Source organism: Streptacidiphilus cavernicola, from assembly GCF_042510955.1.
Lineage (GTDB): Bacteria > Actinomycetota > Actinomycetes > Streptomycetales > Streptomycetaceae > Streptacidiphilus > Streptacidiphilus cavernicola.
Map to the genome: position 1 here is coordinate 1 of NZ_JBHFAB010000024.1, position 57,671 is coordinate 57,671.

Consider the following 57,671-nt stretch of genomic DNA (forward strand, 5'->3'; position numbering starts at 1 on the left):
CTGATGCGCGGCGCGGTGATCCCGCCGCAGCCGGTGTTCGACGCCGGGGCGGTGCTGGCCAAGATCTCCGCCGAGCGGGTCACCGTGCTGCCAGGCGCGCCCACCGTCACATTGCACCCACCCGCGCCGCAGGCAAAGCTCAAAGAACCGCCCAAGCGCAGCGTTTCCGCAGGCCCCAGAGCGACTACCCCGACCCGCCCCGCCCCCGCTCCCATGCACCCACCCGCGCCGCAGGCAAACCCCAGCCCAGTGCAACGCCTTGCGCCGCAGGCTAGCCGCGACCCCGAATCGTGCGCAAATGCTCCGCAATCGGTGCCAACGCCTCATGCATAGACGAGATCTGATCCACCGTCAGTCGGTCGATAAAGTGCTCCCGCACGTTCCGCACATGCTCCGGGGCGACCCGTCGCATCGTGTCCCAGCCCTGGCTGGTAAGTGCTGCGAACAGCCCGCGCCGGTCGCCCTCGCATTCGAGGCGGACGACCAGTCCCGCGTTCTCCATCCGGGTGATCTGGTGCGAGAGCCGGCTCTTGGACTGGAGCGTGGCGGTGGCCAGGTCCGTCATCCGCATCCGGCGGTCCGGGGCTTCGGAGAGTTCGACCAGGATGGTGTAGTCGTTGATGGCCAGCCCGAAGGGCTGGAGCCCGCGCTCCATGGCGTAGCCCAGCAGCCGGCCGACTTCGAGGTGCGCGCGCCACAGCGCCTGCTCCTCGTCGGTGAGCCAGGGGGCTTCCTCGTCCGTGGTGTCCATGAAATCCAGTATAGTTGAAAATTTAACAAACCTACAGGCCGAACTGCCGCCCCAGGCTACCCAGGTTCTGCCGCTGCCCGCCCTGCGGAGGCAGCGCCGCCGCGCCAGGAATCCCCGGCTCGTCGGCCACCGCGTCGGGGCCGTACGCGGCCATCAGCACCTCCGTGGACTGCAGCAGCACCTGCCCCGCGCCGACGAACTCGAACTGGTGCTCCTCGCCGGAGGCCCCGCCGAGGCCGGTGAGCCGGCGGACGCCGCCGAGGACGCCGCGCATGTAGCTGTGGTCGTAGTGGTGGCAGGGTGACGGGCAGTCGGCCCAGCCGACCAGCGCCTGCGGATCCACTCGAACGGGTGGCTCCACGAAGTGCACCGGCCCGTTGGACGCGGCGACGAACTTTCCGGTGCCGATCAGGGTGAGGAACCCCGGGATGATCGACTGCTTCAGCGCCAGTGTCGAGGAGTAGGCCAGTAGGTTGCCGGAGCGGACCGTGAGGTTCCCCTCTTCGAGGTCGTACGAGTTCACGTCGTAGGCCCGGTCCGCCAGGATCATGTGGCCCTGGCCCTCGGCGACCACCCATTCCGCGGCGTGGGTGGGGGAGTGGAAGCTGGTGGAGATCAGCGAGTCCAGCGGGCCGTAGCCGATGGGGTGGAAGGTGATGTTGCCGTAGTAGGCGACCATCTTTCCCTTGTGCAGGAACCAGCGGCCGTTGAGGGCGACCGAGAAGGCGTACGGGTTGACGTTGTCGTCGGCGGGGAGGGTGGAGGGGTCCCAGACCACGGGTCCTGCGTTCACAGTTTCTCCTCGCTGGCCTGGACGAAGACCGTCCCGTTGCCGGTCAGTTCGAGCTGGAAGGCCTCGCCGGAGCCGCGGCCGATCGCGTCGCGCCAGCCGATCGCGGTGCTGACCTTGCTCTGCACCTCGCCGCGGTGCGCGACGTAGGCCTGCGGGTCGACGTGGACCGGGTGGGAGGGGGTGATCGGGATCTCGAAGACGCCGCCGTGGGCCAGCACCGCGACCGAGCCGTGGCCGGTCAGCGTGGTGGTGAACAGGCCCTGGCCGGTGGCCTGGCCGCGGATGACGCCGCGGAGGCCGCCCTGCGAGCCCATGAACATCGTGGACTGGTTCAGCGATCCCTCGAAGACCAGCAGCCGGTCCGCCTCGACGTAGAGGGTGTCGCCGGTGAGGTGGATCAGGTGGGTGTGGTGGCCGCCGTGGCCGAACAGCACCGAGCCGTGGCCCTCCACGGTCATCAGCGGAGTGTCCTCGTTGGCGATGCGGCGGCCCAGCATGGAGCCGACGCCGCCCTGACCGCCCATCAGATCCGGGGTGAAGCTGACGTTCCCCTGGTATCCGAGCATCGCCCCGCGCTGGCTGAACAGCCGCTGGCCGGGGAGCACGGGTGCTTCCACCATCTTGCTGTTGATCTGGGTGAACATCAGAAGTCCCCCGCGACGGTGCGGCGTTCGGAGGGCTGGACGTAGACCAGGCCGTTGCCCTCGAACTCGATCTGGAAGCTCTCGCCGCCGGTCTCGCCGACCACCGCGCGCCAGGTGACGTCGGTGCGGAAGCTCTGCTTCAGCTCGCCGGTGTGCGCCACGTACGCGCCGGGGTCGACCCGGAGCGGCAGGCCGGGGGCGACCCGGAGGATCACCGCCGGGCCGTCCGAGGTGATCGCGGCCCAGCCGGCGCCCTCGACCTTGGTGGTGAACAGGCCGTGGCCCTCGGAGGCGCCGCGCAGGCCGGTGAACTCGGTGCCGGTGCGCAGTGTCGCCTCGGTGCAGAGCAGGTTGCTCGCCTCGACGTGGAGGCGTTCGCCGTTCAGCCGGACCAGGTTGATCTCGGTGGCGCGTTCGGCGAACCAGCAGGTGCCCTGGCCCTGCACCTCCATCACGGTCATCTTCTCGCCGGTGATCCGGCGGGTGACCAGGCCGCGCAGGCCCTCGCCGCCGCCGGTCATCCGCTTGAAGGACATCTGGCCGTCGTAGGCGACCATCGAACCGTTCCTGGCCTTGACGCTGTCGCCGGTGAGGTCCACCGCGAGCACCCGTGCGCCCTGCATTCTGAACTGTGCCACGGCTACAACGTAGTGGGGGTCGAAGCGGCACGGGAAGGGGCCCCGTGATCACCGGCGGAGGTCTCCACTTCCAGCAGCGAGGCCTCGTGCCGCTCGGCCTCGAACGCCCTGCCGCCGCCGCGGATGCCGAACAGCCGCTTGGCGACCAGGATGTAGAGCACGGCGAGGACGTTGAGGCTGAGTGTTCCGATCTTGAAGCCGCTGACCTTCTCGGTCAGCTCGTAGACCTCCAGCGGGAGGAACGCGGCGGTGGCGACGACGGTGAGGTACTCGGCCCAGCGCTTGGCGGCCCAGAGCCCGAACGCCTCGACGATCTCGATCAGCGCGTAGACCAGCAGGGCGGCGGCGGTGATCAGCAGGGTCGACCGCTTGTAGTCGAAGGTCTTCTGGATGGTGCCGACGATCGGGGAGTTGTTGAGGTCGTAGTGGAAGTGCTGGGCGATCGGCTGGAGCAGGTTGAGGTCGTCGTTGAAGAACTGCTGGACCGAGGTCTGGCTGTTGCTGAACTTCCAGACCGCGATCGCGATCAGCACGATGAACACGCCGCGGACCATCCGCTCGACCGCGAGCACCCGGAGGATGAACAGGTCGCGCAGCGCCTTGCCACGGGGGACGAACGGGGCGTCCTCGGCCTTGCCCGAGCCGTGCGGCTCGCCGAGCGCGAAGTCGCCGCAGCGCAGGCAGCGCCAGGCGTCGCCGAGGGCGGTGTCGGCGTGCAGGCGGTCGCGCAGGTGCGGCTCGGTGGGGGCGTAGGTGGTGTGCCCCCGTCGTGAGCAGGTCCGTCGGTTCCAGTCCCACTTCATGTCGCCCCCGTGCGGATCGGTGTGATGTTCAGGACGGCAGGATAGCCGGGTGATACTGGGGTGTCTTTCTCTGTCCTGCCGAGGGGTTCAACCGTGAAGAACAGTGCCGTCCACCGCCTGCGCCTGGTGTCCATGCCGGAGGGGCTGTCGTTCCTGGTCCTGCTGGTGTGCTCGGTGCTGAAGCGGACCACCGACTTCAACGCGGTCCCGGTGATGGGGATGGTGCACGGCATCCTGTTCACCCTGTACGTGGTGTTCGCGCTGATGGCCTGGAACCGGCAGCGGTGGGCGCTCGGGCGGGCGGCCTGGATCCTGCTGCTCTCGGTGCTGCCCTTCGGCGGCTTCTACGCCGAGCGGCTGCTCGGCCGGATGGAGCGGGAGGGCTTCGACGCCCCCGCCGCCCCGGTCTCGGCCTGACGGTACGGTAAGGCCGTGCCCAAGCCGCTGAGCCTGTCCTTCGACCCCATCGCCCGCGCCGACGAGTTGTGGACCCGGCGCTGGGGCGCGGTGCCGTCGATGGCGGCGATCACCTCGGTGATGCGGGCCCAGCAGATCCTGCTGGCGCAGGTGGACGCGGTGCTGAAGCCGTACGGGCTGACCTTCGCCCGGTACGAGGCGCTGGTGCTGCTCACCTTCAGCCGGGCCGGGGAACTGCCGCTGTCCAAGATCGGCGAGCGGCTGATGGTGCATCCGACCAGCGTGACCAACACGGTGGACCGGCTGGAGCGGGCCGGGCACGTCGCCCGCAGGCCCAATCCGCTGGACGGCCGCGGGGTGCTGGCCTCGATCACCGAGCAGGGCCGGCAGGTGGTGGAGAAGGCGACCAGGGAGCTGGTCGCGATGGACTTCGGCCTCGGCGGCTACGACGAGGACGGCTGCCGGGAGCTGTTCGAGGTGCTCCGGCCGCTGCGGGTCGCGGCCGGGGACTTCGACCCCGGGGCAGTGTGAGTGATCCATCCGGCGGCGGTTACGCTCGTCCCGTGAAGAAGTCGAATCGTCTGCTGACGGCCTACCGGGTACTGGCGTACGTGACCGGTGTCGGGCTGATCCTGCTGTGCGCCTCCTGCGTCGCCTGGTACGGCTTCGGGACGGCCGAGGTCGCCGTGGCGATCGTCGGCACGATCCACGGCTGGGCGTTCATGGCCTACGCGGTGGTCGCCTTCGCGCTGGGCAACAAGATGGGCTGGCCGATCGGCCGGATGGTCCTGGTGATCCTGGCCGGCACCGTCCCCGGCTGCTCGTTCGTCGCCGAGCGCAAGGTGATGGAGGACATCCGCGCGCAGACGGCGGGCGACCCGGCGGAGGCCCTGGTCCAGGTCTGATCTTCGGCGGAGTGTGAGGCGCGTCTCCCTGGGGCGCGCCTCTTTTGCGCGCTAGAATTAGTAGGACATCCAAGTATCTTGCGGCATGACGATGGAGTCGGCTGATGGACGCACGTGAACGCTGGCAGCTTCGGTACGACGGGGCGCGGAAGCGCGACGCCGACTTCACCACGCTGAGCGGCGACGAGGTCGAGCCGGTCTACGGGCCCGCGGACGGCGAGGCGCCGGAGCGGATCGGCTGGCCGGGCGAGTACCCGTTCACCCGCGGGCTGCACGCCACCGGCTACCGGGGGCGCGCGTGGACGATCCGTCAGTTCGCCGGATTCGGCAACGCCCGGCAGACCAACGAGCGCTACCGGATGATCCTGGACGCCGGCGGCGGCGGCCTTTCGGTGGCTTTCGACATGCCGACGCTGATGGGGCGGGACTCGGACGACCCGCGGTCGCTGGGCGAGGTCGGCCACTGCGGGGTCGCCATCGACTCCGCCGCCGACATGGAGGTGCTCTTCGCCGACCTGCCGCTGGGCGAGGTCACCACCTCGATGACCATCTCGGGCCCGGCGGTGCCGGTGTTCTGCATGTACCTGGTCGCGGCGGAGCGGCAGGGGGTCGACCCGGGCGTGCTCAACGGCACGCTGCAGACCGACATCTTCAAGGAGTACATCGCGCAGAAGGAGTGGCTGTTCGAGCCCGAGCCGCATCTGCGGCTGATCGGCGACCTGATGGAGTACTGCGCCGCGAACATCCCGGCGTACAAGCCGCTCTCGGTCTCCGGCTACCACATCAGGGAAGCCGGCTCGACGGCCGCGCAGGAACTGGCCTTCACCCTGGCCGACGGCTTCGCGTACGTCGAGCTGGGGCTGTCGCGGGGCCTCGACGTGGACGTCTTCGCGCCGGGGCTGTCCTTCTTCTTCGACGCCCACCTGGACTTCTTCGAGGAGATCGCCAAGTTCCGTGCGGCCAGGCGGATCTGGGCCCGGTGGCTGAAGGAGCGCTACGGCGCGCAGACGGTCAAGGCGCAGTCGCTGCGGTTCCACACCCAGACCGCGGGGGTCTCGCTGACCGCGCAGCAGCCGTACAACAACGTGGTGCGGACCGCGGTGGAGGCGCTGTCGGCGGTGCTCGGCGGCACCAACTCGCTGCACACCAACGCCCTGGACGAGACCCTGGCGCTGCCCTCGGCGCAGGCCGCGGAGATCGCGCTGCGGACCCAGCAGGTGCTGATGGAGGAGACCGGCGTCGCCAACGTCGCCGACCCGCTGGGCGGCTCCTGGTACGTGGAGGCGCTGACCGACCGGATCGAGGCGCAGGCCGAGGCGATCTTCCAGCACATCTTGAATATGGCGGGTCAGGACATGGGCGCCCCCGGGCACCCGGTCGGGCCGATGACCGCGGGCATCCTGCGCGGCATCGAGAACGGCTGGTTCACCGGCGAGATCGCCGAGGCGGCGTTCGCCTACCAACGGGCGGTGGAGAAGGGCGAGAAGCGGGTGGTCGGCGTCAACTGCCACACCGGCAGCGTCACCCCGCCGCTGGAGATCCTCCGGGTCAGCCACGAGGTGGAGACCGAGCAGGTGCGGGAGCTGGCGGCGCGCCGGGCCGACCGGGACGAGGCCGCGGTACGGGCCGGACTCGACGCGATGCTGGCCGCGGCCAGGGACGGCGGCAACATGATCCCGCCGATGCTGGCCGCGGTCCGCGCCGAGGCCACCCTGGGCGAGATCTGCGACGCCCTGCGGGACGAGTGGGGCACCTACACCGAGCCCGCCGGGTTCTGAAGCGCCGCCAGCATCAGCGTGGCGAAGCGGCTGATCCAGGCCGCGGAGGCGCACTCGCCGCTGACCAGGATGCGGTGCTCCACGGCGCCCGCGATGGTGTCGAAGATGACGTCGACGGTCTCGCGGGCGTCCTCCGGGTCGGTGTCGGCGGACAGTTCGCCGCGGGCCTGGGCGGCGGCGCGGCCCTGGTGGACCAGGCGCTTCTGCGGGTCGATGATCGCCTCGCGGACCCGGCGGCGCAGCGCCGGGTCCCGGCTGGCCTCGGCGAACAGCGCCAGCAGCGCGGCCTGGCTCTCCGGCAGCGCCAGCAGTGCGGCGAACTGCCGCACCACCGCCTCGATGTCGGCGCGCAGGCTGCCCAGGTCCGCCATCTCCAGTTCGTCGAACAGCACCGCGACGGCGTCGACGACCAGTTCGTTCTTGGAGGGCCAGCGCCGGTAGAGGGTGGTCTTGGCGACTCCGGCCCGGACCGCGACGTCCCCCATGGTCAGCCCGCCCCAGCCGAGTTCCGCGAGCGCCGAGCGGGTGGCGTCGAGGATCGCCCGGTCGGCGTCGGCGCTGCGCGGACGGCCCTTGCGGGGCAGGGTGGCGGGCTCGCTCATCGGGTTCCTCGTCGGTGGGGGTTCACGGAGGTTAACCGCGGGCACCCCGGGTTCGGGAAGGGCCGTGGCGGCCGAAGTGGCGCAGTTCACGTCCCGGAACGGCTGGCTCCCGGCTGCTCCGGCATATACGCTACGACTCGTAGCGAAAGGCGACAACCACGCTGCCGCGCGGATGGGGATCCGCGCACTGCTTTGAGTACGCCAGTAATGCCAGGGGATTCACACCGGAGCGCGCGGACGGGGGAGGATAGGCCCATGCAGCCACGGAACATGTCCATGCGCGGCGCGGTCGACCTCGCCGCGGTCAAGGCGGCGGCGGAGGCCGCCCAGAAGGCGGAGCAGAACCGCGCCGCCCGCGCCCGCCAGGCCCAGGAAGCGGGAGACGACGGCGCGGCCGTCCCCCCGGCGGGCCCTCTGGTTTTCGACGTCGACGAAGCCGGGTTCGAGGAGCAGGTGGTCCAGCTCTCGGCCGAGGTGCCGGTGGTGCTGAACTTCTGGGCCGAGGGCTACGCCCCGGCCGAGCAGCTCAACCCGGTGCTGGTGCAGCTGGCCGAGGAGTACGACGGGCGCTTCGTGCTCGCCATGGTCGACATCCGGGTCAACCAGCAGCTGGCCCGCCAGCTGCAGATCCGGGACCTGCCCACGGTGCTCGCGGTGGTGGCGGGCCAGCTCGTCCCGCTGTTCGAGGGCCCGGCCGGTGAGGCGGACGTTCGCCAGCTGCTGGACTCGCTGATCGCCGGGGCCGAGGAGCGCTTCGGGATCGCCGGCGAGGTCGGCGCCCGCTCCGGCTCCGGCGCTCCGGCGCAGGCCGCGCCGGTCGAGCCGCCGGTGGACCCGGCCCTGGCCGCGGCGCACCAGGCGCTGGACCAGGGGGATCTGGGCGGCGCGATCCAGGCCTACCGCAACGTCCTGTCCGACCGGCCCGCGGACGTCGAGGCCAAGGTGGGGCTGGCCCAGGCCGAACTGCTGCAGCGGGTGCGGGGGGTGGATCCGCAGGCGGCGCGCACCGCGGCGGCCGACCGTCCGGCCGATGTGGAGGCCCAGCTGACCGCCGCCGACCTGGACCTGGTCGGCGGGCATGTCGAGGACGCCTTCGCCCGGCTGGTGGACACCGTCGGCCGGACCGCGGGGGCGGACCGGGACCGGGCCAGGACGCATCTGCTGTCACTCTTCGAGGTCATCGGCGCCGACGACCCGCGGGTCGTCAAGGCCCGCGGCGCGCTGGCCCGGAGGCTGTTCTGACCCCGGCTCCGGGGGCTGGTGATTTGGCGACAAAGCCGCGCCAAACACCGACGTTTACCAAATCTTGACGTTCTGCGGTGGTGGTCACGCTTCGTGGCCACCACCGTCTGTTAACTCCGTGTTTCGTACGATGTGCCCGGGTGCTGAACCTCCTTATGGTGACCCAAGGTGATCTGGCCCCTGGATCCGTGACCGCTCCGGATCACCCTCTCCTTACTCGCCAGTAATGAACTACTTGTGCACGGGCCCGGGATGGACCAACATCGGGCTCGCCCGGTCCGTTGCCGTGGCCCCGGTCTCCAGCCGGGGAGACGGACGCGGAATCCCCACCGGGCAGGGGCCGGCAGTCCGGCTCTTATGAGGACAGGGGGGTCTTCGCCTTCCCCGGCGGGGCCTGTCCTCTCACGGCCGGGCAAGCCAGCACGGCCGGTGGTTGTCGCTCGGGGGTGATCGCCGATGCTGCCGATCAGAGTCTTCGTACCCACGACCTCACGCACGCAGCCGACGCGCTCCCCTTCCCGAGGACGTAGCTCTTCTCCCCATCCCAGGCCAGGGCCCAAGCGGGGCAGGCCGGAGATGTACGTCCGAGAAGGAGGATCTCGTTAATGTCCCAGACTTTCGGTAAGACCCGCTGGAAGCGGTTCGCCGTCGTCATGGTCCCGACTGTCGCCGCGACCGCGGCCGTCGGTATCAGCATCGCCCAGGGCGCGCTCGCTGCGTCGTTCAGCCTTTCCGGCATTCCGGCAACGGTCACCGCCGGAACCCTGGACGGCACCGGGTTCGCCCAGTACGGAACCGTCGACGTCACGCAGGGCGGGACCCCCATCCCGGTCGCCGTGTCGGGCTTCAAGACGGCCACCATCACCAACATGTGCCAGTCGGTCCCGATCGACACGCACACCCCGCTGGGCACCTACACGCTCACCATCAAGGCGGGCGGGGCGGGCAGCGACGCGGTCTCCGCGAGCAGCATCTTCCTGGACATGACCGAGCTGCAGGCGAAGTCCGCCGAGTTCGACGGCATCAACATCGGTGTCGCCGGCGGCGGGATCACCAAGGGCCCGGTCAACCCCCAGGACGCCGGCAAGGTCGACCCGAACGGCTTCTCGCAGGAGGCCGACTCGGCTCACCTCAAGGGTGTCGAGCAGCAGTCCCTGGCCACCTCGGCCGGCACCTTCGTGCTGAACGGGATGCACCTCACCATCACCGCGGGCGACCACCCCTGCCCCATCCCGGGATAGCAGGCCCGCAGTACCGCACGACGACGGAGCTCCGTCGCGCGGGGCGGGGAGGGGTAGTCACCTCCTCTCCGCCCCGCACCGGGGATCCACCCCCCACCCCACCGCCCTACTCCACCAGGGAGCTGCCACGTGACGAGCGCGACCGCACAGGCGCAGCCCGAACCCGGCGCCGGCTTCAGCAAGGCTCGACAGTCGTTCCGGGGCTGGCGCCGCACCCGCCCCTTCTGGGGTGGGCTGCTGGTCTTCCTCTCCGGGTTTCCGATCATCTACTTCGCCTACGCCGCGCTGAACGTCAGCGGGCTGCACATCCAGCTCGCCACGACCGCGGGCGCCAGCGCCGCGGTCATCGGGCTGCTGCTGATCGCCCTGGGCGTCTCGGTCTGGTTCCAGCCGATGGTCCGGGTCTTCGCCGGTATCGCGGCGATCATCCTGGCGCTGATCTCGCTGCCGACCGCCAACTTCGGCGGCTTCGGCCTCGGCCTGTTCCCCGGGCTGATCGGCGGAGCGCTGGTGTGCTCCTGGGCCCCGCTGAAGAAGGCCGAGGACGTCACCGCCGAACTGGCCGACGGCCAGGAGGCCGAGTCCGAGGAGCCGGAGGCCAAGCTCACCGAGCTGCTGAAGCCGCAGGCCGGACCGGCCGACGCGCCGGAGGCCGCGCCCTACCCGGCCCCCGGCTCCGAGCAGGCCGCGGGAGGCCACGGTGGCGAGTGATCCCGAGCAGCACCCCCGCCGCACCGGCCGCCACGCCGCTCCGCGGCTGACCGTACGCGGCCGGATGCAGCTGCCGGTGGGCCGGGCGCTGGCGCTGACCGCCGTTCCCACCGCCCTGCTGATGGGCTCGCTCGCGCCCAAGCTGGCGCTGGCGGCGGACGCCAAGGCGGTCCCGGTCAGCAGCACCACGCACGAGGCCCAGGCCGCCAAGGGCGCCGACTGCGGTACGCCGACGGCGGCGCCGAGCACGGCGGCCACCGCGGCGGGCAAGGCCGCGAAGGCGTCGCCGAAGACGGCCGCCAAGTCCGCGGCGCCGAAGGCCTCCGCGTCCGCCGCGACGCCGCAGCACGCGACCGGCGGGAAGAAGGCCGCGGCCCCGTCCGCCGCGCCGACGCCGTCCGCCACGTCCACCCCCTCGGCCGCGCCGTCGCCCTCGCCGAGCCACGCGTCGCACCCGGACCCGATCACGGGGCTGCTGGGCGCGCTGGGCGGAATCCTCAACCCGCACGCGCAGCAGGCCGCGCCGACCACGGCCGCCGCCGCGCCGAAGGCGGACACCGCCTCGGTCCCCGGGCCGGCCGCCACCCCGACTGCGGCCCCCACCCAGGCCGCGCCGACCCAGGCGCCCACCGGGGCTCCGACCGCGACGGCGACCCCCACCGCCGCCGATCCGTCGAAGCCGGCCGTGCCGCCGGCGCCCTCGGCGGCCCCGACCACCGACCCCGCGCTCTCGGCCAAGGCCCAGGCGAACCGGATGTGCGACGTCAGCAGCATGGCCGCGCCGCTGGACGCGACCGTGACGCCGGGTGAGATGCCGGCCGACCCGTGGACCCTGAAGACCACCAAGCTGGCGCTCGGCAACACCCAGTTCTGGGGCGTGAAGACGGTCAAGACCGCGGCGGGCGACGTCCGGGTGCTGAAGTTCACCGCGCAGACCGTCGGCATCGGCGACCTGGACATGTCGGTGAAGCAGCAGACCGGCGAGCTGCTGCACGTCAAGGGCGGCCCCGGCACCACGTCCACGATGACCGGCGGGACGGTGACGATGTACGTCACCAGCCTGTCCGGCACGCTGGCCAAGGCCGAGGGCATTCCGCTGGCGGCGCTGGGCATCAAGCTGACGCTGACCCCGGACACCCTGCCGGAGTGGCTCTACGACCTGGTCGGCTCGGTCCCGATCCCGCTGAACCTGGAGCTGGACGACGCGACCGCGATCCAGACCGGGCAGTTCGGCGGGAACCTGACCATCCCCGGGATGCGGCTGTTCTACACTCCGCTCAGCTAGAACCCGACGACAGCGCGGAGGGCCTGACCGAACCGGTCAGGCCCTCTGTCGTGCGGCTCCGGTGACGGGGTCAGCTCTCGCTTCCGTCGGCGCGCTCGCCCAGGTGGTGCACCCGGAGCATGTTGGTGGTGCCGGCCACGCCGGGGGGCGATCCGGCGGTGACGATCAGGGTGTCGCCGGCGCCGTAGCGGCCGAGGTGCACCACGGCCTCGTCGACCTGGTCCACCATCTCGTCGGTGGTGTCGACCTGCGGCAGCACGAAGGTCTCCACGCCCCAGCTGAGCGCCAGCTGGTTCCGGGTGCAGGCGTCGGGGGTGAACGCCAGCACCGGGATCGGCGAGCGGTAGCGGGACAGCCGGCGGGCGGTGTCACCGGACTTGGTGAATGCCACCAGCGCCTCGGCGCCGAGGAAGTCGCCCAGTTCGCAGGCGGCACGGGCGACCGCGCCGCCCTGGGTGCGCGGCTTGCGGCCCGGGTTGAGCGGCTGCAGGCCGTGCGACAGCAGCTCCTCCTCGGCCGCCTCGATGATCCGCGACATGGTCTGCACGGTCTCGATCGGGTACTTGCCGACGCTGGACTCGGCGGACAGCATCACCGCGTCCGCGCCGTCCAGGATGGCGTTGGCGCAGTCGGAGGCCTCGGCGCGGGTGGGGCGCGAGGCGGTGATCATCGACTCCATCATCTGGGTGGCGACGATGACCGGCTTGGCGTTCCGGCGGCACAGCGTGATCAGGCGCTTCTGCACCAGCGGCACCCGCTCCAGCGGGTACTCCACGGCCAGGTCGCCGCGGGCGACCATGACCGCGTCGAAGGCCAGCACGATCTCCTCCATGGCCTCGACCGCCTGCGGCTTCTCGACCTTGGCGATCACCGGCACCCGGACCCCGACCTCGTCCATGACCTTGTGCACGTCCTCGATGTCCGCGGCGTTGCGGACGAAGGAGAGGGCGACCATGTCGACGCCGAGGGCCAGCGCGAAGCGCAGGTCCTCCTTGTCCTTCTCGGACAGGGCGGGGACGTTGACGGCGGCGCCGGGGAGGTTGATGCCCTTGTTGTTGGAGAGGACGCCGCCCTCGACCACGCGGGTGACCACGCGGGGGCCGTCGACGCTGACGACCTCCAGGGCGATCACGCCGTCGTTGATCAGGACCGGGTCGCCGGGCTTGACGTCGCCGGGCAGACCCTTGTAGGTGGTGCCGCAGATGTGCTGGTCACCGGGGACGTCCTCGGTGGTGATGGTGAAGGTGTCGCCGTTCTCGACGGTGACCGGTCCGTTGGCGAAGGTGGCCAGACGGATCTTCGGGCCCTGCAGGTCGGCGAGTACGCCGACCGCGCGTCCGGTCGCCTCCGAGGCAGCGCGCACATTGCGATAGCGCTCCTCGTGCTCGGCGTGGACGCCGTGACTCATGTTCAGACGGGCGACGTTCATTCCAGCTTCGATCAGAGCTTTCAACTGTTCGAAGTTGTCCGTCGCGGGACCCAGGGTGCAGACGATCTTGGCTCGGCGCATATGGGTCATTCTATCGGGTCACCTTTCCTGGGCATTTTCGATCAAACCGAACGTCTGTCCGGCGATTTCCAGCTCCTCGTCGGTGGGCACCACCGCGACCGCGACCCGGGAGCCGGCTCCGGAGACCAGCCTGGGCTCCCGCGATCGCGCGGCGTTGAGGGTTCGGTCGAGTTCGATGCCCAGCGCCTCAAGGCCGGACATCGCCGCCACCCGGACCGACACCGCGTTCTCGCCCACCCCGGCGGTGAAGACCACCGCGTCCACCCGCCCCAGCACCGCGTAGTAGGCGCCGACGTACTTGCGCAGTCGGTGGATGTAGATGTCGAAGGCCAGCCGGGCCCGCTGGTCGCCCACCGCGATCCTGCGGTCGATCTCCCGCATGTCGTTGTCGCCGCACAGGCCGACCAGGCCGCTGCGGCGGTTCAGCAGGTCGTCGATCTCGTCCACGGACAGGCCGCCGACCCGGTGCAGGTGCAGCAGCACGGCCGGGTCCAGGTCGCCCGAGCGGGTGCCCATCACCAGGCCCTCCAGCGGGGTCAGCCCCATCGAGGTGTCCACGCAGACCCCGCCGGCCACGGCCGAGGCGCTGGCGCCGTTGCCGAGGTGCAGCACGATCACGTTCACCGATTCGGGTGACTTTCCCAGGAGTTCCGCGGTCCGCCTGGACACGTACTGGTGGGATGTCCCGTGGAAGCCGTAGCGGCGGACGGACCAGCGGTCCGCGGTGGCCGTGTCGATGGCGTAGCGGGCCGCGCTCTCCGGCATGGCGGCGTGGAAGGCGGTGTCGAACACCGCCACCTGGGGCAGGTCGGGGCGCAGCTTCCGGGCGACCTCGATGCCGGTGATGTTGGCGGGGTTGTGCAGCGGCGCGAGCGGGATCAGCTCCCGCATCGCCTGGACCACCTCGTCCGTGATCAGGGTCGGCGCGGTGAAGCGGGTGCCGCCGTGCACCGCGCGGTGGCCGATGGCGGCGAGGTCGGGGGAGTCCAGGCCCATCCCCGCCGCGCCGAGCGCCTCGGCGACCGAGTCCAGCGCGGCGGCGTGGTCGGGGACCGCCCCCTCGCCGATCCGCTCCACCAGGCCCGCCGCCAGCCGGGCCCCGTCGGCCATGTCGATCAGTTGGTACTTCACCGAGGAGGAACCGGAGTTGAGCACGAGAACGCGGGTGGCGCGGGTCATGACTGCTGCTCCTCCGCGAGCTGGGCCGCCTGCTGCGCCTGGACGGCGGTGATGGCGACGGTGTTGACGATGTCCTGGACCAGCGCCCCCCGGGAGAGGTCGTTGACCGGCTTGCGCAGGCCCTGCAGCACCGGGCCGACCGCGACCGCCCCGGCCGAGCGCTGGACCGCCTTGTAGGTGTTGTTGCCGGTGTTCAGGTCGGGGAAGACCAGCACGCTGGCCCGGCCGGCCACCGCGGAGCCCGGCAGCTTGGTCGCGGCGACCTCGGGCTCCACCGCGGCGTCGTACTGGATCGGGCCCTCGACCAGCAGGTCGGGGCGCAGCTCGCGGACGATCTCGGTGGCCCGGCGGACCTTGTCCACGTCCGCGCCGCTGCCGGAGGTCCCGGTGGAGTAGGAGAGCAGGGCGATCCTGGGCTCCACCCCGAACCGGGCCGCGGTCTCCGCGGACTGGATCGCGATGTCGGCGAGCTGCTCGGCGTCCGGGTCCGGGTTGACCGCGCAGTCGCCGTAGACCAGCACCCGGTCGGCCAGGCACATGAAGAAGACGGAGGAGACGATCGCGGCTCCGGGCGAGGTCTTGATGATCTCGAAGGCTGGGCGGATGGTCGCGGCGGTGGAGTGCACCGCCCCGCTGACCATGCCGTCGGCCAGGCCCTCCTGGACCATCAGGGTGCCGAAGTAGCTGACGTCGGTGACCACGTCGTGGGCGGCCTCGACGGTCATCCCCTTGTGGCTGCGGATCTCCGCGTACAGCTCGGCGAAGCGGTCGCGCAGCGGGGAGGTGGCCGGGTCGATGATCCGGGCCCGGGCCCGCTCGGCGGCCTCGGCCCGGTCCAGGCCGAGGTCCAGGCCCAGCTCGGCGACCCGCTTGCGGACGGTGTCCTCGTCGCCGAGCAGGGTGAGATGGCAGACGTTGCGGCGGAGCAGCACCTCGGCGGCCCGGAGCACCCGCTCCTCGCCGCCCTCGGGCAGCACCACCTCGCGCAGTGTGGAGCCCCTGGCCCGTTCCAGCAGCTCGTGCTCGAACATCATCGGGGTGACCCGCTCGGAGCGGCTGAGCTCGATCCGGCTGGTCAGTTCGGCGGTGTCGACATGCAGCTCGAACAGGCCGAGCGCGGTCTCGGCCTTGCGCGGGCTGGCCGCAGTCAGCTTGCCCTCCAGCGCGGACAGCCCGCTGGCGGTGGGGAAGCTGTCCTCCTGGGCCAGCACCACCGGGGTGCCGGGGGCCAGCCGGGCGGCCAGCTTCATCACGTCCTGGCCGGGGGTCGCGCCCATGGTCAGCAGCACCCCGGCGATGGCGGGGGAGCCGGCCGCGTGCGCGGCCAGCGCGCCGATCAGCAGGTCGGCCCGGTCGCCCGGGGTGATCACCATCGCGCCGTCGGACAGCGCGCCGAGGAAGTTGGGCAGCATCGCCCCGCCGAAGACGAACCTGCGGACGTCCCTGGCCAGCCCGGAGGCGTCGCCGAGCAGCACCTCGGCCCCGGTGGTCTCCACCACCTGGGCCACCGTGGGCGCGGACAGCGCGGGCTCGTCCGGGATGACGTAGACCGGGACGTCGGGACGGCCCGCCAGGCGGCGGGAGACCTCCTGCTTGTCCCGCCCGGCGACCCGGTTGGCGATCATGGCGAGGATGCTGCAGCCCAGGTCGGAGTAGGCGCGGTAGGCGTTGTGGACCTCCGCCACCACGGTGTCGGCACTGTCCCGGTGGCCGCCGACCACCGGCAGCACCCAGGCGCCGAACTCATTGGCCAGCCGGGCGTTCACCGCCAGCTCGTCCGGGATGTTGGTGCCGGCGAAGTCGGTGCCCAGCACCAGCACCGCCTGGCACTTCCGCTCCAGCGCCCGGAACCGGTCCACCAGGATGCCGACCAGCTCGTCCGGGCCGCGCTCGGCCTGCAGCGCGGCGGCCTCGTCGTAGCTGAGGCCGTACATCTCCTCGGCGGCCAGGTCGATCCGGTAGCGGCCGTGCAGCAGGTCGACCACGTGGTCGGTCCTGGTGTGCATCAGCGGGCGGAACACCCCCACCCGGTCCACCTGACGGGTCAGCAGCTCCATCACGCCCAGTTCGACGGCCTGCCGCCCGTCCCCCCGGCCGATGCCGGTCACATACACGCTGCGCGCCACCGGGGCACTCCGTTTCCTCGCCCGAACCCGACCACTGGAGTCGGAGCCTAGCCTTGCACCGGTCCCTGGCCCGCGCCCGCCGGGGGCAGGCCGGCGGACGGTTCGGTGGATTTCGCGGGACAGCCTTCCGGAACTACGAATTCCATGCCAAAATCAGAAGATCACAACTGATTCCGTTGAGACATGGGCCGACAAATGACTGAAACCTCAAACGCCGCCGAGTCGGAAGCACCGCTGTCCGGAACCGACCGGACCCGGCTCCGGCGGCTCCAGGAGGAGGGCCGCACCGACCGCGCCGCCCTGCACCAGGTCCTCGCGGCGGGCTTCCTGTGCCACCTCGGGGTGGTGCTGGACGGCGCGCCCATGGTCGTCCCCACCGTGTACGGGGCCACCGCGGACACCCTCTACCTGCACGGCTCGGTCGCCAGCCGCAGCCTGGTCCAGGCGCCGGAGGCGACCGTCTGCGTCACCGTCACCCATGTGGACGGCCTGGTGCTGGCCCGCTCGGTCTTCGAGCACAGCGTCAACTACCGCTGCGCGATGGTCTACGGCGTCCCCCGGCAGGTCACCGATCCGGTGGAGAAGCTGGAGGGCCTGCGGGTGCTCACCGAGCAGGCCGCCCCGGGCCAGTGGGACTACGCCCGCCGCCCGAACCGCAAGGAGCTGGCCGCGACCACCCTGCTGGCGCTGGACCTGGCCGAGGCCTCGGTCAAGATCAGCGCGGACCCGCCGGACGACGCGGACACCCCGGACGCCGCGCTCGGCCTCTGGGCCGGGCAGCTCCCGCTCCGGCAGAGCTGGGACGAGCCGGTCGCCGACCCGGCGCTGCCGTCCGGCATCGCGGCCCCCGCGCACATCGCCGGCCGGACCGGCACGGACTACTGCTAGCGCCGCCTGTCGGCACCGCTGCTCAGAGCGCCCACTCGGCGCGCAGCGCGGCCAGGGTGTCGTGGAAGCCGGGGAAGGTCTTCCGGACGCAGCCCGGGTCGTCCAGGACGACGCCGCCGGGGGTGCGCAGCCCGGCGATGCTGAAGGCCATGGCGATCCGGTGGTCGCCGTGGCAGGCGATCTCCGCCGACCGGGGCTGCGCCGGGTGGATCTCGATCCAGTCCCGGCCGGTGCTGACCGGGACGCCCAGCGCGCGCAGGTTCTGCTCGCAGGCGTCCAGCCGGTCGCACTCCTTGACCCTGGTGTTGTAGACGTCCTCGATCCGGACCGGCCCGTCCGCGAACGGGGCGATGGCGGCCAGGGTGGGCACGGTGTCGGAGATGTCGCGCATGTTCACGGTCACCCCGCGGAGCCGGTCCGGGCCGGTGACGGTGACCGAGTCGGGGCCGAGGTCGACGTCCGCGCCCATCCGCCGCAGCACCTCGGCGAAGCGCAGGTCGCCCTGCAGCGAGTCCTTGCCCAGCCCCGGGACGGTGACGGTGCGTCCGGTGAGCGCGGCGGCGGCCAGCACGTAGCTGGCGGTGGAGGCGTCCGGTTCGACCAGGTAGTCGACCGCCCGGTACGGCTGGGCCGGGACGTGGAAGGTGTCGCCGACCCGGCGCGCGTCGTTGCCGAAGCGCCGCATCATCGCCAGCGTCATCTCCACATAGGGCACCGAGACCAGGTCGGTGACGGTGATGTCGAGGCCGTCCGCGGTCAGCGGTCCGACCAGCAGCAGCGCGGTGAGGAACTGCGAGGACAGGCCGGCGTCCAGGGTGAGCGCGCCGCCCTTGATCCCGTCGGCCCGGACCGTGAGCGGGTGGTGCCCCTCGGCCTGCTCGTGGGTCAGCTCCACGCCCAGCTCGCGCAGGGCCCCGGTGAGCGGGCCGAGCGGGCGGCGGCGCATCTGCGCCGAGGCGTCGAAGCGGAAGGTGCCGTGCCCGGCCGCGGCCAGCGCGGGCAGGAAGCGCGCGGTGGTGGCGCCGTCCCGGCAGAAGACCTCGGCCTCGGCGACCGCGGGCCCGGCCGGGCGGCCCTCGACGGTCCAGACCCCGGGCTGCCGGTCGACCCGGTAGCCGAGGGTGGCCAGGCCCTCGGCGAAGCCCTCGCTGTCGTCGGAGAGCAGCGGGCGGCGCAGCACGGTGCTGCCCTCCGCCGCGGCGGCCAGGAACAGGGCGCGCGCGGTGATGGACTTCGAGCCGGGGATCTCGACGGTGGTCATGGGGCCAAGCCTAGGGCGGCAGCCCGGCGCCGGGGCGGCCCGTCCGGGTGCCGGAACGGCCGCCGGCGCCGGCCCGACCTGCGTGCGGTCGGGTCGGCGCCGGGCGGCGGGCGGCGGCGGGTCGGCCGAGGGCCGCGGCTCAGGCCGGGGAGAGCCAGATCGTCGCCAGCGGCGGCAGGGTCAGTTCGGCGCTGGTGTCGCGGCCGTTCCACGGGGTGGGGTCGGCCTTGACCGGGTCCGGGTTGCCGAGCCCGCTGCCGCCGTAGACGGCGGTGTCGGTGTTGAGCACCTCCAGCCAGACCGAGTCGCGGACGTCCGCGTGCACGGTCGGCAGGCCGACCCGGTAGCCGGTGCGGACCACCGGCGACAGGTTGGTGACGCAGACCAGCGGCCGACCGGTGTCGTCGAAGCGGATGAAGGAGAAGACGTTGTCCTCGGCCGCGCCGCCGTCGATCCAGGAGAACCCGGACGGGTGGGTGTCCCGCCGCCACAGCGCGGGGGAGTCGGTGTAGAGCCGGTTGAGGTCGCGGACCAGGTCCTGGACGCCGCGGTGGTCGGCGGCGGCGGGCCAGTCCTCGCCCAGCACCCACCACTGCGGGCCTGTGTCGTGGTCCCACTCCGCGCCCTGGGCGAACTCGGTGCCCATGAAGATCAGGTTCTTGCCCGGGTGGGCCCACATGAACGCCAGGTAGGCGCGGACGTTGGCGCGCTGCTGCCACCAGTCGCCGGGCATCTTGGAGACCAGCGCGCCCTTGCCGTGCACCACCTCGTCGTGCGAGATCGGCAGCAGGTAGTTCTCCGAGTACGCGTACACCATCGAGAAGGTCATCTCGTTGTGGTGGAACTTCCGGTGCACCGGCTCGTGCGCCAGGTAGGTCAGTGAGTCGTGCATCCAGCCCATGTTCCACTTCAGCCCGAAGCCCAGGCCGCTGTGCTCGGTCGGCTTGGTGACGCCGGGCCAGGCGGTCGACTCCTCGGCCACGGTGACCACCCCGGGGCAGCGCCGGTAGACGGTGGCGTTCATCTCCTGCAGGAACCGCACCGCGTCCCAGTTCTCCCGGCCGCCGCCGGCGTTGGGGGACCAGGCGTCGCCCTCGCGGGAGTAGTCCAGGTAGAGCATCGACGCGACCGCGTCCACCCGCAGCCCGTCCACGTGGTACTCGTGGCACCAGAACACCGCGTTGGCGACCAGGAAGTTGCGGACCTCGGCCCGGCCGTAGTCGAACTCCAGGGTGCCCCAGTCCGGGTGCTCGGCCCGGAGCGGGTCGGCCGGCTCGTACAGCGGCAGGCCGTCGAACCGGGCCAGTGCGAAGTCGTCCTTGGGGAAGTGCGCCGGGACCCAGTCCACGATGACGCCGATCCCGGCCCGGTGCAGCGCGTCGACCAGGAACTTGAAGTCGTCCGGGCCGCCCATCCGCGAGGTCGGCGCGTAGAAGCCGGAGACCTGGTAGCCCCAGGAGCCGCCGAACGGGTGCTCCATCACCGGCATCAGCTCGACATGGGTGAAGCCCAGGTCCCGCACGTACGCCGGAAGCTCGACCGCCAGTTCACGGTAGGTCAGACCGGGCCGCCAGGAGGCGAGGTGGATCTCGTAGACCGACATCGGGCTGTCGTGGTGGGTGGCCCTGGCCCGCTTGTCCAGCCAGGCCTGGTCCTGCCAGGCGTACGACGAGGTGTGCACCACCGAGGCGGTGGCCGGGGGCACCTCGGTGGCGCGGGCCAGCGGGTCGGCCTTCTGCAGCATCCGCCCGTCGCGGGTGGCGATCTCGTACTTGTAGTGGGCGCCCTCGCCGATGCCGGGGACGAACAGCTCCCAGACCCCGCTGCCGCCGAGCGAGCGCATCGGGTGCGCGGCGCCGTTCCAGCCGTTGAAGTCGGCGATCACCCGCACCCCGGAGGCGTTCGGCGCCCAGACCGCGAACGCGGTCCCGCGCACCCCGCCGACCGTGCGGACGTGCGAGCCCAGGACGTTCCACAGCTCCTCGTGCCGGCCCTCGCCGATCAGGTGCAGATCGGTCTCGCCCAGCGTCGGCAGCATCCGGTAGCCGTCGTCCTGCAGCACCTCGCTGCCCGCATAGTTGACCCGGAGCCGGTAGCCGGGCAGGTCCTGCTCCGGCAGCAGCGCGGTGAACAGGCCGTCCTGCTGGTGCGTCAGCTCGAACGACCCGCCGTCCGGGCCCTCGGTCTCCAGCACCACCCGCTCGGCGAACGGGCGCAGCACCCGGACCGCCGTGCCCTGCGGCACCGGGTGCGCGCCGAGGATGCCGTGCGGGTTGTGGTGCCAGCCGCCGACCAGGCGGGAGACCTCGCTCGGGGCGAGCGTGGCGTCCGCCGCCAGCTCGGCCGGGGCGTCCGGCTCGGGCTCGTGCCGGGGCGGCGCCACGGTCGGCCGGACCGGGGGGAGGGGCTGCTGCTCCCGGGTGCCTCCGGTGCCGTCCACGGTGGTGGCGGTGGGACGGGGCGGGTCGTACTGGGTCACGGCCGGTGCCTCCCTGATTCGTTGAGGGGATGGGGTGGTGGGGTGGACGCTAGGGGATCACGGTCAACGGACTGTTACCGTCCCGCTGCCTCCGCGAGGCGGACGACCGCCGACATGGGGATGCCGAGCCACTCCGGGCGGTTGCGCGCCTCGTAGACCACCTCGTAGACGGCCTTGTCGGTCTCCATGGCGTGCAGCAGCACCGGGTCCGCGACCGGGTCCTCGGCGCCGGCCGCCGCGTACCCGGCACAGTACGCGGCCCGGTTGCGCAGCGCCCAGGTCGCGGCGAGCACGGCCAGGTCGCGTCGGCCCGGGTCGTCCGCGGGGACCTCGGTGAGCAGGTGGGCGGCGGCGTAGTCGAAGGAGCGCAGCATCGCCGCGACGTCCCTGACCGCGGGCTGCGGGCGGCGGCGCTCGTCCAGCGGCTTGGCCGGCTCGCCCTCGAAGTCCAGCAGCGCCCAGCCGCGCCCGGTCCGCATCGACTGGCCCAGGTGCAGGTCGCCGTGGATCCGCTGGGCCCGCAGCAGCCGGCCGTCCCTGGCGGAGGCGGCCAGCGCCTGGAAGTTCCGCCGCAGCGGCTCCCGGTACGGGGCCAGTTCGGGGACGGCGAGGACGGCGGCGTCCAGCCGCAGCGCCATCGCGTCGGCCATCGCCTCGATCTCGGAGCGGTCCAGCACGGTCACCGGCAGGGTCCTGGCCAGCGCCAGGTGCACTTCGGCGGTGGCCCGTCCGAGCAGGAAGGACTCGGCCGAGAAGTTGCCGGTGATGTGGTCGCTGGGGTGGCCGTCGTGGGTGCCCTGCCACTCCGGGTCGGTCCGCAGCCGCTGGACGTGCGTCAGCGCGAACTCCCAGCCGTCCTTGCCGCCGTGCAGGAAGCGCTGCAGCAGGCCGAGCGTGGCGGGCAGGTCGGGGGAGTCGGGAAGGTCCCCCTCGTACCAGGCCAGCGGGGCCGGGATCCGGGTCGAGCCGGCCCGGCTGAGCGCCAGCGACAGTTCCAGGTCCGGGTTGAGGCCGGGGCTGATCCGGCGGAACAGCTTCAGGATGGCGGTGTCGCCGTAGATGATCGAGGTGTTGCTCTGCTCGGCGGTGCCGATCCGCGCGGTCGCGCCGGGGCCGGTCAGGTCGGTCAGCTCCAGGCCGAGCAGCGAGCGGAACCGCAGTGGGCCGAGCCTGGCCCCCTGTGAGCCGTTCTCGCTGGTCAGGAAGGCGAGCAGACGCAGCGCCAGATCCGGTTCCCAGGCCGCGTCAAAGGTGAGCAGGCCGTCGTGCGGACCGCCGCTGATCCGGCCGATGACCGCCGCGGCGGGCAGCTCGGAGCCGGCCGACGAACGCGCGCCCAGCAGCAGCTGGTAGACCTCGGCGGCGACCGGGCCGCCGTCGCCGCCGGAGCGCTGCTCGACCCGGAGCAGCAGGTGCAGCAGCAGCGGCTCGCCGGGACGGGCCCCCGGGAGCAGCGTCACCGTCGCCGGGCTGAGCGCGGAGATCGGCCGTCCCTTGCCGGCGAACCAGCGCTGCCGCGGCAGCCAGTCCAGGATCAGCGGCAGCGCGTCCTGGACCAGCGAGCCCAGGTCGGCGCCGCGGACGGTGGTCGCGGTCGCGGTCGACGGACTGGTCGAGGGGCTGATGGTACGAGGCCGGGAGGTGTCGGTCATGGCTCCCTTTCCCCGGAGACGCGGCGGCCCCGGCAGCGGGGCGGGCCCGAGGGTGGGTCGGGAGTGCTGCCGGGTACGCCAGTCTTCCGGATTCCGTTGGCGTGAGGGCTTCGGCACGCGGCGGCTGACCGGGTGTCACGCCTTTTGTCGAGTGGTGGGGTTCGCGCTGCTCCTGGGGGACGGTCGGATCGGTCGGGCTCGGGTCTACTCCGACCTGCGCAGCCGGAACCAGTAGAAGCCGTGTCCGGCCAGGGTCAGCAGGTACGGCAGTTCGCCGACCGGGGGGAAGCGGACCCCGCCGATCAGCTCCACCGGGTACCGCCCCTGGTACTCGCGCAGGTCGAGTTCGGTCGGTTGGGCGAAGCGCGAGAAGTTGTTCACGCACATCACGATGTCGTCCCCGCCTCCCGGCAGGGGCAGCGTGCGGACGTAGGCCAGTACCGCGGGGTTGCTGGAGGGCAGCTCCGCGTACGTGCCCATCCCGAACGCCGGGTTGAGCTTGCGGATCTCGATCATTCGTCGGGTCCAGTGCAGCAGTGAGCTGGTGCTGCTCATCTGCGCCTCGACATTGGTGACCTGGTAGCCGTAGACCGGGTCCATAATCGTCGGCAGGTTGAGCCTGCCCGGGTCCGCCGAGGAGAAACCGGCGTTCCGGTCCGGGGTCCACTGCATCGGGGTGCGGACCCCGTCGCGGTCGCCCAGCCAGATGTTGTCGCCCATGCCGATCTCGTCCCCGTAGTAGAGGACCGGAGAGCCGGGCAGCGACAGCAGCAGCGCGGTGAACAGCTCGATCTGGTTGCGGTCGTTGTCCAGCAGCGGCGCGAGCCGGCGGCGGATGCCCACGTTGGCCCGCATCCGCGGGTCCTTGGCGTACTCCGCGTACATGTAGTCGCGCTCCTCGTCGGTGACCATCTCCAGGGTCAGCTCGTCGTGGTTGCGCAGGAAGATGCCCCACTGGCAGTTGGCGGGGATGGCCGGGGTCTTGGCCAGGATCTCGGCGACCGGGTAGCGCGACTCGCGGCGGACCGCCATGAAGATCCGCGGCATCACCGGGAAGTGGAAGGCCATGTGGCACTCGTCACCGCCCTTCTTGAAGTCGCCGAAGTAGTCGACCACGTCCTCCGGCCACTGGTTGGCCTCGGCCAGCAGCACCGTGTCCGGGTACTCGGCGTCGATCTCGGCGCGGACCCGCTTCAGGAACTGGTGGGTGGCCGGGAGGTTCTCGCAGTTGGTGCCCTCCTCGGTGTAGAGGTAGGGCACGGCGTCCAGCCGGAAGCCGTCGATGCCGAGGTCCAGCCAGAACCGCAGCGCGGCCAGGATCTCCTCCTGGACCGCCGGGTTCTCGAAGTTCAGGTCGGGCTGGTGCGAGAAGAAGCGGTGCCAGAAGTACTGCTTGCGGACCGGGTCGAAGGTCCAGTTGGAGGTCTCGGTGTCGACGAAGATGACGCGGGCGTCCGCGTACGCCTTGTCGTCGTCGGCCCAGACGTAGTAGTCCCCGTACGGCCCCTCGGGGTCGTTCCGGGAGGCCTGGAACCAGGGGTGCTGGTCGCTGGTGTGGTTCATCACGAAGTCGATGACCACGCGCATCCCGCGCTGGTGCGCGGAGTCGCAGAACTCCACGAAGTCGGCCAGGTCGCCGAACTCCGGCAGCACCGCGGTGTAGTCGGCGACGTCGTAGCCGCCGTCCCGGAGCGGGGAGGCGAAGAACGGCGGGAGCCACAGGCAGTCGACGCCGAGCCACTGGAGGTAGTCCAGCTTGGAGGTGAGCCCGCGCAGGTCGCCGACCCCGTCGCCGTTGCTGTCCTGGAACGAGCGGACCAGCACCTCGTAGAACACGGCGCGCTTGAACCAGTCGGGGTCGCGGTCCTTCTGCGGGGTGTCGGTGAAGGTGTCGGGAACGGGTTCGTTGACGATCACGTGGCGGCCCTCCGGACCGTGAGGATGTGAGCCGGCTGCTGGGCAGGGTCGAGCCGGACGTAGTTGGCGGCGCCCCAGCGGTACTGCTCGCCGCTGAGCTCGTCGTGGACGTCGAGCCGGTCGTCCCAGCCGAGTCCGAGGGAGGGGAGGTCGAGCGAGACCGTGGTCTCGTGGGCGCGGTGCGGGTCCAGGTTGACGATCACCAGCACGGTGTCGTCGCCGTGCCGCTTGGAGTAGGCCAGCACCTGGTCGTTGTCGGTGCCGTGGAACCGCAGGTTGCGCAGCAGCTGCAGCGCGCGGTGCTCGCGGCGCAGCGTGTTCAGCGTCGTCAGCAGCGGGGCCAGGGTGTCGGTCCGGCTCCAGTCGCGCGGCCTGAGCTGGTACTTCTCCGAGTCCAGGAACTCCTCGGAGCCGGGCCTGACCGCGGCGTTCTCGTACAGCTCGTAGCCGGCGTAGACGCCCATGCTGGGGGCCAGCGTCGCGGCCAGGATCGCCCGGATCGCGAAGCCGGCCCGGCCGCCGTGCTGGAGGTAGGCGTGCAGGATGTCCGGGGTGGTCGGGAAGAAGTTGGGCCGCATGTACGCGGCGGCCTCGCCGGAGAGCTCGGTCAGGTACTCGATGAGCTCCTGCTTGCCGGTCCGCCAGGTGAAGTAGGTGTAGGACTGGTGGAAGCCGATCTTCCCCAGGGTGTGCATCATCGCCGGCCGGGTGAACGCCTCGGCCAGGAACAGCACGTCCGGGTCCTTGCGGGCGATCTCGCCGAGCACCTTCTCCCAGAACAGCACCGGCTTGGTGTGCGGGTTGTCGACCCGGAAGATCCGCACCCCGTGCTTCATCCAGAACCGCAGCAGCCGGACCGTCTCGGTGACCAGCCCGTCGAAGTCCTGGTCGAAGTTGACCGGGTAGATGTCCTGGTACTTCTTGGGCGGGTTCTCGGCGTAGGCGATGGTGCCGTCGGCGCGGGCGGTGAACCACTCCGGGTGCTTCTCCACCCACGGGTGGTCCGGGGAGCACTGCAGCGCGAAGTCCAGGGCCACCTCCATCCCCAGCCCGGCGGCGCGGGCCACGAAGGCGTCGAAGTCCTCGATGCCGCCCAGGTCCGGGTGGACCGCGTCGTGGCCGCCCTCCGGCGAGCCGATCGCCCAGGGCGAGCCGACGTCGTGCGGACCGGCCTCCAGGGTGTTGTTGGGGCCCTTGCGGTAGGCGCGGCCGATCGGGTGGATCGGCGGCAGGTAGACCACGTCGAAGCCCATCGCGGCGACCGCGGGCAGCCGCTCGGCGGCGGTCCGCAGGGTGCCGCTGACCGGCGGGCGGTGGCCCTCGCGGTCCACCACCGCGCCCTCGGAGCGGGGGAAGAACTCGTACCAGGAGCCGTACAGCGCGCGCTCCCGGTCCACCTGCAGCGCGGCCGGTCGGGAGGCGGACACCAGTTCGCGCAGCGGATACCGGGCGAGCGCGGCCAGCAGCGGCCCCGCCAGCGCGGCGGCCAGGCGCTGCTCCGGCGGCAGCTCCGTCCGACGCATCGTCACGGCGGCGGCCAGCAGCACCGGCCGGCCCTCCCGCTTGGGCACCCCGGGCGCGGCGCGTTCCAGCAGCAGCGCGCCCTCCTCCAGCACCAGCTCGGTGTCGATCCCGGCCGGGACCTTGATCTCGGCGGCGTGCCGCCAGGTCGCGAACGGGTCGCTCCAGGCCTCCACGGTGTAGGTCCAGCGGCCGGGGGAGGTGGCCACCACCTCCGCGCCCAGCCGGTCGGTGCCCGGGGCCAGCTCGCGCATCGGCGTCCACGGGCCGCTGCGCCCCTTGGGGTCGCGCAGCACCACATTGGCGCCGACGGCGTCGTGGCCCTCGCGGAACACGGTGGCGCTGACCTCGAAGGGCTCGCCGACGACGGACTTGGCGGGTCGTCCGCCGCAGTCCACCCGCGGGGTGACGTCCAGGACGGGGATTCGGCCGATCATGTGCTGCTGCTCGCCCTCTGCGGTGGCTGCGGACGCGGCGGCCTTCGGCGCCGCGGATTTTCGTGGCCGGGTTCGTGGCCGGGGAGTGGTCGCGGGTGGGGCGGGCGGCTCGGATGTGGCGTGCAACGTCTGCTCCTCGCGTGATTCCCGCATATCCCGCTCCTGACCACGATCCGGCGGTGACTGTCGATCGGTCCCGCTCCTGCCCCCGAACGGGTGACCCCGAGAACCTTCCCCGGGACCTGATCGTCAACCTGGTGTGCGCCCGTCGATCGCTCGTATGCGCCCGAACGCGCCGGAGCGCGCACCGGCGTGCGCGCGCTCCGAGCCTTGGCGATGATGCGATGGACCGCTGCGTACAACGACCACGTGCGGAGGGGGACACGCGCAGCACCGCGCGTCCTGTGCGGGGTTTTCGGGGGACGTCCTGGGAGGGTTCGGCGAGGTCCGCTCGACCTGGCTCGATCCTCGCACCGTCCGGGGGTTCCATGCACGGGTATCGGCACGTTTCAGCCGGGCTGAACGCCAGTTCGGTGCACTTGGGCGTATGTGCGAGCCATTCGTGCGACGGCTGCGAGACGGTGGGATTTCCGTGGGATGAACGCGCGCCCCCGTGCGCCGTCGTGCGCCTCCCTCGTCCGGGTGAAGGCCCGTCAAGCCCGCTTGAACCAGCGCTTGAGTATTGCTCCGAACGGGGTCGGGCGCCTCCCTGACCTCCTTCGCAGCGGCCCCCGGTCACGCTATCTTCGCTTGGGTGAAGGCAATCCGACGTTTCACGGTCCGCACCGTCCTGCCCGAACCCCTTCAAGCCCTGGGTGAGTTGGCGCTCAACCTGCGCTGGTCCTGGCATCCGGAGACCCGCGACCTCTTCCGCGAGGTGGAACCGGAGACCTGGGAGGCAGCCGGGCGCGACCCGGTCCGGCTGCTCGGCCAGGTCGCCCCCCGGCGACTGGCCGCCCTCGCCGTCGACCGCAGGTTCCTGCGCAGGCTCGGCGACGCCGCCGACGACCTGCGCGACTACCTCACCGGACCGCGCTGGTACCAGGACCAGCAGGCCCTGCCCGAAGCACCGAACCTGCCCGCAGCCGTCGCCTACTTCTCCCCCGAGTTCGGCATCACCGCCACCCTGCCGCAGTACTCGGGCGGCCTCGGCATCCTCGCCGGGGACCATCTCAAGGCCGCCAGTGACCTGGGCGTCCCGATCATCGGGGTCGGCCTGCTCTACCGTCACGGCTACTTCCGCCAGTCGCTGTCCAGGGAGGGCTGGCAGCAGGAGCGCTACCCGCTGCTCGACCCCAACGAACTCGCCGTCAGCCAGCTCCGCGAACTGGACGGCAGCCCCAGCACCGTGTCGCTGGCCCTGCCCGGGGGCCGCCGACTGCACGCCCGGATCTGGAAGGCCCAGGTCGGGCGGGTCCCGCTGCTGATGCTCGACTCCGACACCGAGGAGAACGCCGCGTCCGAACGCGACGTCACCGACCGCCTCTACGGCGGCGGCAGCGAGCACCGGCTGCTCCAGGAGATGCTGCTCGGCATCGGCGGCGTCCGCGCCGTCCGCACCTTCTGCCGGCTCACCGGCCACCAGGCCCCCGAGGTGTTCCACACCAACGAGGGCCACGCCGGATTCCTCGGCGTCGAGCGGATCCGCGAGCTGGCGGCCGGTGACGGCGTCAGCGAGAAGGCCGACCCGCTGGACTTCGACACCGCACTGGAGGCGGTCCGCGCCGGAACGCTGTTCACCACGCACACCCCGGTCCCGGCCGGCATCGACCGCTTCGACCGCGAGCTGGTGCGCCGCCACTTCTCCGCCGATGCCCAGCTGGACGGCGTCCCGGCGGACCGGGTGCTCGCACTCGGCTCGGAGAGCTGGCCCGGCGGCGACCCCAACCTGTTCAACATGGCCGCGATGGGCCTGCGCCTGGCCCAGCGGGCCAACGGTGTCAGCACCCTGCACGGCCAGGTCAGCCGGGGCATGTTCAACGGCCTCTGGCCGGGCTTCGACGCCGAGGAGGTGCCGATCACCTCGGTCACCAACGGCGTCCACGCGCCGACCTGGATCGACCCCGAGGTGGTCCGGCTCGGCGCCAAGGAGATCGGCGCCGGACGCGCCGAAGAGGCGATGATGGTCGGCGGGTCGCCCCGCTGGCACGGCATCGAGACCATCCCCGACCAGGAGATCTGGGAACTGCGCCGCAAGCTGCGGGAGCAGCTGGTGGACGAGGCCAGGGACCGGGTCCGCGCCTCCTGGCGGCAGCGCGGGGCGACCGACGCCGAGCTGGGCTGGGTCGCCGGGATACTGGATCCGGACGTGCTGACCATCGGCTTCGCCCGGCGGGTGCCCTCGTACAAGCGGCTGACGCTGATGCTCCGTGACCCGGAGCGGCTGCGCGGGCTGCTGCTGCACCCGACCCGGCCGATCCAGATCGTGGTGGCCGGAAAGGCGCACCCGGCGGACGACGGCGGCAAGCGGCTGATCCAGCAGATGGTCCAGTTCGCGGACGACCCGGCGGTGCGCCACCGGATCGTCTTCCTGCCCGACTACGACATGGACATGGCCGGGGCGCTCTACCCCGGCTGCGACGTCTGGCTGAACAACCCGCTGCGCCCGCTGGAGGCCTGCGGCACCTCGGGGATGAAGTCCGCGCTCAACGGCGGGCTGAACCTCTCGGTGCTCGACGGCTGGTGGGACGAGTGGTACGACGGCTCCAACGGCTGGGCCATCCCCACCGCCGAGGGCCTGGGCAGCATGGACCCGGACGGCCCCGAGGCCGACCGCCGCGACGACATCGAGGCGGCCGGGCTCTACGACCTGATCGAGCACCAGGTCGCCCAGCGCTTCTACGACCGGGGCACGGACGGGCTGCCGCCGCGCTGGATCGAGATGGTCCGGCACACCCTGATCACCCTCGGCCCCAAGGTGCTGGCCGGACGGATGGTCCGGGAGTACGTGGAGCGGCTCTACACCCCGGCCGCCGAGGCCAAGCGCGGCCTGGCCGGCGACGGCGGCTACGCGGAGGCGCGGGAGCTGGCGGAGTGGAAGTCCAGGGTGCGGGCGGCCTGGCCGTCGGTCCGGGTGGACCACGGCGAGACCGCGGACAACGCGGACCACGCCGAGCTGGGCAGCACCCTGCCGCTGCGGGTCCATGTCGCGCTGGACGGGCTCGACCCGTCCGACGTGGACGTCCAGGTGGTCTCCGGGCGGGTCGACGACGCGGACCGGATCACCGACGCCACGGCGGTCTCGCTCAAGCCGGCCGACCGGGCCGACCTGGACGGGCGCTGGCGCTACGAGGGCCCGTTGGAACTGGGCAGCACCGGGCCGTTCGGCTACACCGTCCGGATCCTGCCCGCGCACCGGCTGCTGGCCTCCAGCGCGGAGCTGGGGCTGATCGCGGTCCCGGCGGAGTCGGGCGGGATGGACTCGGGGCTGCTGCGGTAGCGCGGTTCGGTGTTTCGACGTTGGCTTAAGCGTTTGCAGGTGAGGGGCCACGGCTCGGGTCGTACGCGGACCAGGCCGTGGCCCCTTGCCCTTGGGTCATTGGGATGTCAGGTACGCTGCCACGGAACGGAAGTGACAGAGCATCATCCCTGCGGGCGGGCAGGCGCGGGGAACGGGGGAGCGGGCGATGGGGTCAGGGTTCGAGGTCGATCCGGCGCGGCTGACGTCGCTGGCGGACCAGTTGGGGACGTCGGTCGACAGCATGGCGTCCGCGCGGACGGCGATGGCCTCGGCGGGCGACGGGCAGACCGGGGAAGCGTCGCTGGACAAGGCCTGCGGCGAGTTCCGGGACAAGTGGGGCTACGGGCTGAAGCAGCTCGGCACGACCACGCACGCGCTGGCCGAGGGGCTGTCGGCGACGGCGAAGGCGTACCTCTCGGTCGAGGACGAGGTGACCCGGTCGTTCGGCGGAAGCCTCGGCGGGGGAGGCGGCGCGGCAGCGGGCGTGTCCGGTGTGCGGACCGAGATGTTCCCCGCCCCTGACGGCAGTCAGGGCACGGCGCTTCCTCCTCCGCCGCCGCCTTCGGGCGGAGGCGCGGGCGAGGGCGACGGCCTCGGCGGCGGTCTTGGCCAGGGCGAGGGCGGCGCGGTCGGTGGGCTGACGGACGAGGAGCAGGCCCGCCGGGTGCAGGAGCAGCGCATGCGCGAAGCGGAGCAGAACACCTCCACCCCACCGCCGGCTTCGCCGGACGGCCCCGGCAGCGGCGGCAGCGCCGGCGGCACCCCCGTTGAGCAGAACCCCGACCGCCCCGACCCGCGTTCCCGTTGGGGGTTGTGACCATGAGCGACGACGCCTTCCCCGGGATCGGGTTCGACCCGGCCCCCGGCTCGCTGGACACGGTCGCTTCGCTGGCCTCCTCGCTGGCCACAGCACAGCAGGAGCTGGCCGAGGCCTTGGCGACGGTCCGTCAGGTCGCCTCCGGCGGCGAGGCCTGGCAGGGTGCCGCCGCCGAGGGCTTCGCCCAGCGCGTCGGCCAGCTGCCGCAGCACCTGGACACCGCCCAGCAGTCCTTCGGCGAGGCGGCCGAGGAGCTGGAGTCCTGGCAGTCCCAGCTCGGCGGGATGAAGAACCAGGCCCGGGAACTGGAGGCGCAGGCCGAGGCCGCGCGCCGGAACGTCCAGCAGGCGCAGGGCTCTCCCGATCTCGGCCTGGCCGGGCAGACCTTCACCACCGGCCCCGAGCTTGAGCAGGCGGAGCGCCGCTACCAGGCCGCCACCGCGACCCTGAACCGGGCCGAGGCCGAGCTCGACGGCCTGGTCGAGCAGGCGAAGCGGCTGCTGGAGCAGCACCGCGGCCTGGCCGAGTCGGTGGCTGCCGCGGTCGAGCGCGCGGCCCACCTCGCCCCGTCCGGACCGGGCTTCTTCCACCGGATCATGGACGGGATGGAGGACCTGGTCCGGAGTCAGATCAAGCTGGCCGAGGACGTCGGGAACTGGGTGAAGGCGCACGCCAACGCGATCAACGCGGTCGGCGACATGCTGGCCACCGCCAGCACCGCGGTCGGGATCCTCGGCTGCGTGCTCGACTGCACCCCGCTGGCGCCGGTCGGCGCCGCCCTGGACGTGACCTCCTCGGTGCTGGCCGGCGGCGCGCTCACCGCGCACCTGGTGGCCAAGGCGGCCGGGGCGCCGGTGTCGGACACCACCCTGCTGGAGGACGGGATCGGGGTGGCCACCCTGGGCTTCGGCAAGTCCGCCGAGGCCGTGGGCAAGGCCGCCGAGGCGGGCACCAAGGTCCCGGGGGTGATCAGGGCGGTGGCTCAGGGCGACAAGCTCAGCGGCGCGCTGAACGCGGCCGGGCTCAGCCTGTCGCTGAAGGACACCGCCGACAACCCCACCGGCCTGGGCTACTTCGTCCCGCACAACACCCGTCAGGCCGCCGAGCTGGGCGTCGGGAACGTGGTGGCGCCGGGGGCCGGGATACTCGCGGTCGGCTTCGAGAACGCCTGGAAGCACGGCAGCGCCGAGGACCGCGAGGCGGCCCAGGCCCGTGCCGGAAGCGGCGGCTGAGGTGTACGGAGCCGGGCACGGCGCGGGGTACGGCGGGGTCAGGTTCGAGCCCTTCGCGGCGCAACTGCTGCTGGACCGGGACGCGGTGACCTTCGCCGGGCCGCCGTACCAGCCGCCGCCGGTGCTGGCGATCTGGATCGCCTCGCTCTACGGCTACCGCTTCAGCCACGTCGATCCGGTGCCGAAGCCCCGGCTCGCGATGCTGATGCACTTCGTCCGCGACGACGATCCGGCGGCCCGCCGGATGGCCGGCTGGATGCGCGACCCGGCGTCCGATCCCGGCTTCGTGTCCGGGGTGGAGTGGGTGGTCGGCGGGGACGGCTTCAACCCGCCGGGTTGGCGGCCCGACGTCCGGCTGGTGGTTCCGCCGGACACCCTGCTCGCGGTCCCTTCGATGGAACGCGAGCTGGAGCGCCAGGCGCTGACCCGCCCACGCGCCCGGGACGGCGACCCGGGCGGCGGCGGATGGCTCGACCGGCAGCCGTACGAGCTGCGCGGCCCCCGGCCGGGCCCGTCCCGCCAGGTGCACCCGCCCACCGCGCCACCGGACACCATCGCGCGCTCGGACAGCAACGAGCACCCGGACACCGCCGAGCACCCGGAAGGGACACCGCAGTGAGCAGCCCCGCCCCCGCCGCGTTCGAGGTCGACTTCCGACTGCCGTCGGACTTCCGGGAGATCCTGACCGGGGCCTCCGCCGAGGAGGCCGCCGCCGCGGTCGCGGCCCGTCTCGGCCCCGACGCGCTGGCGACCGTCCCGGCCGCCCGGCTGGACGCCGCCGTGGCGGAGTACCTGGCGGCGTCCGAGCTGCTGGAACAGGAGGGCGTCTTCTACGCGGCGGGCTGCCTGGGCCTGCTGGACGGGGAACTGACGCTCTCTTCGCTGACGCTGGCCCGGATCGAGGCTGACTGCGCGGACCCGGGGACCGCGGTCGAGGGCGTGGTCCGGATCAGGCGGCGCGGCCAGGGCTCGGACCGGCGCACCGCCGACCGCTACGACCTTCCGGCCGGTCCCGCGGCGGTGGTGATCGAGTCCTCGACCGGCCTGCTGCTGCCCGCTGCCGACCTGGGCGCCCCGGCCGACCTGCCGCTGCCGGTCGCCACGCTGCAGGCGTACCTCCCGGTGCCGCGGGCGGTGGACCCGGCCGGCCGGACGATGCTCGTGGTCACCTTCAGCACCCCCAGCGTCCGGCACTGGGACGCGTACTGCCCGGTGCTGGCCGACCTGCTGCGCAGCCTCCGCTTTCCGGCGGTGGAAGCCGAGGCGGCAGCCGCGGTGACGCCCCCCGCGCCGACTGCTCCGGGGCCAACTGTCCCGGCGCCCGCCGTCCCTGCCCCGGCCCGCTCCGCGATCAGGAGCGCCCTCGGCTGACGCCGGGTCAGTAGCCGCCCGAGGCCACGGTCTTCAGCTCGTCCAGCGACTCCCGGATGAGGAGTGAGAACGGGCGCTGGTTGGCCGGATCGATCCAGCGCTCGAATGCGATCTTGAACACCGCGATCCCGGCTTCGGCGGCCAGGCTCGCGGCCAGGTCCGCGACCCCGCGCTGACGCAGCGCTTCGGCCATCGCCGTGGCCAGCGAGGCGAGCTTGATCAGCTCGCGCTCCCGCAGTTCCGCGTTGGCGCTGATGATGCTCTGACGCCGACGGGACGCCTCGCGGTGCTCCTCGAACGTGGCGGTGGCCGCGTCCAGCCCCGCGGCGACCGCGCCGATCAGCGTCGCCGTGGCGGGGGCGCCCGCGGTGGCCTCGACCAGGGTCCGCTGCAGTTCGCCCGCCCCCCAGAACAGCACCTCGCGCTTGTCGGTGTAGTAGCGGAAGAAGGTCCGCTCGGTGAGCCCGGCCTGCTTGGCGATCTCCGCCACCGTGGTCTGCTCGAACCCGCGGTCGAGGTACAGCTCCAGTGCTGCCTGTGCCAGCCGGCCTCGCGCGTTCGGTTCCCATCGACCCATGCGCGCCATTCTATGTGATGACAGCAGCTGACATCAGAGGTAGGCTGATGGCAGTCGCTGACATCAGTGACCGCAACCGCAAGCCTGGAGGCTTTCCCATGCGCGTTTTCGTCACCGGCGGGTCCGGCTGGATCGGCTCCGCCGTCGTTCCCGAGCTGATCGGCGCCGGCCACCAGGTCGTCGGGCTGGCCCGCTCGGACAGCTCCGCCGACGCCCTCACCGCGGCCGGCGCCGAAGTGGTCCGGGGCACCCTCGACGACCTCGACACCCTGCGCGACGCCGCCGCCGGTTCGGACGGCGTGATCCACCTCGCGTTCAAGCACGACATCGCCTTCACCGGCGACTTCCACGGCGCCGCCGACGCGGACCGGCTCGCCATCGAGACCTTCGGCGAGGCGCTGGCGGGCTCCGACCGGCCGTTCGTCATCGCCTCGGGAACGCTCGGGCTCGCCCCCGGGCGGCTCGCGACCGAGCGGGACGGGCAGGAGACCGAGGGAAGCGAACCGTCGCTGTTCCCCGGCGCGGAGATCCGGCACGCGAACTCCTGGAAGACGATCGCCTTCGCCGACCGGGGCGTCCGCTCCTCCGTGGTGCGGCTCTCCCCGACCGTCCACGGCGACGGGGACACCGGTTTCATGGCGATGCTGGTCGCCACCGCCCGGAACAAGGGCGCGGCCGGCTACATCGGCGACGGCGCCAACCGCTGGAACGCGGTGCACCGCCTCGACGCCGCGAACCTGTTCCGGCTGGCGCTGGAGCAGGCCCCGGCCGGTTCGACGCTGCACGCCGTCGCGGACGAGGGCGTGACCCTCCGCACCGTCGCCGAGGCGATCGGCCGTCACCTCGGCCTGCCGACCGCCTCGGTGGCCCCCGCGGACGCGCCCGCCCACTTCGGCTGGCTGGCCGGACCGCTCTCCATCGACAGCCCGGTGTCCAGCGCCCTGACCCGCGAACTCCTCGGCTGGCAGCCGCTCCACCCCGGCCTGCTCGAAGACCTCGACAAGGGCCACTACTTCACCGCGCCGACCGGCTGACCCGCCGCCGGTACGTCTAGGTTCCACGGTTTCGTGCGCAATGACTCATGCGGGGTTGCCTGATTTCGCGTGAAGTGAGCACCCTGCTAGGGCCCGTATTGAGTCGTGATCAATGAGTAGTGAGGGTGAGTTCTTTGATCCAGATCATCGATCCGCGTAAGCGGAGGCCGGCGAGGTAGCTGTCCGGAGTCTTGTCATAGCGGGTCAGTGGCAGTGGGGCGCGGAGGCTGATGATGTGGGAGGGATCAGCATGTACGGAGTGGGACTGCGGCTGAGTGTTGGCGTCGCCGTGGTCTGTGTCAGGGGGTGCCGGTGAGGGCGTGGTTCAGAGTGGTGGGGTTCTTCGCTTGTGCCGGTGTCAGGTTGGTCACGCCGGGGGCGTTGACGGGGTGGGAGTCGATGACTACCAGGTGGGTGTTCGTGTGGTTGGTTTCTGCGTCGGCAGCGGTTGCGTTGCGGAGTTGGTCGCCGATGGTGATGATCACGTTGCAGCGCATCTGGGTGAGGGTGGTGAGGTATGCGGTGGGCTTCGTGGCGGTGGGGACGGTGAACCGTTGGAGGAGCAGGCCGTGCCAGCTCTTGGCTGCTGCGGTGAGTGACGTCCAAGTGGCTGTTGCGGTTTGGGGGTCTGTGTCGGCTGCGGTGAGGAAGCAGGCCCTGTGTTCAGTGTCGATCATGGACACCGGTGATGGTGGCCGGGGGGTGTCGCTGGGACGGTTGATCGTGGCGATGACCACCCAGGTTCCAGCCCCCAGTACGAGGGTGGCGGCTGTGGTGAGCGCTGCTATTCGTCGTGTGATCGTCGGGCGCATGCGCCTGAGCCTCCTTGCGTCTCATTTCGCGAGCTGGATCCTAGCCAAGTCCGGAGAGGACCCGGTCCTTGGGGTTCCGTCCCTGATGAAATGCGAAGGTATGTAGGAAATATGATCACAGTTTGATGATTATGAGATTACGAATCAGCTTGCGATCTTGCTGAGTGATGCATTCCTTCGATAGCTGTGGTGGTTCGTGCTGCGGGTTCCTTGTGCCTTCGGTGTGGTGATGCTGCGGTTTGACGATTCGAAGGTTGGTACGTGGTGCGGCGGGTTTCGCGTTGGCAGTCCTGGGTTGCGGTCGGCGCGATGTCGCTGGCGTTCTGGGCTCAGGACATGGCGGCGTTCGCCGCTACGCAGCCCACTCCTTCGTTGGGGTCCGCAGTGTCGGGTCTGACGAGGTGGCTCGCGGCTCCTGACGGCTCGGGGCCCAGGTCGAAGACCGGTACGGCATCCGATGTGCGCCGCGCCCGCAGCGGGGCTGGGCGTCCGTCGGGGTCGAAGCCTGGTGTGGCCAAGGGGCAGTTGGCGGCGGCGTCGCAGTTCCGGCCGCCCCGTGCTCCTGACGGATCGTCCGGCAAGCAGCGCGAAGGCTTTGTCGCGGCGACCTCGAAGCGGGTGGCGTCGAAGTCCGGGGCCAAGTTCGATTACTACCAGAATTCTGACGGCTCGTTCACCCGCAGAGTGTTCCAGGGCGACGTCAATTACCGTGACTCGAAGGGTGATTGGCAGCCCGTCGATCTTCGGCTGGGGAAGTCCGGTGACGGGCGCTGGCAGCAGAAGGCGAACTCGTTCGGGGTTTCCTTCGCCGCTGCCGCCGGTGGCAGTGCGGTTGCGCCCACGTCGTCCGCCTCGCCGTCCCCGTCCGCCTCCCCTTCTGCGTCCGCGCCATCGGGCGCGAAGTCCACCTCGTCGGCGGCTCCTGTGCGTGATGCCTCGTACGGGGTGTCGGCTGCGGGTGGGGCGCTGGCGTGGCGTGTCAGTGGTGCGGTGCAGGCGGACTCGGTCGTTGCGGGCGGATCGTCGTCGGGGCCGCTGGCGACGATGGCCATTTCGCCGTCGGAGTCGGTGTCGTGGTCGCTTGCGGGCGCGAGCGATGTGGCGGCCGCGGTGTCGGGTTCCTCGGCGGAGTACGACGCGATTCTCCCGGACACGAATCTCGTCCTGCAGCCGACAGCCGGAGGGGTGAAGGAGACTCTGGTGCTGGCCTCGGCGGCGGCCCCCACGTCGTGGGTCTTTCCGCTGCAGCTCTCCGGGTTGTCCCTAACCACGGCGGCGGACGGGACGATCGAGCTGACGGACGGCTCGGGGGCGGTGGTGGCGACGCTGCCCAAGGCGTATGCGTACGACTCGTATGTGGATCCGGTCTCCGGTGAGCGCCATGAGAACTGGTCGGTCGGCTACTCGGTTGAGACGGTGGACGGCTCTCCGGCGATCAGGATGTCGCTGGACCCGTCGTGGCTGGCGGGCTCGCAGATCCAGTTCCCGGTCACGGTGGACCCCACAGTGGCCCTGTCGACCTCCGGGCAGAACGACACGACGTACGCCGAGTACCCGTACTCGGAGGACTTCTCGTCCAGTTCGGTATTGAAGATCGGCACCTACGACGCAGGCGCGCACTCTCACCCCTGAACTGCAGGTCCAGGCGGTGGACCCGGACAAGTGGCCCAACGCGTCTCTGACGTACGACTTCGCGGTCTACAGTTCTTCCGGTACTAAGCTGGTCGACTCCGGCTTCCACGCCGCGGCCGACTGGGCGGTGCCGTCCGGCAAGCTGGCCTGGAGCGGAAGTTACTACTGGACGGTGTCGGCCTACGACGGCTGGTCGACCAAGACCAGTGCGGCCCAGGCGTTTACGACGACGGTCTCGCAGCCTCTGATTGCCTCGCGGCTGGCGCAGAACTCCGGCCACGGCTACGACGAGGAAGTCGGCAACTTCACCACCAGCACGACCGACGCGTCCGTGGCCACGGCCGGGCCTGTGCTGTCGGTGGTACGCGACTACAACTCACTGGACGTGCGGACCTTCGGCGCGTTCGGGGCGGGCTGGTCCTCACTGGCCGACATGCGCGCGGTCATGGACGACGACGGGTCGAAGAACGTCGTCATCACCGACCAAGGCGGCAAGCAGCAGCGCTGGGGGTACTCGGCGTCGGGCTACACCCCACCGATGGGCACCTCGTCCACACTGGTCGCCGTCTCCGGCGGCGGCTACACCCTGACCGACACCTCGGGTACCACCTACACTTTCGGCACTGCGGGGGGTACGAATACCTGGCTGCTGTCGAAGACCACCACGCACGCGGGTTTGTCGGAGAGCCTGACCTACAACTCCTCGCACGAGCTGACGCAGGTGGAGAACAACGTCTCCCAGCGGTCCCTGCACTTCGCCTGGACGACGCCCTCGGGCGCCAAGCACGCGCATGTGTCCACGGTGACGACGGACGACGCGACCCAGGACGATCCGAGCACGGCGGTGGTGTGGTCGTACCGCTATACCGGTGACCAGCTCACCTCGGTGTGCCCGCCGTCCGAGGACTCCTCGACCACGCCTTCGTCCTCGTGCTACGGCTACACCTACGAGGCCGGCTCGAACTACCCCGAAGCCGCGTTGGACGCGGACCCGCACTCCTACTGGCGGCTGGACGAGCCTGCCGGGAGCGGCACGGCGGCGTCCTCGGTCCTGGCCAACGAGCAGACCGATGCCGCCACGTACACGCATGTGACCACGGGCGCGGCCGGTGACCCGCTGGCGGGGTCGACGGCGACCTCCGCGGGCTTCAACGGGACTTCGTCCTACGTGCGGCTTCCGCAGTCGCTGGTCACCGGCCAGACGTATCTCTCGGTCGCCCTGTGGTTCAAGACCTCGACCGACGGTGGCCAACTGTTTACTGAGCAGAACGCGGCCATGGGATCGTCGACGGCTCCGAGCCAGGCCACCGCGTCGCTGTACGTGGGAACCGACGGCAAACTGCACGGTGGCTTCTACACCGGATCCATTCAGGGCGTCACCTCCAGCAGCAAGGTGGACAACAACGCCTGGCACTTCGCGGTGCTCTCGGCGGCGGGCGACACCCAGACCCTCTACCTGGACGGCGTCGCACAGGGCTCGGTCAGCGGAACCATCGAGAACCTGTCCCAGACCTACGACTACATAGGGGCGGGCTACTCCTCCGCGGACTGGCCCCAGCAGCCCGCCAAGGGATACAACTACTTTACCGGATCAATCACCGATGCCGCCCTGTACAACCATGAACTGACAGCCACACAGGTCAGTGGGCTGAACGCCGCCGGCACCAGTGCGGCCGCCCTGCTGACCCAGGCCGTCCTGCCGTCCGGTGACGTCCAGGACCAGGTGTCCTACGACACCGCAGCCGAGCGGCTGACCTCGGTCACGGACCAGGACGGCGGGACCTACACCCTGGGCAGCCCGAGTGTCGCCGGCTCGAATTCGGTGTTCCGCTCGGCGGTCCTCGGCGCCGACCCGATCGGGTACTGGCGCCTGGGCGACGAGAGCGGTTCGCAGTACGCGGCGGACGAGGTCAACGGCGACGACGGCACCTACAACGACGCCTCCCTCGGCGTCGACGGGCCCTTCACCGCCTCCGATGCCACCGCGCCCACGGCCGCCACCTTCAACGGCACCGACTCCTACGTCGACCTGCCCCAGGACCTGAGCGCGGCGACCTCGGGGGCCTCCGCGCAGGTGTGGTTCAAGACCACGACCGGCGGCGGGGTACTGCTGGGGATGATGTCCGACACCCTGTCCGCCGGCACCTCGGCCACCTCCCGGGTCCCGGTGCTGTGGGTCGGCACCGACGACAAGCTCTACGGCAAATTCTGGGGCAGCGGTGCGACTCAGATGAGCACCTCCGGAACGGTCACCGACGGCAAGTGGCACCACGCCGCGCTCACCGCCACCCCCACCAAGCAGGTGCTCTACCTGGACGGCAAGCAGGCCGACACCAGCAGCCCGACCAGCCTGGCGATCACCGCCATGCCCTACCTGTACCTCGGCGCGGTCACCACCGGCACCGGCTGGGACGGCCTGCCCGCGAACACCACGGCCTACTTCACCGGGACCATGGCCGAACCGGCCCTGTACACGCACTCCCTGAGCGCGAGCCAGGTCTCGGCCCTGTGGGCGGGATACAAGGCCTCGTCCGGAACCATCGCCACCGAGACCGTCACCATCACCGACCCCGGCTCCCACGCACTGTCCAGCACCTTCGACCTCTCCCACGGCGGCCGTGTCCTGTCCAGTACGGACGGCACCGACGGAACCACCTCGTACGGGTACGACACGCAGGGCTTCCTCTACACGGTCACTGACCCCAGCGGTGACGTGACGACGACCGGGCACGACGCACGGGGCAACACCGTTTCGCGGACTACCTGCCAGGACAAGTCCGCTTCCAAGTGCTCCACCTCGTACTACACGTACTACCTGGACACGGGATCGGTGACGGACCCGCGCAACGACCAGATGCTCACGTCGTCCGACGGCCGCTCTTCCAGCGCTACGGACGCGACCTACCGCACGAGCTACACCTACGACACCAACGGCAACAAACTCACCGAGACCACCCCACCCGTGACTGGCCACACCAGCGGCCTGACTACCACCAACACCTACACCACCAGCAGCACCGGTGCATGGATTCCGGGCACCACCGCTCCCGCAGGGCTGGTTGACTCCACCACCACACCCGGCGGGGCACAGACCAACTACGAGTACTACGACGACGGTGATCTGGCCGTGGTGGTCGACCCACGCGGAATGGACACTACGTTCACCTACGACGGACTCGGCCGGGTACTGACGAAGACCCTGGGAGCGACCGCCTACCTGCCGGTGACCTCGTACACCTACGACCCACTCGGCCGGGTGCTCACCGAAACCGACCCGGCGGTCACCGACAACGTGAACAACGGGACCGTCCACACCAAGCAGACGACCTATACCTACGACCCGGACGGCAACACGCTGACCACCACCGTCTCCGACCTCACCGGCGGCGACGCCCCGCGGACCACCGTGGATTCCTACAACACCCTGGGGCAGTTGCAGAGCACCAAGGACCCGTTGCTGAACGAGACCCTGTTCAGCTACGACACGTACGGGAACGTGAGCGGCGAAACCAAGCCACGCGGTCAGCAGTACGCCTACACCTACGACGCGGACGGCCACCTGCTGACCACCACGCTGGAGAACTACACGGGCTCGTCCGCTACCGAGTCCACCAGCGCACCGCAACTGCTGGACAACCGAACGTACTATCCGAACGGCCGCCTGTACTCGGTCACCAATGCCATCGGTGTGACTACAACCCACACCTACTACGACAACGGCCTTACCCAGCAGGTCACTGACACCGGGTCCGGCGGCACGGTGTACGTCGACGAGCAGGACACCTACGACAGCGCCGGCAATCTGACCGCACAGGTCACCAGGAATGGTGCGCTCACCAGCCAGAAAACCTACGACGCCGACGACCGCCCCCTCATCTCGACCGTCGATCCGGGCGGTGCCGACCAGGCGACCAGCTACACCTACGACGCCGACTCGCACGTGCTCACATCCAAGGAGACGGACGCGGCGGGAGACACCCCGCAGGCGTGGACCTACACCTACTACGGTGACGGTGACAGGAAGTCGGCCGCGCAGTACGTCGACGCCACCACCTCGCTCACCACTTCATGGACCTATGACGCGCGCGGCCTGGCGCTCACCATGACGGATCCCAAGCAGCTCACCATCAACTACACCTACGACGAGGTGGGCGACCTCTTCAGCACCGTCCTACCCCAGGTCACCACCACCTCGCCTGTGGACGGCAGCAAGAGTACGGCTTCTCCGACGACACTGACCGGCTACGACACCTTCGGCGAGCCCACCGAGTCCGAGGACGCCAACGGCAACATCACCGTCACGGCCTACGACAGGGACGGCCGCAAGAGCGCGACCACCCTGCCCGCCTACACTCCGCACGGCTCGACCGGCACGCTGCTGGCCACCACAGCCTGGAACTGGGACGCTGACGGAAACCTCATCCAGCAGGTCGATCCCTCAGGGAACGAGACCGACTACGCCTACGACCAACTCGGTGACCGCGTCTCGCAGACCAACCCCCCCATCAGCATCAGCGGAACGATGACCCGCGGCACCTGGACCTACAGCTACGACCTCGCAGGGAACCAGCTGACCTCGGACTCGCCCTACGGTTCGCTGACGCACCAGTCCACCGACGACCTCGGACGGCCGCAGAGCACCTGGTCCTACGTGTACCTCTCCTCCAGCAGCACCAGCAAGGTGCAATCGACCATCGGCTACGACGCGGCCGGAAACACCACCTCAACCACATCGGTCACCGGTGTGAAGGCCAGCTACACCTACAACGCCCTCGGACAGCAGACAACGTCCTCCGACAGCACCGGAGACACCACGCAGTTCAGCCACGACCTGCTCGGAGACACGACCAGGACGGTTCTGCCGGACGGCAGCATCCAACTCGCCGGCTACGACGCCGCCGGCCGACAGACATCTACCACCGACCAGGACAAGAACGGCACCACCCTGCGCTCCACCAGCGCCAGCTACGACGCCGACGGCAACCTGCTCTCGACCACCAACGCGCTCCAGGCCAAGGAGTCCTTCGGCTACGACGCACTCGGCGAACTAATCAGCCAGAACGAGCCGACCTCCCCCGCCCACTCGATCACTACCAGCTACGGCTACGACGCGGGGGGCGACCAGACCGCGTACACCGACGGCAACGGACAGACCACGTACTCCACCTACACCCCGTGGGGCCTTCCCGAGTCCAAGCAGCTGCCGGTGACGAGCGCCCTGCCGGATCCGGCGGACTCCACCACCTACTACGCCTACGACGCTGAGGGGCGAACCGCTGACGAGTACCTTCCAGGGGGCGTCACCCTCTCGGACTCCTACGACGCACTGGGCGACCTGACCGCTCAGAGCGGGACCGGGGCCGACGCACCGACCGCGACACGGGGCTTCGATTACTCTCTCAACCAGCATCTCGTCTCCAGTTCGGTCGGTTCCGTCCAGGAGAACTACAACACGAACGCCCTGGGACAACTCCTGGCTGCCACCGGTCAAGCCGGTTCGAGTTCCTTCACCTACAACCCCGACGGCTCTCCGCTGACGCGGGCCGACGCATCAGGAACCAGTACCTACAGCTACGACACCGACGGTCGCCTCGCCACCACCGACGACGCCGCGACCGGGGCCCAGCTCTCCTACAGCTACAACAGCCTCTCGCAGCCCACGGACGTCACCTACGGCAGCGGCAACGACTCACGCGCGTTCGGCTACGACAGCCTGCACCGCCTGAACAGCGACACCCTGGAAAGCCCGACCGGGAACACCGTCGCCTCCATCGGCTACCAGTACAACGCAGGCGACGAACTCACGTCCAAGACGACCACCGGATTCACGAGCCCCGGAACCAGCGCCTACGGATACGACCAAGCCGGACGCCTCACCTCATGGAGCAACACTCCGGCGGGCGGCAGCGCCACGACGACCGACTACACCTACGACGACAACGGCAACCGCCTCAGCGCAGGCAGCGTCCACAACCTCTACGACACCCACAACCAACTCCTTTCCGACGGAACCGCGAACTACAGCTACAGCGCTCGCGGTACCCTCACAGGGAAGACAGTCACCGGCACCAACTCCACGATGGCCTACACCTTCGATGCCTTCGGGCAGCAGGCATCGGCCGGCGCCACCAGTTACTCCTATGACGCATTGGGACGTGCCACCAGCGTCGGCGGAGCCGCCATCACCTACTCGGGCGAGGGCAACGACATCGCCTCCGACGGCACCACCACCTACAGCCGGGATTCCTCCGGCTCGCTCGTCGGCGAGAACACCGCAGGCCAGGGTGCGACCCTGGCCTGGACTGACGCCCACACCGACCTTGTCGGCCAGTTCACCGCAACCGGTGCGGCACTTGCTGGATCCGCTGCCTACGACCCCTGGGGCACCGTTGCGTCCGGGGCCACACTCTCCGGTGATGTCGGCTACCAGAGCGGCTACACCGACACCGCCACCGGCCAGGTCGATATGGGTGCCCGTTGGTACACCCCGGGCAACGGCGCCTTCGATTCGGCCGACACCGTGAACAACCCCGCCGTCGGCGCCAGCGCCAACGCGAACCCGTTCAGCTACGGCAACGACAATCCGCTGTTGAACACCGACCCCAGCGGACATAATGCCGCGGCCGCGTGGTCCGTCCTCGACTGGATGGGCGGCGCGGAGGCGGCGAACGGACTCGACGACTGGAACCCGGTCGGCTGGGTCACCGCCGGGACAATCCTGGTCGGCGGCTCCGCCTGGGCCGGGTACAAGTACTTCCAGAACTCGTCCTCGCACTCGTCATCCGCTTCCTCGGCGTCCTCCACCAGCACGCACACGACCTATACCTTCTCCAACTCCATGTTCCTCACCTCAGGCTCCTCCACACACTGGGGATGCGGCCCCTTCATCGGCGGTGACCCGTGCGCCGGATTCGGCGGTGGTGGCGGTGGTGGCGGTGGTGGCGGCGGGACCGGAGCGGGCAACGCGGCAGCGGCAGCGGCTGCGGCAGCGGCCGCAGCCGCCGCCGCAGCCCGGGCCCGAGCCGCCGCCATCCTGGCCAACGCCAGGCGGATCACCGCCGGCATCGGCAAGTCCACCCTCACCGTCCACTCCACCGCCGTTTCCAACCCGCCCGGCGCGAACATCAACATCAACATCAACACCAGCCTCAGGAATGGTGTACTGGCCTTTGGTTCGGCGCTGACGACCGCTGCCGTCTGCGTAGTCGTGGGATGCAACCTGCCCAAGAAGTCACTGAACCAGAACTGCTCAGGCGGCTCGGACGACGGCTGGCAGATACCGCTCCCAACGGACAGCGCCGACCGTGCTACCGGCATGCAGGCATGCGTCACCAAGAACAGCATTCGCCCTTCGGGGACTTCTCCTGTCAGCAGTACGGCGCGCGCCAACCTCTCCGGTTACAGCGAAGCGCAGGATTATGCTGATCAGGTCATGGGTCTCGACGCTGACAAGACGATCAACGCCTGCCACCTCATCGCCGACTCGCTGGGCGGATCCGGAACGGACCAGCGCAATCTCGCCACTTGCTTCCGCGGGAGCAACACCTTTGACCGTTCACCGGGGACCCTCGGATACAGCAATATGGCAGCTATGGAGCGTGACGTGAGGAAGGCAGCACTTGCTGGGCAGAGTGTTCTCTATACAGTGATCCCGCTCTATCGATCGGACTCCAGCAAGGTGCCCTACCGCTTCGAAATGACAGCCAGGGGGACGTGGCCGAATGGGACGACCGGAATCAATAGGACACTGGGAGTGGATAACAGTTACGGTGCCAACGGTGTCAACCTGGGCGACGTCATCAAGTAAGGAGGAGCCATGGAGATCCGTGCTGGTGGTGCATCTTCGGACGATTCGATGCAGAGACTGACGGTGCTCGTGCCGCCACCCACTGCTGGAGGGAACTCAGTGGACTGGGCGGCGGCATCCAGTACATACGAACATGCGTTTCCAGATGACTACCGCCAGTTCATGGCCTCCTACGGCCAGGGGTCGTTCGACAACTTCCTGACTGTCTACCCGCCGATGCAGGAGGTGTATCCCAATGACCGGAGCGCAACCGTTCTCGGACTCACGGCAGACGCCAGGTCCACCGGCGAGGAGGAAGACTTCGCAGTTCCGGAGCAACTGATCGGCTGGGGTCTCACACAGGATTCCGACCTGCTGTGCTGGCGGTCAGTCGACCAGGACCCCAACCGTTGGACCACGGTCATCTGGCGGCGGCAGTGGGCACCACCCGATTCTTGGATGGAATTTGACTGCGGCATGGTCGAACTCCTGGTCCGCTACGTCGACAGGCAGATCGAATATTTCTCGGTCCCGGGACTTCCGTACCGCGGCTCACGGTTCCTGCACACGAGGGACGCCCAGCGCTTCCGCCGGATGAGAATCGACCCTTGGGGTCCCGAGCCAGTGGCCGGATGAGGAATTGATGAGGGCAGCCAAAGTGTCCGTTGTGGAACGTACCCGACGGTCGAACCCGAACCGGGGGAGGCTTTCGGCGCTGGCGTCGGCTGTGTCCGGGGTGGGTGTGGTGCTGGTGGCGGTGCGGGAGGCGGATCCGGAGACGCGGCTCGCTCTGATCCTGGTTGGCTTCGTGGCGTCGTTCGCGGTGGGTCCGGTGGCGTCGTTGCTGGCCGCGGTGTTCAGTGTGCTGGGCGGGGGCCGGCTTGCCTGGTTGGGCCTTGGGGTCGGTCCGTGGTGCGGGGTGTTCCTGGTCGGTCGGACGCTGCTGGAGTTGCGGTTGGTGCCGGTCTGGGTAGGGTTCCGGGTTTCCGCGGGTCGGGTCGGGCCTCGGGCGCCGGGGGCGGCGATCCGGGTGTCAGCGCTGCTACTCGGGTTGCTGCTGTCGGGGCAGTTGCTGTGGTTGCTTCCGGTCCGGTTCCAGTTGGTGGCTGTGGTCGGCTGGTCGCTGAGCGGGCTGTCGTGGCTACTGAGCCCGGGCCAGGAGAGCCGCCGCAGTGTGCTGCGGCAACTTCGTGATCTCACGTTCCCTTCAGCGTCCACGCGGGCCGAGGTGCCGCTGCGTCATCTCGTCGGGCTGCTGTTCATGCTCATGGACGGCGACGTCGCTCAGGCCAGGGCCGAGTTGGAGCTGTTGCGCGGAGACGGCAGTGCTGCGCTGCTGGTTGTGGGGGAGCAGGCTGTTCTGGGGGCCGAGTGCGACCTGCCCGGGCTCTTGGCCGCGGTGGAGGCAACACAGGACCAGGAGTGGCCTGATGCTCCACTTCCGGTTGCGCGGATCGTGCGGGTAAACACGGCCGCGGCGGTGCTGCGGGCGGCGGAGGCCGGTCAGCTGCCGTTGGCCGAGGCGCTGTCGCGGGCGGACCAGGTGATCGGGCAGGCGGGTACGGCGGACGGTGGCGCACACGATCCGGATCTGTGTGCGCTGCGTGCGGTGCTGGCTGGGGAGTTCGCGCAGGGGCGAGGTTTTATCGCGGGTTCGGTTCGCAGTCGGGGGTACCGGCTGTCCTGGGCGGACCAGTTGTGCACGCTGGCTCTGGCGCACGCCGGGCTCGGCGAGTCGGGGGCGGCCGAGGCGGCACTGGCGAAGGCAAGACGGCTCACCCCCGGATACCCGCGTGCCGCGGTCGTAGCGGAGCGGATCCAGCGCCTGCACAGCAGTGACGCACCAGTAGGTTGAGGGCACGGTGGTCTCCCCTGCCTCGAGCCTCGCGAGCGGACAGCTTGACGTATTCACCGTAAGGGGCGGGCTCCTTGAACGAGGGGTGCCCAAACTGGAGACCAACCGATTTCGTCGACAGAAATCTATGCTGCCAGTGCAGCGTCTATTCGATGTCCACTCTCGTATTCGTAGGGCGATAGATATCCAAGCTCGCGTTGAATTCTTGCCCGATTGTGGTAGGTCTCGGCGTATTCAAATATTGCCGATTTAACCTGCTTTATGCTCGTCCAGACGTGCAGGTGAATGAGCTCCTTCTTGAGCGTGGCGTTGAATGACTCGGCTGCGGCGTTGTCGAAGCAGATCCCCGTCTTTCCTGCCGAAGGTAGGATGCCATTGTCAAGGCCGAGGTCCCGGGCGATCTCAGCCACGGGCCGGCCGGAGCTCACCACGAGCTCTAGGGCCTCGGCCTTGTACTCCTGGGCGTACTTCTTCCGCTTTGAAACCATCGTGCACTTCTCACTTGACACTGAGTCGAACTACTTCCAGTGTTCACGCAAGTGGTCGGGGTCCACTTGCGCACGGTCTCCACCAGCAGAACACCGCCGGCCTGCGAGACCACCGCACCGCCGTCGCCCTGGACGCGGACGCGTGGGTACGACCCGATAAGCTTCTTCACCTGGAGAGTGCTTCTTTCCTTGCAGCGGACAGGACCCTAGACAAGTCCCATCGTTGCAGGTCAGAAGCACTCTCCGTTTGATCAAGGCCTGGACGAGCCCGCTCATGAAAGCGCAAGGCTAGAGTTCGGCCGACTACACCAGGCTGTCCCGCCAGGCCTCGTGCAGGCGGCTGAAGCGGCCGGTGCCGGCGATGAGTTCGGCCGGGGTGCCGTCCTCGACGATGCGGCCCTGCTCCATCACCAGGACCCGGTCCGCGATCTCGACGGTGGAGAGGCGGTGCGCGATGATCACCGCGGTCCGTCCGGCCAGGACCGTGCGCATCGCCTCCTGTACCGCCCGCTCGCCGGGGACGTCGAGCGAGGAGGTGGCCTCGTCCAGGATCAGCACCGACGGGTCGGCCAGCAGCGCCCTGGCGAAGGCGACCAGCTGGCGCTGGCCCGCCGAGATCCGGCCGCCGCGCTTGCGCACGTCGGTGTCGTAGCCCTCGGGCAGCTCCCGGATGAAAGGGTCCGCGCCGATCGCCCGAGCCGCCTCCTCGACCTCGGCGCGGCTCGCCCCCGGGCGGCCGACGGCGATGTTGTCGGCGACCGTCCCGGAGAACAGGAAGGACTCCTGAGTGACCATCACCACGCCCTGCCGCAGCTCGGCGGTGGCCAGCTCGCGCAGGTCCACGCCGTCCAGCAGCAGCCGGCCGCCGGTCGGGTCGTAGAACCGGGCCAGCAGCTTGGCCAGGGTGGACTTGCCCGCGCCGGTGGCGCCGACGACGGCGACGCTCTGGCCGGCCGGGACGTCCAGCGAGAAGGGCGGCAGCACCTGCTTGCCGGTGCGGTAGGAGAAGCCCACCTGGTCGAACACGATCCCGCGCCCCGCGGCCGACCCCTCCGGCCGGGCCGGCAGCGGGAGCGGCTCGGCCGGCTCCGGCACCGAGGGCTCGTGCGCCAGCAGCCCGGCGATCTTCTCCAGCGCGGCGGCGGCCGACTGGTAGCCGTTGACGAACATCGCCAGCTGGTCGATCGGGTCGAACAGCCGCCGCAGGTAGAGCACGAAGGCGGCCAGCACGCCCAGTTGCAGCTCCCGGGCGGAGACCAGGTAGGCGCCCCAGAGCACCAGGCCGACGATCCAGACGTTGGCCGTGGCCCGAGCCGAGGCCACGAAGCGGGCCATGGACAGCATGCTGTCCGCGTTGGACTTCGCGTACTCGGCGTTGGCCAGGCCGAAGGCGGCCTCGTTGGCCTCCTCCCGGCGGAACGCCTGGACCGGGCGGATGCCGTTCATGGTCTCGGTGAACCGGACGATGACGGTGGCCACCGCGGTCCGCGAGCGCCGGTAGATGTCCTTGGAACGCAGCCGGTAGGAGCGCTGCAACAGGTACACCGGAACGGCCGAGGCGATCGAGGCCAGGCCCAGCCGCCAGTCCAGGAACAGCAGCAGGCCGCTGATGTAGAGGATCTGCAGGGCCACCGACAGCAGTTCCTGGAGGCCCTCGTTCAGCAGCTCGCGGACCGCGTCCACGTCGCTGGTGGCCCGGGAGATGATCCGGCCCGAGGTGTAGCGCTCGTGGAAGTCCAGGCTGAGCAGCTGGGCGTGACGGAAGATCCGGCGCCGCATCTCCAGCAGGATGTCCTGGTTGATCAGCCCGGAGAGCCGGATGAAGGAGCGCTGCAGCAGCGTGGCGACGGCCGCGCAGCCCAGGTAGGCGGCGGTGATCGCGACCAGCGGCCCGGCGTCGTGGTCGCGCAGCGCCGGGATGGCCCGGTCGATGGCGATCGACACCAGCAGCGGGCCGACCTGGAGCGCGGCCTGCTGAACGGTGATCATCAGCATGGCGACCAGGATCCGCCGCCGGTGCGGCCCCATCAGCGAGCGCAGCAGCGCCCGGGGCGCGCCGGGCGGGACCGGGATGTCCTCGCCCTCTGCGGTGACCTCGGCGGGCTGTGGCTCCGGCAGCCCCTGCGGCGCGGCGGCCTCGTCCCGTTCCCGCTGCTCGCGGTCCTGGACGGTGGTGTCGCTCACGCGTTGCTCCTCTCCATGGCGGAACTCAGTTCGCCGCTCATCAACTGTCGGTACGCGGGGGAGGACTCCAGCAGCTCGTGGTGCGTGCCCACGGCCGCGATCCGGCCGTCGACCAGCATCGCGACCCGGTCCGCCAGCATCACCGTGCTCGGCCGGTGCGCCACCACCAGGGCGGTGGTGTCGGCCAGGACCCGCCGCAGCGCCTTCTCGACCAGCGCCTCGGTGTGCACGTCCAGCGCCGAGAGCGGGTCGTCCAGCACCAGGAACTCGGGTCGGCCGACCACCGCGCGGGCCAGCGCCAGCCGCTGGCGCTGGCCGCCGGACAGGCTCAGCCCTTGCTCGCCGACCTGGGTGTCCGGGCCCTGCGGCAGCGCCCTGACGAACTGCGCCTGCGCGGTGTCCAGCGCCTCCGCGAGCGCCTCCTGATCCGCCTCGGGGGCGCCCATCAGCACGTTCTCCCGGACCGAGGCGGAGAACAGGGTGGGCTCCTCGAACGCCACCGAGACCAGCTCGCGCAGTCGCGGCCGGGCCAGCTCGGTCAGGTCGGTGCCGTCCAGGGTGATCCGGCCCGCGGTGCAGTCGTAGAGCCGGGGCAGCAGCGCGGTCAGCGTGGTCTTGCCGCTGCCGGTGCCGCCGACCAGCGCCATCGTCTCGCCGGAGCGGATGTGCAGGTCGACGCCCTGGAGCAGGTCCGGGGTGTCGGCCGGGGCGTCCGGGTAGCGGAAGCGCACGCCCTCGAAGCGGATGCCGTCGGGCTCGCCCGGCGTCGCCGCCGACGCGGTGGCGGGGCGGTCGTCGGCGTCCGCGAGCGGGGCGTCCAGCACCTCGAAGAACCGGTCGGTCGCGGTCGCCGCCTCGTTGCTGTAGGCCAGCAGCCAGCCCAGCGACTCGACCGGCCAGCGCAGCGCCAGCGCGGTCGACAGGAACGCCACCAGCGTCCCCGCGGTGGTGACGTCGTGGGCGACCTGCACCACGCCGAGCGCCAGCGCGCAGGCCAGCGCCAGTTCGGGCAGGCCGACGATGACCGCCCACAGGTTGGCCAGCAGCCGGGCCTTGTTCAGCTCCGTCCCGCGCAGCTCGCGGGCCTGGCCGCGAAAGCGCTGGGCCATGGTCCGGTGCCGTCCGAAGGCCTTGAGGATGCGGATGCCGAGGACCGACTCCTCGACGATGGTGGCCAGGTCGCCGTTCTGGTCCTGGGCCAGGCGCGCGGCGGCGGAGTAGCGGCGCTCGAAGTAGGAGCACAGCATGATCAGCGGCACCGCGGGGACCACCGCGATCACCGCGAGCTGCCAGTCCAGCAGGAACATGATGCCTATCCCGATCAGGAACACCAGCGAGTTGACGATCAGGAAGACCAGCGGGAAGGCCAGGAACAGCCGGATGGTGAACATGTCCGAGGTCGCCCGGGAGAGGAGCTGGCCGGACGGCCAGCGGTCGTGGAACGCCACCGGGAGCCGCTGCAGCCGCGCGTAGAGGTCGGCCCGCATGGTCCGCTCGACGCCGGACAGCGGCCGGGCCAGCAGCCAGCGGCGGATCCCGAAGAACACCGCCTCGGCCAGGCCCAGCAGCAGCAGTTGGGCCGCGGGCCACCACAGCCCGGAGGAGTCGTGGTGCGCCACCGGGCCGTCCACGATCTGCTTCAGCACCAGCGGGATCAGCAGGCCGGTCAGCGACGCGACCAGGGCGGCGGAGGTCGAGCCCAGCAGGTACCAGCGGATCGGCCGGGCGTAGGGCCAGATCCGCAGCAGGGAGCGGACGGTGCCGCGGGGCCGCTGCGCGGGCGCGGCGGGGTGGGCCGCGGGTGGCTCGGGTGGGGCGGACGGTGCGGGGGCGTCGTGGGCGGGCGCTGCGGGCTGGGCGGACAGGGCAGGCTGGGCGGGCGTTGCGGGCTCAGGCATGGCGGAGGCATCCGGTCTGTCTGCTTCGGGGTGTCCGGAGCTGTTGATTCCGGCGGGCGGCGGCGTTTGTGACGCGGTGGACGGCAGGGTGGGATCAGGCATCGTCTGTGAGCGTACGACGCACCAGTGACAATCCTCATCTGGTTTTAACCAGCAGCCGCTGACCTGCGCTGATGCACCGTGGGTCCGCCGAAGGCGCCGCGCGGCTGCCGGGAGCGGGGTTCGGGCCAGATGATCGATTCCAAGGGATCGTTCTGATCGTGGCAGGCGGCTAGCATGCGCGGATGGCCTTGGTGCATCTGCGTCACTCGGTCCGCGCGGTCGTTCTCGACGAGGGCGACCGCATCCTGCTGTGTCGGTTCGTCATTCCCGAGCCGACCGGCCCGATCGTCGTGTGGGCAGCGCCCGGTGGAGGCGTGGAGCGTGGCGAATCCGTCCTTGCCGCCCTGCGCCGGGAGCTGCACGAAGAGGTAGGGCTCGCCATTGACGCCGATCCGCCGCATGTCTGGCACCAGGAGGTCATCGAGCCCGGGCACGCGGTGGGCTATGACGGGGTGATCAATGACTACTTCCTTGTGCGCGCCGCGTCGTTCCACCCCCGTGGCGCGATGTCCGACGACGAGCTTGCCGCCGAGAACATCGACGGCTTTCGCTGGTGGCGGCTGCCCGACATCGCCGACTACCGCGGTTCGGACCTGTTCTCACCGCGTGACCTGGCCACACCGTTGGCGGCGCTGATCGCCGGCGGGGTCCCGGCCGAAGCGGTGCCGCTCGGCCTGTAGACGCCGGAACCGCCGCTGCGGCAGGTCATCGAGCAGCGCATCCTCGCGCTCACCGCAGCGATCCGGCACAACGACCGCACCGGTCAGCCGGTCACGCGCGCTCTGACTGTGTATGACCACTGGACCCTTGGAATCGATCATCTAGCCCGGGGGGAGTTGGACCAGGGTGCCGCCTGCGCCGTCGATGACGGAGAGGCCGGTGATGTCGGCCGGGCTGATCGAGGTGGAGGCCGGGACCGAGGCCGACGACGAGTAGCCCGAGCCCCAGGTTCCCGCCGTCTCGCTGCTGCCGTCCTTGCCGTGCACGACCAGGTGGCAGGTGATGCCGGACGGCAGTCCGCCGAGCCTCAGCTCGAACTGGGTGCCCCAGGCCTCGGGGATGATCTCGGCGCTGGCCGAGACGTGGGTGGCCGGGTCGGTCGCGCTCCAGGTCGCGGCGACCGGCTTTGCGCCGCCCGGGGACGGGTTGTCGCGGCCCACCGCCGCGTACACCGCGAGTCCGGTCACGCAGGCGGCGAGGGTCAGCCCCGCCGCGACCAGCCGACGCCGCGGCGGCCTGCGGTGATGCGCACCCCCCGCCCCACCGACCCGAGGCTCCGCCCCGGCCGCCCCGCCACTTCCGGCCACACCCGTCGACCCACCGTCCTGCGGCGCTCCGTCCTGCGGCCCGAACGCCTCCGGCCCGGACCCCTGCGGGCCGTCGGCCCGCGGCGCGGCACCCCGGGGGTCGCCTGTCGGCGAGCCGCCGTCGCGTGGGGGCTCCGGCTGCCAGTGGGCCGGGCCCAGCGACTCCGCCGCTTCCGCCGTCTCCGGCAGTTCCTCGAACGCCGTGTGCCGGAGCAGCCCCGGCAGCGGGGCCAGTTCGACCAGCTCCGCCCGGCACTGCTCGCACCCCGCGACGTGCAGTTCCATCGCCCTGCGCTCCTCGGGGTCGAGGGCCCCGAGGAGGTAGGCGCCGAGCGAGACGCTCTGCGGGCACGGTGTCGTCATCGGGATGTCACCCCTCTCTCCTCCAGTACGTCGCGCAGGGCCCGCAGCCCGTAGTAGCAGCGGGATTTCACGGTGCCCTCGGGCACCCCCAGGTGCTCCGCCGTCTCCGCGACGGTGCGGCGCAGGTAGTACACGTCGATCAGCGCGTCCCTGTGCTCGGGTTTCAGTCCGCGCATCGCGTCCAGCATCTGCCAGCGCTCCAGCATCCGGTCCAGCTCCAGGTCCCCGCCGTCCGGGTCCCTGGCCCAGGCGCCGCCCTCGTCCTCGGGCAGCGGCGACTCCGGCGGCCTGGCCCTGACCTTGCGGTAGGCCGAGACCACCAGGTTGTGCGCGACCGTGTGCAGCCACGGTCCCGCCCGCTCCGGGTCGAGCGAGTCCTGATGCTGCCAGGCGCGCAGGAAGGTCTCCTGCACGATGTCCTCCGCCCGCTGGTAGTCGCCGTGGACGAGGCCCAGTACCCGCCCGAGCACGGATCGCCCGTGCCGGGAGTAGAGGGAGCGCGCGAACTCCGAGTCGCGCACCGACGAGTGGTCCACACCCTCAGTACGCACCACCCGCGGCGACGGTTCAAGCCGGACGCGCCCGCTTCACCGGCCTTCCCGAGCCGGACGCGCCCCGCTCACCGCCCCTCCCGCCTCACCCCCGGTCCGCCCCCGCGTCCCGCGCGCCCCGCGCCCCCCGTTCCGCCCGCAGCAGCAGCAGTGACCGTCCCGGCAGGTTGAGCCCGGTCCCGGCCCGGTGCCGCTGTCCGGGTTCCGCGGCCTGGTCCTCCAGCGCGGTGTCCAGCAGGATCTCGTACGACTCGGCCCACGGCGCACCGGGGAGCAGGAACCGGGTGGGCCGGTGGTGCGCGTGCAGCACCAGCAGGAAGCTGTCGTCCCGCAGCTCCCGGCCGAGCGGGTCGCGCTCGGTCATCTCGTCGCCGGCCAGGAACATGCCCAGGGTCGCGCCCGGGGCGTACCAGTCGGCCTCGGTCATCTCCCGGCCGCGCGCGGTGAACCAGGCCAGGTCGCGCAGCCCGCCGGGGTGGGCCGGGCGGCCGGAGAAGAACCCGCGCTGGCGCAGCACCGGGTGCTCCCGGCGCAGCCGGATCAGCCGGGTGGTGAGGGCCAGCAGCGACTGCCAGCCGGGGTCCTCGCGCGGCAGCGACCAGTCGATCCAGCTGAGTGCGCTGTCCTGGCAGTAGGCGTTGTTGTTGCCGCCCTGGGTGCGGCCCATCTCGTCGCCCGCCACCAGCATCGGCACCCCGGTGGACAGCAGCAGCGTGGCGAGGTGGTTGCGCAGCTGCCGCCGCCGCAGCGCGTTCACCGCGGCCGAGTCGGTCTCGCCCTCGACGCCGCAGTTCCAGGAGTGGTTGTCGTCGGTGCCGTCCCGGTTGTCCTCGCCGTTGTCCTCGTTGTGCTTGCCGTTGTAGGAGACCAGGTCGCGCAGGGTGAACCCGTCATGCGCGGTGACGAAGTTGACCGAGGCGTACGGGCGCCGCCCGCCCTGCTGGTAGAGGTCGGAGGAGCCGGCCAGCCGCGAGCCCAGCTCGCGCACGTCGGGACGGGCCCCGCGCCAGTAGTCGCGGACGGTGTCCCGGAACTTGTCGTTCCACTCGGTCCACAGCGGCGGGAAGCCGCCGACCTGGTAGCCGCCCATGCCGATGTCCCAGGGCTCGGCGATCAGCTTCACCCGGCTCAGCACCGGGTCCTGGGAGACGGTGGAGAGGAACGGCGCGAGCATCGACACCTCGAACGGCGAGCGGGCCAGCGCCGCCGCCAGGTCGAAGCGGAAGCCGTCCACGCCCATCTCGGTGACCCAGTACCGCAGCGAGTCGGTGATCAGCCGCAGCACCTGCGGCTGGTTGCTGTCCGGGGTGTTGCCGCAGCCGGTGAAGTCGGCGTAGGAGCGCCGGTTGTGCGGCTGCAGCCGGTAGTAGCCGGCGTTGTCGATGCCGCGCAGCGACAGCGTGGGGCCGTTCTCGTTGCCCTCGGCGGTGTGGTTGTAGACGACGTCCAGGATCACCTCGATCCCGGCCGCGTGCAGTGCCCGCACCATCCGCTTGAACTCGGTGACCTGCTGGCCCCGCGAGCCCGACGACGAGTAGGCGGCGTGCGGGGCGAAGAAGCCGATCGAGTTGTAGCCCCAGTAGTTGCCCGAGCCGCGCCGCTGCAGGTGCTCCTCGTCGGCGAACTGGTGCACCGGCAGCAGCTCGACCGCGGTCACCCCGAGCGCGGTGAGGTGCGCGATCGCCGCCGGGTGGGCCAGCCCGGCGTAGGTGCCGCGCAGTTCCTCCGGGATACCGGGGTGCCGCTGGGTGAAGCCCTTGACGTGCAGCTCGTAGAGGACGGTGTCGGCCCAGGCGGTCTTCGGCCGCCGGTCGTCGGACCAGTCGTCGTCGTCGTGGACCACCACCGCCTTGGGCACGTACGGGGCCGAGTCGCGGTTGTCCCTGACCGTGTCCGCGACCTCGCGCTCGGGCCAGCCGCGGACGTGCCCGTACACCGCGTCGTGCAGCCGGAACTCGCCGTCCACCGCCCGCGCGTAGGGGTCGAGCAGCAGTTTCGCCGGGTTCCAGCGGGCGCCGGTCCACGGGTCCCAGCGGCCGTGCACCCGGAAGCCGTAGCGCTGGCCCGGCAGCACGCCGGGCAGGTGGCCGTGCCAGGTCTGGAAGGTCTGCTCGGCCAGCCGGTGGCGGGTCTCCCGGTCCTGCTCGTCGAACAGGCACAGGTCGACCGCCTCCGCTCCGGCGGCCCAGAGCGCGAAGTTGGTGCCGGGGCGGCCGTCCGGGCCGATGTGGAACCGGGCGCCGAGCGGCTGCCAGCTGCCCGGCCAGAGCGGGGCGGCGGTCCCGGCCGACGGCTCCGGCGCGGGTTCCGGCAGTGCCGGTTCCGGCTCCGGCGCCGCCGGTTCGGCCGGAACCAGTTGCAGCTGCGCGCGTTCGCGCGCGAACTCCCCAGGCGCAGCCCGGTCGCCCGCCCCCTGCCATGCCGCCATGACGCGTACCTCCCCGCCGCGGGGAGTCCCGTTCCCCGGTTGGAAGGTACGTTCCCTCTGCGGCGGCAGATGTCACGCACCAGGAGCGATGTATCCGCCACACGGACGTGTCCAGGCCCGCCCGCCCTCGTTGATCATTGTCGACGAGCGAAGGAGCATTGACGGTGGGTCAGCACAGCGGGGCATGGAACACGGCGACTCGGCGGACCGGACGGGCGCTCGCGCTCGCCGGACTGCTGCTGCTCACGGGCTGCGGCAGCGGCTCCCACCAGGCAGCATCCCAGGACGCCGCGCCCTCGGTGTCCACCGCGGTGGTGACCCTGACCCCCGGCGACGGCGCCGCGCAGGTCCCGGTCTCCGGGGGCGTCGGCGTCACTGTCAGTTCCGGGCGGCTGACTACGGTGACGCTCAAGGATGACCGGGGTGACACCGTACCCGGCGCCATCGCGGCCGGCGGCGGCTCCTGGAAGCCCTCGGCCAAGCTGCTGGCGGAGACCCGCTACACCCTGGACGCGGTCGCCACGGACCCGAACGGGCTGCAGGCGGCCAAGCACGCGGTGTTCACCACCTTCGTGCCGCGGAACACCTTCATCGCCTTCTACAGCCCGGAGAACGGCACCACCGTCGGCGTCGGCATGGAGGTGTCGCTGCGCTTCAGCCGCACCGTCACCGACCGCGCCGAGGTCGAGCGCGCGGTCCGGGTGACCGCGGACCCGCCGGTCCCGGTGGTCGGCCACTGGTTCGGCGGCAACCGGCTCGACCTGCGCCCCGAGGCCTACTGGAAGCCGGGCACCAAGGTCACCGTGGCGCTGCGGCTCAAGGGCGTCGAGGGCGCGCCCGGCGTGTACGGGACGCAGGACCGGACGGTCGGCTTCACCGTCGGCCGCGCCCAGGTCAGCACCGCCGACGCGGTCACCGACGAGATGACCGTGCGCCGCGACGGCACGGTGCTGCGCACCCTGCCGATCTCCGCGGGCGGTCCCGGGCACGCCAC

General features: G+C 70.8%; 43 protein-coding genes (1 of these 43 running past the window's edge). 21 read left to right on the plus strand and 22 right to left on the minus strand.

Annotation, left to right across the window (positions count from 1 at the left end; translation table 11 throughout):
* Positions 1-271 precede the first annotated feature (271 nt).
* The 5 genes from ACEZDE_RS26585 to ACEZDE_RS26605 are packed head-to-tail and all read right to left on the minus strand — an operon-like array spanning position 272 to position 3,629.
* On the minus strand, positions 272-751 hold the full coding sequence (locus ACEZDE_RS26585; RefSeq protein ID WP_380540914.1) for a MarR family winged helix-turn-helix transcriptional regulator: 480 nt from the start codon (positions 749-751) through the stop codon (positions 272-274).
* Positions 752-782: 31 nt separating this feature from the next.
* On the minus strand, positions 783-1,544 hold the full coding sequence (locus tag ACEZDE_RS26590; protein WP_380540917.1) for an AIM24 family protein: 762 nt from the start codon (positions 1,542-1,544) through the stop codon (positions 783-785).
* On the minus strand, positions 1,541-2,191 hold the full coding sequence (locus ACEZDE_RS26595) for an AIM24 family protein (protein ID WP_380541198.1): 651 nt from the start codon (positions 2,189-2,191) through the stop codon (positions 1,541-1,543). Before ACEZDE_RS26595 ends, ACEZDE_RS26590 begins: the two co-directional genes overlap by 4 nt.
* Complete coding sequence (locus ACEZDE_RS26600; protein ID WP_380540921.1) at positions 2,188-2,826, minus strand: AIM24 family protein; 639 nt, start codon at positions 2,824-2,826, stop codon at positions 2,188-2,190. The genes ACEZDE_RS26595 and ACEZDE_RS26600 overlap by 4 nt, the downstream gene beginning before the upstream one ends.
* 2 nt (positions 2,827-2,828) lie before the next feature.
* Positions 2,829-3,629, minus strand: coding sequence for a DUF2127 domain-containing protein (locus tag ACEZDE_RS26605; protein ID WP_380540924.1), 801 nt, complete (start codon positions 3,627-3,629; stop codon positions 2,829-2,831).
* Between the two features lie 132 nt (positions 3,630-3,761).
* On the opposite strand from ACEZDE_RS26605, the gene ACEZDE_RS26610 reads away from it, so the two are divergent.
* The 4 genes from ACEZDE_RS26610 to ACEZDE_RS26625 all read left to right on the plus strand — a co-directional run bounded on the left by ACEZDE_RS26610 (position 3,762) and on the right by ACEZDE_RS26625 (position 6,729).
* The gene (locus ACEZDE_RS26610) at positions 3,762-4,046 is read left to right on the plus strand and encodes a DUF3817 domain-containing protein (protein ID WP_380541201.1); all 285 of its coding nucleotides are present in this window, start codon (positions 3,762-3,764) and stop codon (positions 4,044-4,046) included.
* A 15-nt stretch (positions 4,047-4,061) separates the two neighbouring features.
* Complete coding sequence (locus ACEZDE_RS26615) at positions 4,062-4,577, plus strand: MarR family winged helix-turn-helix transcriptional regulator (protein WP_380540927.1); 516 nt, start codon at positions 4,062-4,064, stop codon at positions 4,575-4,577.
* 32 nt (positions 4,578-4,609) lie between these two features.
* Positions 4,610-4,951: a DUF3817 domain-containing protein gene (locus ACEZDE_RS26620; RefSeq protein WP_380540930.1), complete on the plus strand. Its 342-nt coding sequence runs from the start codon at positions 4,610-4,612 to the stop codon at positions 4,949-4,951.
* Positions 4,952-5,055: 104 nt separating this feature from the next.
* Positions 5,056-6,729, plus strand: coding sequence for an acyl-CoA mutase large subunit family protein (locus tag ACEZDE_RS26625; protein WP_380540933.1), 1,674 nt, complete (start codon positions 5,056-5,058; stop codon positions 6,727-6,729).
* On the opposite strand, the gene ACEZDE_RS26630 is transcribed toward ACEZDE_RS26625, so the two are convergent.
* The gene (locus ACEZDE_RS26630; RefSeq protein ID WP_380540936.1) at positions 6,705-7,331 is read right to left on the minus strand and encodes a TetR/AcrR family transcriptional regulator; all 627 of its coding nucleotides are present in this window, start codon (positions 7,329-7,331) and stop codon (positions 6,705-6,707) included. The genes ACEZDE_RS26625 and ACEZDE_RS26630 overlap by 25 nt on opposite strands.
* A 255-nt stretch (positions 7,332-7,586) precedes the next feature.
* On the opposite strand from ACEZDE_RS26630, the gene ACEZDE_RS26635 reads away from it, so the two are divergent.
* The 4 genes from ACEZDE_RS26635 (at position 7,587) to ACEZDE_RS26650 (ending at position 11,810) form a co-directional block, all read left to right on the plus strand.
* Positions 7,587-8,573: a tetratricopeptide repeat protein gene (locus ACEZDE_RS26635; RefSeq protein WP_380540939.1), complete on the plus strand. Its 987-nt coding sequence runs from the start codon at positions 7,587-7,589 to the stop codon at positions 8,571-8,573.
* 605 nt (positions 8,574-9,178) lie between these two features.
* Complete coding sequence (locus tag ACEZDE_RS26640) at positions 9,179-9,814, plus strand: DUF6230 family protein (RefSeq protein ID WP_380540942.1); 636 nt, start codon at positions 9,179-9,181, stop codon at positions 9,812-9,814.
* A 129-nt stretch (positions 9,815-9,943) separates the two neighbouring features.
* The gene (locus tag ACEZDE_RS26645; RefSeq protein WP_380540945.1) at positions 9,944-10,525 is read left to right on the plus strand and encodes a DUF6114 domain-containing protein; all 582 of its coding nucleotides are present in this window, start codon (positions 9,944-9,946) and stop codon (positions 10,523-10,525) included.
* Positions 10,515-11,810, plus strand: coding sequence for a hypothetical protein (locus ACEZDE_RS26650; RefSeq protein ID WP_380540948.1), 1,296 nt, complete (start codon positions 10,515-10,517; stop codon positions 11,808-11,810). The genes ACEZDE_RS26645 and ACEZDE_RS26650 overlap by 11 nt, the downstream gene beginning before the upstream one ends.
* A gap of 70 nt (positions 11,811-11,880) precedes the next feature.
* Here ACEZDE_RS26650 and pyk read toward each other — a convergent pair whose 3' ends face one another.
* From pyk to pta, 3 genes are read right to left on the minus strand one after another with little or no spacing between them, the layout of a single operon-like run.
* Positions 11,881-13,320, minus strand: coding sequence for a pyruvate kinase (gene pyk, locus ACEZDE_RS26655; RefSeq protein WP_380540951.1), 1,440 nt, complete (start codon positions 13,318-13,320; stop codon positions 11,881-11,883).
* 18 nt (positions 13,321-13,338) lie between these two features.
* Positions 13,339-14,499, minus strand: coding sequence for an acetate kinase (locus ACEZDE_RS26660; RefSeq protein ID WP_380540954.1), 1,161 nt, complete (start codon positions 14,497-14,499; stop codon positions 13,339-13,341).
* Positions 14,496-16,625, minus strand: a complete 2,130-nt coding sequence (pta, locus tag ACEZDE_RS26665; RefSeq protein ID WP_380540957.1) for a phosphate acetyltransferase — start codon at positions 16,623-16,625, stop codon at positions 14,496-14,498. The genes ACEZDE_RS26660 and pta overlap by 4 nt, the downstream gene beginning before the upstream one ends.
* Before the next feature lie 195 nt (positions 16,626-16,820).
* Between pta and ACEZDE_RS26670 the strand changes: the two genes are divergently transcribed.
* A complete protein-coding gene (locus tag ACEZDE_RS26670) occupies positions 16,821-17,513 on the plus strand; it encodes a pyridoxamine 5'-phosphate oxidase family protein (RefSeq protein ID WP_380540960.1) in 693 nt (230 codons plus the stop codon).
* Between the two features lie 22 nt (positions 17,514-17,535).
* Here ACEZDE_RS26670 and aroA read toward each other — a convergent pair whose 3' ends face one another.
* The 5 genes from aroA to ACEZDE_RS26695 form a co-directional block, all read right to left on the minus strand.
* On the minus strand, positions 17,536-18,774 hold the full coding sequence (gene aroA, locus ACEZDE_RS26675; RefSeq protein ID WP_380540963.1) for a 3-phosphoshikimate 1-carboxyvinyltransferase: 1,239 nt from the start codon (positions 18,772-18,774) through the stop codon (positions 17,536-17,538).
* Positions 18,775-18,913: 139 nt separating this feature from the next.
* Entirely contained in the window at positions 18,914-21,253 is a 2,340-nt protein-coding gene (gene glgB / locus ACEZDE_RS26680) for a 1,4-alpha-glucan branching protein GlgB (protein WP_380540966.1), read from the minus strand.
* A 74-nt stretch (positions 21,254-21,327) separates the two neighbouring features.
* Entirely contained in the window at positions 21,328-22,905 is a 1,578-nt protein-coding gene (locus ACEZDE_RS26685) for a maltokinase N-terminal cap-like domain-containing protein (RefSeq protein WP_380540969.1), read from the minus strand.
* A gap of 204 nt (positions 22,906-23,109) precedes the next feature.
* The gene (gene treS, locus ACEZDE_RS26690; protein ID WP_380540972.1) at positions 23,110-24,822 is read right to left on the minus strand and encodes a maltose alpha-D-glucosyltransferase; all 1,713 of its coding nucleotides are present in this window, start codon (positions 24,820-24,822) and stop codon (positions 23,110-23,112) included.
* Positions 24,819-26,780 carry an alpha-1,4-glucan--maltose-1-phosphate maltosyltransferase gene (locus ACEZDE_RS26695; protein ID WP_380540975.1) on the minus strand — a complete coding sequence of 654 codons (1,962 nt, stop codon included), beginning with the start codon at positions 26,778-26,780 and terminating at the stop codon, positions 24,819-24,821. The genes treS and ACEZDE_RS26695 overlap by 4 nt, the downstream gene beginning before the upstream one ends.
* 754 nt (positions 26,781-27,534) lie before the next feature.
* On the opposite strand from ACEZDE_RS26695, the gene glgP reads away from it, so the two are divergent.
* The 5 genes from glgP to ACEZDE_RS26720 all read left to right on the plus strand — a co-directional run bounded on the left by glgP (position 27,535) and on the right by ACEZDE_RS26720 (position 33,660).
* Positions 27,535-30,219, plus strand: coding sequence for an alpha-glucan family phosphorylase (gene glgP / locus ACEZDE_RS26700; protein ID WP_380540978.1), 2,685 nt, complete (start codon positions 27,535-27,537; stop codon positions 30,217-30,219).
* Between the two features lie 187 nt (positions 30,220-30,406).
* The gene (locus ACEZDE_RS26705; protein WP_380540981.1) at positions 30,407-31,057 is read left to right on the plus strand and encodes a hypothetical protein; all 651 of its coding nucleotides are present in this window, start codon (positions 30,407-30,409) and stop codon (positions 31,055-31,057) included.
* A 2-nt stretch (positions 31,058-31,059) separates the two neighbouring features.
* Positions 31,060-32,289 (plus strand): hypothetical protein, encoded by a 1,230-nt coding sequence (locus ACEZDE_RS26710; protein WP_380540984.1) that lies wholly within the window; start codon positions 31,060-31,062, stop codon positions 32,287-32,289.
* Positions 32,270-32,908, plus strand: a complete 639-nt coding sequence (locus ACEZDE_RS26715) for a hypothetical protein (protein ID WP_380540987.1) — start codon at positions 32,270-32,272, stop codon at positions 32,906-32,908. The genes ACEZDE_RS26710 and ACEZDE_RS26715 overlap by 20 nt, the downstream gene beginning before the upstream one ends.
* Complete coding sequence (locus ACEZDE_RS26720; RefSeq protein WP_380540989.1) at positions 32,905-33,660, plus strand: hypothetical protein; 756 nt, start codon at positions 32,905-32,907, stop codon at positions 33,658-33,660. The genes ACEZDE_RS26715 and ACEZDE_RS26720 overlap by 4 nt, the downstream gene beginning before the upstream one ends.
* 7 nt (positions 33,661-33,667) lie before the next feature.
* On the opposite strand, the gene ACEZDE_RS26725 is transcribed toward ACEZDE_RS26720, so the two are convergent.
* A complete protein-coding gene (locus tag ACEZDE_RS26725; RefSeq protein ID WP_380540992.1) occupies positions 33,668-34,237 on the minus strand; it encodes a TetR family transcriptional regulator in 570 nt (189 codons plus the stop codon).
* Positions 34,238-34,335: 98 nt separating this feature from the next.
* On the opposite strand from ACEZDE_RS26725, the gene ACEZDE_RS26730 reads away from it, so the two are divergent.
* A complete protein-coding gene (locus ACEZDE_RS26730; protein WP_380540995.1) occupies positions 34,336-35,271 on the plus strand; it encodes an SDR family oxidoreductase in 936 nt (311 codons plus the stop codon).
* A gap of 299 nt (positions 35,272-35,570) precedes the next feature.
* On the opposite strand, the gene ACEZDE_RS26735 is transcribed toward ACEZDE_RS26730, so the two are convergent.
* Entirely contained in the window at positions 35,571-36,083 is a 513-nt protein-coding gene (locus tag ACEZDE_RS26735) for a hypothetical protein (RefSeq protein ID WP_380540998.1), read from the minus strand.
* A gap of 510 nt (positions 36,084-36,593) precedes the next feature.
* Here ACEZDE_RS26735 and ACEZDE_RS26740 point away from each other — a divergent pair.
* Genes ACEZDE_RS26740 through ACEZDE_RS26755 form a run of 4 tightly spaced genes read left to right on the plus strand, consistent with a single transcriptional unit; the run spans position 36,594 to position 47,356 of the window.
* Positions 36,594-37,715: a hypothetical protein gene (locus ACEZDE_RS26740; RefSeq protein ID WP_380541000.1), complete on the plus strand. Its 1,122-nt coding sequence runs from the start codon at positions 36,594-36,596 to the stop codon at positions 37,713-37,715.
* 16 nt (positions 37,716-37,731) lie between these two features.
* Positions 37,732-45,522 carry a LamG-like jellyroll fold domain-containing protein gene (locus ACEZDE_RS26745; protein WP_380541003.1) on the plus strand — a complete coding sequence of 2,597 codons (7,791 nt, stop codon included), beginning with the start codon at positions 37,732-37,734 and terminating at the stop codon, positions 45,520-45,522.
* Positions 45,523-45,531: 9 nt separating this feature from the next.
* A complete protein-coding gene (locus tag ACEZDE_RS26750; protein ID WP_380541007.1) occupies positions 45,532-46,137 on the plus strand; it encodes an SMI1/KNR4 family protein in 606 nt (201 codons plus the stop codon).
* 31 nt (positions 46,138-46,168) lie between these two features.
* Positions 46,169-47,356 carry a hypothetical protein gene (locus ACEZDE_RS26755; protein WP_380541010.1) on the plus strand — a complete coding sequence of 396 codons (1,188 nt, stop codon included), beginning with the start codon at positions 46,169-46,171 and terminating at the stop codon, positions 47,354-47,356.
* Between the two features lie 125 nt (positions 47,357-47,481).
* Here the strand turns inward: ACEZDE_RS26755 and ACEZDE_RS26760 are convergent, their stop codons facing one another.
* From ACEZDE_RS26760 to ACEZDE_RS26770, 3 genes are all read right to left on the minus strand, one after another.
* The gene (locus ACEZDE_RS26760) at positions 47,482-47,865 is read right to left on the minus strand and encodes an IS3 family transposase (protein ID WP_380541013.1); all 384 of its coding nucleotides are present in this window, start codon (positions 47,863-47,865) and stop codon (positions 47,482-47,484) included.
* A gap of 282 nt (positions 47,866-48,147) precedes the next feature.
* Positions 48,148-50,028 carry an ABC transporter ATP-binding protein gene (locus ACEZDE_RS26765; protein ID WP_380541016.1) on the minus strand — a complete coding sequence of 627 codons (1,881 nt, stop codon included), beginning with the start codon at positions 50,026-50,028 and terminating at the stop codon, positions 48,148-48,150.
* The gene (locus tag ACEZDE_RS26770; protein WP_380541019.1) at positions 50,025-51,926 is read right to left on the minus strand and encodes an ABC transporter ATP-binding protein; all 1,902 of its coding nucleotides are present in this window, start codon (positions 51,924-51,926) and stop codon (positions 50,025-50,027) included. The genes ACEZDE_RS26765 and ACEZDE_RS26770 overlap by 4 nt, the downstream gene beginning before the upstream one ends.
* Positions 51,927-52,210: 284 nt before the next feature.
* Here ACEZDE_RS26770 and ACEZDE_RS26775 point away from each other — a divergent pair, with 284 nt between their 5' ends.
* Positions 52,211-52,708 (plus strand): NUDIX domain-containing protein, encoded by a 498-nt coding sequence (locus ACEZDE_RS26775; RefSeq protein WP_380541022.1) that lies wholly within the window; start codon positions 52,211-52,213, stop codon positions 52,706-52,708.
* A 141-nt stretch (positions 52,709-52,849) separates the two neighbouring features.
* Here ACEZDE_RS26775 and ACEZDE_RS26780 read toward each other — a convergent pair whose 3' ends face one another.
* The 3 genes from ACEZDE_RS26780 to glgX form a co-directional block, all read right to left on the minus strand.
* Positions 52,850-53,698 (minus strand): anti-sigma factor family protein, encoded by an 849-nt coding sequence (locus ACEZDE_RS26780; protein ID WP_380541025.1) that lies wholly within the window; start codon positions 53,696-53,698, stop codon positions 52,850-52,852.
* A complete protein-coding gene (locus ACEZDE_RS26785) occupies positions 53,695-54,252 on the minus strand; it encodes a sigma-70 family RNA polymerase sigma factor (protein ID WP_380541028.1) in 558 nt (185 codons plus the stop codon). The genes ACEZDE_RS26780 and ACEZDE_RS26785 overlap by 4 nt, the downstream gene beginning before the upstream one ends.
* A gap of 82 nt (positions 54,253-54,334) precedes the next feature.
* The gene (gene glgX, locus ACEZDE_RS26790) at positions 54,335-56,677 is read right to left on the minus strand and encodes a glycogen debranching protein GlgX (protein ID WP_380541031.1); all 2,343 of its coding nucleotides are present in this window, start codon (positions 56,675-56,677) and stop codon (positions 54,335-54,337) included.
* A 164-nt stretch (positions 56,678-56,841) separates the two neighbouring features.
* Here glgX and ACEZDE_RS26795 point away from each other — a divergent pair, with 164 nt between their 5' ends.
* Positions 56,842-57,671, plus strand: the 5' portion of a protein-coding gene (locus tag ACEZDE_RS26795; protein ID WP_380541034.1) for a L,D-transpeptidase. It continues 385 nt past the right edge of the window; the window shows 830 of its 1,215 coding nt (coding positions 1-830); the start codon lies at positions 56,842-56,844; its stop codon lies off the right edge, out of view.

Coding starts and splice junctions, on each gene's coding strand:
- ACEZDE_RS26775 (WP_380541022.1), top strand. CDS start 52,211: ATGGCCTTGGTGCATCTGCGTCACTCGGTCCGCGCGGTCGTTCTCGAC.
- ACEZDE_RS26705 (WP_380540981.1), top strand. CDS start 30,407: ATGGGGTCAGGGTTCGAGGTCGATCCGGCGCGGCTGACGTCGCTGGCG.
- ACEZDE_RS26710 (WP_380540984.1), top strand. CDS start 31,060: ATGAGCGACGACGCCTTCCCCGGGATCGGGTTCGACCCGGCCCCCGGC.
- ACEZDE_RS26625 (WP_380540933.1), top strand. CDS start 5,056: ATGGACGCACGTGAACGCTGGCAGCTTCGGTACGACGGGGCGCGGAAG.
- ACEZDE_RS26630 (WP_380540936.1), bottom strand. CDS start 7,331: ATGAGCGAGCCCGCCACCCTGCCCCGCAAGGGCCGTCCGCGCAGCGCC.
- ACEZDE_RS26770 (WP_380541019.1), bottom strand. CDS start 51,926: ATGCCTGAGCCCGCAACGCCCGCCCAGCCTGCCCTGTCCGCCCAGCCC.
- ACEZDE_RS26695 (WP_380540975.1), bottom strand. CDS start 26,780: ATGATCGGCCGAATCCCCGTCCTGGACGTCACCCCGCGGGTGGACTGC.
- ACEZDE_RS26730 (WP_380540995.1), top strand. CDS start 34,336: ATGCGCGTTTTCGTCACCGGCGGGTCCGGCTGGATCGGCTCCGCCGTC.
- ACEZDE_RS26605 (WP_380540924.1), bottom strand. CDS start 3,629: ATGAAGTGGGACTGGAACCGACGGACCTGCTCACGACGGGGGCACACC.
- aroA (WP_380540963.1), bottom strand. CDS start 18,774: ATGACCACCGTCGAGATCCCCGGCTCGAAGTCCATCACCGCGCGCGCC.
- ACEZDE_RS26610 (WP_380541201.1), top strand. CDS start 3,762: ATGCCGGAGGGGCTGTCGTTCCTGGTCCTGCTGGTGTGCTCGGTGCTG.
- ACEZDE_RS26735 (WP_380540998.1), bottom strand. CDS start 36,083: ATGCGCCCGACGATCACACGACGAATAGCAGCGCTCACCACAGCCGCC.
- ACEZDE_RS26750 (WP_380541007.1), top strand. CDS start 45,532: ATGGAGATCCGTGCTGGTGGTGCATCTTCGGACGATTCGATGCAGAGA.
- ACEZDE_RS26725 (WP_380540992.1), bottom strand. CDS start 34,237: ATGGGTCGATGGGAACCGAACGCGCGAGGCCGGCTGGCACAGGCAGCA.
- ACEZDE_RS26660 (WP_380540954.1), bottom strand. CDS start 14,499: ATGACCCGCGCCACCCGCGTTCTCGTGCTCAACTCCGGTTCCTCCTCG.
- ACEZDE_RS26640 (WP_380540942.1), top strand. CDS start 9,179: ATGTCCCAGACTTTCGGTAAGACCCGCTGGAAGCGGTTCGCCGTCGTC.
- ACEZDE_RS26635 (WP_380540939.1), top strand. CDS start 7,587: ATGCAGCCACGGAACATGTCCATGCGCGGCGCGGTCGACCTCGCCGCG.
- glgX (WP_380541031.1), bottom strand. CDS start 56,677: ATGGCGGCATGGCAGGGGGCGGGCGACCGGGCTGCGCCTGGGGAGTTC.
- pyk (WP_380540951.1), bottom strand. CDS start 13,320: ATGCGCCGAGCCAAGATCGTCTGCACCCTGGGTCCCGCGACGGACAAC.
- ACEZDE_RS26670 (WP_380540960.1), top strand. CDS start 16,821: ATGACTGAAACCTCAAACGCCGCCGAGTCGGAAGCACCGCTGTCCGGA.
- ACEZDE_RS26585 (WP_380540914.1), bottom strand. CDS start 751: ATGGACACCACGGACGAGGAAGCCCCCTGGCTCACCGACGAGGAGCAG.
- ACEZDE_RS26685 (WP_380540969.1), bottom strand. CDS start 22,905: ATGACCGACACCTCCCGGCCTCGTACCATCAGCCCCTCGACCAGTCCG.
- ACEZDE_RS26780 (WP_380541025.1), bottom strand. CDS start 53,698: ATGACGACACCGTGCCCGCAGAGCGTCTCGCTCGGCGCCTACCTCCTC.